This window comes from Brevibacterium senegalense, assembly GCF_000285835.1.
Lineage (GTDB): Bacteria > Actinomycetota > Actinomycetes > Actinomycetales > Brevibacteriaceae > Brevibacterium > Brevibacterium senegalense.
Genome location: NZ_HE978603.1, coordinates 100,327 through 156,536, shown reverse-complemented (window position 1 = coordinate 156,536; position 56,210 = coordinate 100,327). Strand labels below are relative to the sequence as shown.

Below are 56,210 nucleotides of genomic sequence, written 5' to 3'. Positions count from 1 at the left end.
GAGAACCCGCGGGCGGAGCGGTCGCGGATCGCGCTCCTCGAGGCGATGACGCGGGCTCTGGACGAAGGAGAGGGCGACGCTGCGCTGAACGTTGCGATGATCGCCCGCTCCGCCGGTGTGAGCAGACCCACCCTCTACCAGCACTTCGGCGATCTGCCGTCCCTGGTCCGCGCGTCCGCGATGCGCCGCCTCATCGCTCTCTTCGATACGGTGCCAGCACCGCCTGCGGACCCGCGCGACCACTGGAGGGAGTCCGCGGCCGAGGCGCTGGGCGCCCTGCTGGCGGAGCTCGACTCCCGGCGCGGCTTCTACCTCACCGTCCTCGACTCGCCCGCCGGCGACGCGGTGCGCGATGACATCATCGAGTTCCTCGCCGCCCGGATCACGGACATGACCGCACTGGGTGCGCACATGCGCGACGAGGAGTCGACGGACGAGGATGTGCGCGAGCGTGCGCGCTTCCTCAGTGCCGCCGCGCTGTGGCGGACTGAGCGCTGGATGCGCAGCGACGATCACGAGGTGACGAGCGCGTTCGCCCTGCGTCTCAGCCGACTGCTCGCGGCCTCCGCGGGAGTGCCGCGGGACTAGGTGCCGGGGGTGCGCTCTGAAGCGAACGGCTTGCTCAGCCGCGGACGGCTCACTCAGCCGCGTGCGGCGCGCTTCGTCGTGAACTTCGTGGGCTGCGCCGTAGTCGGATCCTCCGGCCACGGGTGCTTGGGGTAGCGACCGCGGTTCTCTGCTCGCACGTGAGCGTAAGCACCCGCCCAGAAACTTGCCAGATCCGCAGTGACCGCCAGCGGGCGCCTGGCTGGTGACAGCAGGTGCAGGAGGACCGGGACCCGCCCGTCGACGACTGCGGGACCCGTGTCCGCGCCGAACATCTCCTGCAGCTTGACGGGCAGGACCGGTGCGGCGACCGGGTCGGGGTGTGCCGCCTCGGGCGCATCGTGCACGGTTCCGTCCGGCGGTGCCGAGCCGGCGCCTGTGGCCCCGGCGCCGTGGTGCTCCACGAGCGGGTACGCGAGCCGGACGCTCGAACCGGACGGGACGTCCACGCGGGTGGGCGCCAACCGGTCGAGGTCGGCGGCCTCGGGCCAGGGGAGAAGGCCCTGGAGCGCCTCGTGGAGGCGCAGCCCGGCGCTGCGACCGGAGCCTGCAGCCAGGGCACGAGCGGTGCGATCAAGCTCGAGCCCCAGCCATTCCTCTGCCGTCTCTGCCAGGTGGGCCGCGCGCACATCCGGCCACGGCACGCCGATCACTGCGTGCAGCAGGCCCAGGCGGTCGCGCAGATCGGAGAAGGACTGTGCTTCACCGGCGGTCGCCAGGCCCGCGAACGCGGCCTCCGGCGCATCCCCCTGCGCCAGTGCGGTCAGTGCCCGGCCGACCGCGGCACGCAGGGCTTCGCGGGCACCGTCCTCGGACACGCCCACCGGGGTGGACGTCAGTGTGATGGCGCCCAGCGCCTCGACGCGGCGGGCACGAATGCGGCCGTCGATCCAGTCCGTGTCCTCCCGCTGCGTGCGCAGAGCTGATCCGGCCCACAGCGCGATGTCCTCGTCGATCGCGACGGCGGCGCGAATGAGCGTGCGCTCGCCCACGACGCTCAGGTCCCCGACCGCGATCCACGGGGAGCCCGCCAGCGCGGAGCCGCGCGGCAGCTGCCCGCCGGTGCCAGAGGCCAGCAGGTACTCGTCCGCCGAACCCTCGCGCAGCCGGGCGATCATGTCCGGACGGGACAGCGCGAGGACGATGCCCAGCTCTCGCGCAGCATCGGGTCGCGCAGAGCCGGCAGGTGGCGTCGCGCTGCGTGGCCCATGTGACGCGACGCCCGTATCGTGCTCCGAGCTCGCCAGCCGCTCGAGCCTGCGCACCTCCGTCCGCCAACCGTGAGGCGCGCGCTCGCCGCCGGAGCGCGCCGCCCGCAGCGCCTGAGCGAGGTCCCCGTCGGACGCACGCACGTCGAGGGTCAGAAGGGCAGCGCACTCCGCGGCTGCCCGCGCTCCGATGGCCGAGGCGGCAAGCAGGAGCCCACGCGCAGTCCGCGGGTCGGCGGGCACAGCGGCCAGTGAGCGGCCCAACTGAGTCGCCCGGGCCTCGGGAACGGGAGACTCGAGTGCTCCCAAGCCGTGCAGGATGCGGGTCGCGGCGACCAGAGGCAGGGCGGGCAGGGGAGTGGGCAGCGGGAGGCCCGCACCGCCCGGCGACCCCCAGACCGCCAGGTCGAGGGCCGCGCCGGTGAGGTCGGCCGTGAGAACCTCGGGCGGGGTGTGCGCGGGGAAGGCCGCCCAGTCCGCCTCCGCGCAGCAGCGCCAGACCGTGCCGGGTGCCTCGCGCGCTGCACGGCCGGCCCGCTGGTCGCCCGCGGCCTTCGACTCGCGCACCGTCGTGAGGCCGCCCGCGCCGCGGCCGGAGTCGAAGTGGGGGACGCGGGACAGGCAGGAGTCGACGACGATGCGGACGCCGGGGACGGTGAGGGCGGATTCCGCGACCGAGGTCGCGACGACGACCCGACGGCGGGCCGAGGCCGCACCGGCTCCCGACGAGGCCCCACCTGTCCGCTCGCCGCCGCGCAGGACCGCGTCCTGCTGTGCGCGCGGGGTCGATCCCGTGAGTGTGAGGACCTCAACATCCGCACGGCGGTCGCGCACCTGCGCGGCGACGCGGTCGACCTCCCGGTGGCCTGGTGCGAAGACGAGGACATCCCCGTCGTCCTCGTCCAGCGCTCGGTCGACGGTGGCAGCGATGTGCGTGAGGAAGTCCGGCCGCACCCCGCGCGCGTCCAGGCCGCGCTGCGCCGGAGGTGCCCAGTGGACGGTGAGCGGGTGGGTGGCCGCATCGACGCGGAGGATGGGCGCGGGATTCTCTCGCGTGCCCAGGAGCTGTGCCCAATCGCCGGCGTCGAGGGTCGCGGACATGACGATGAGGGCGAGGTCGTCGCGCAGGTCGAGGAGCTCGCGCAGCATCGCGAACGCCAGATCGGACTCGAGGCTGCGCTCGTGGACCTCGTCGAGGATGACCGCGTCGATGCCGGTGAGCTCCGGATCGGCCAGCAGGCGGCGCAGCACGACACCGGTCGTCGCGAACTCGACGACGGTGCGCGCACTCACCAGCCGGTCACCGCGGACCGTGTGGCCGACCTCCTCGCCCACCTGATGTCCCGACAGGGAGGCGAGGCGGGCGGCGGCCGCGCGGGCCGCGACCCGGCGCGGCTGGGAGACGAGCACGCGAGCGGGACGGGTGGCGGCCTCGGCGGCAGGGAGCGATCCTGCAGCGGAGGTGAGTGCCTGCTGGAGGGCGGGCGGGATCACCGTCGTCTTGCCGGTGCCCGGCGGTGCCTCGACGACCGCGCGGAGTCCGGGACCGGCAGCGGCCAGACGCCGGATGTCCCCGATGAGCGCGGCGGCGGGCAGTCCGGCACCGATGCGGTCCGGGTCGAAGGGAGTGGCCTGGGGCATGCGGCCAGTCTGCCATCCGGTGTGCGGGTGGACGGATGCCTGCGCCCGCGCGGATGCCCGGGCGGGTGCGCGCGTCCTAGACTGTCCGCATGCGCATCGTTCGATTCGTCCACAAGGACACGCCCACGTACGGAGTCGTCGAGGGAGACCTTCCGGAGGTGGGGGACGACGGCCGCGTCGACACCTCCGGCCTCGAGATCGCCGTCCTCGACTCGGACCCGTTCTTCTCACCCGCCCAGTCGACGGGGGAGCGGCTCACGTATGACGAGGTCCGCCTGCTGGCGCCCATCATCCCCCGTTCCAAGGTGGTGGGCGTGGGCCGCAACTTCGCCGACCACGCGGCAGAGCTGGGCAATGACGTCCCGGTCAGCCCGCTCACGTTCTTCAAGCCCAACACCGCCGTCGTGGGTCCCGGCGACCCCGTCCGCCTGCCCGCCGTCAGCGAGCACGTGTCCTACGAGGTCGAGCTGGGCGTCGTCATCGGCCGCGTCGCCAAGGGCGTGTCTGCGGAGAACGCGTACGACCACGTGCTGGGCTACGTCGCGGCGAATGACGTGACGCTGCGCGACCTGCAGAAGTCCGACCCGCAGTGGTCGCGCGCCAAGGGCTTCGACACCTCGTGCCCGCTGGGCCCCTGGATCGAGACCGAGTTCGACCCGGAGTCCGTGCGCCTGCGCAGCTGGGTCAACGGAGAGCCCCGGCAGGACGGGACGACCGAGGACTTCATCTTCGACATCCCCACCCTCATCGAGCACATCTCCGAGACGATCACGCTGCTGCCCGGCGATGTCATCATCACCGGCACCCCGGCGGGTGTGGGCAAGGTCGTCGCCGGCGACACGATGGTCGTCTCGATCGACGGCCTGGGCGTCCTCGAGAACCCCGTCCTCGACGCCTGAGCGTCCACGCCCTCACACACACCGTTCCACTTCCCAGCACCACCCTCCGAAAGGAACCCCGTCCTCGTGACCACCAAGGTTCGCTTCTGCCCCTCGCCCACCGGCACCCCGCACGTGGGCATGATCCGCACGGCCCTCTTCAACTGGGCCTACGCCCGCCACACCGGCGGCACGTTCGTCTTCCGCATCGAGGACACGGATGCCCAGCGCGATTCGGAGGAGAGCTTCGAGCAGTTGCTGGACGCGATGCGCTGGCTGGGCCTCGACTGGGACGAGGGCATCGAGGTGGGCGGCCCAGACGGCCCCTACCGCCAGTCGGAGCGCGGCGACATCTACCAGGACGTCATCGCGAAGCTGGTCGATGGCGGCCACCTCTACGAGTCGTTCTCCACGAACGAGGAGGTCGAGGAGCGCCACCGCGCCGCCGGCCGCGACCCCAAGCTGGGCTACGACAACTTCGACCGCGACCTCACGGACGAGCAGAAGGCAGCCTTTCGCGCGCAGGGCCGCGAGCCCGTCCTGCGCGTGCGCATGCCGGATGAGGACATCACGTTCACGGACCTGGTCCGCGGGGAGATCACCTTCCGCGCGGGCACCGTGCCGGACTTCGTCGTCGTCCGCGCCAACGGCCAGCCGCTCTACACGCTCGTCAACCCGGTCGATGACGCGCTCATGGGCATCACCCACGTGCTGCGCGGCGAGGACATCCTGTCGTCGACGCCCCGCCAGATCGTCCTGTACCGGGCGCTCGAGGCCGTGGGCGTCGCGCAGCTGACGCCGCAGTTCGGCCACCTCCCGTACGTCATGGGCGAGGGCAACAAGAAGCTGTCGAAGCGCGACCCGGAGTCGAACCTCTTCCACCACCGGGAGCGCGGGTTCATTCGCGAGGGCCTCATCAACTACCTCGCGCTGCTGGGCTGGTCGATCGGTCCAGACCGCGACGTCTTCAGCGTCGACGAGTTCATCGAGGCGTTCGACATCGCGGATGTGAACCCCAACCCGGCCCGCTTCGACGTCAAGAAGGCCACCGCGATCAACGCGGACCAGATCCGCCTTCTGGACGAGGCGGACTTCAGTGCGCGCCTGGTCCCGTACCTGCAGCAGGCCGGCGTCGTGTCCGACCCGGTCACGGACGAGGAAGCGCACATCCTCAAGGAGGCCGCACCACTCATCCAGACCCGCATGAATCTGCTGGGGGAGGCCCCGGACCTCGTGTCCTTCCTCTTCACGGCAGATGCTGACCTCGAGCTGACCGAGGACGGTCTGAAGACCCTCAAGGACACCGCTCCCGAGGTCCTGGCCGCCTCGATCTCCCAGCTCGAGTCCGTGGACGCGGACGCGTGGAAGACCGACCGTCTGGAGGAGGTGCTCAAGGCCGAACTCGTCGACCGCCTCGAGATCAAGCCCCGCTTCGCGTACGGCCCCCTGCGCGTCGCCGTCTCCGGCCGACGGGTCTCGCCACCGCTCTTCGAGTCGATGGAGATCCTGGGCAGGGACTCGACGCTGACCCGGCTGCGGGCGCTGCAGGAGCACCTCGCCGCGGCGTGAGCGCGGCCGTGGAGCGGGCGTGAGAACCGACGTGCGGTGAGCGCCGCGAGCGGGCCCCTGTGCAGGTGACGGACGTCACCCGCCCAGGGGCCCTTCTCGTTTTGCACTGCGTTCTGGGCCGGTGTAATGTTATCTCTCGTTGCCAGGGAGTTCTCCGGAGCTCCTCAGCAGTGGGGTATGGTGTAATTGGCAGCACGAGTGATTCTGGTTCATTTAGTCTAGGTTCGAGTCCTGGTACCCCAGCGGATGACCGCCAGGTCATCTCAACTGAGTGATCCTCACTCATAGAGGCCCCCGTCGTCTAGTGGCCTAGGACGCCGCCCTCTCAAGGCGGAAACGGCAGTTCGAACCTGCTCGGGGGTACAGATCGGAAGCCCGATCCTTCAACGCGAAGGATCGGGCTTCGTCGTGTGCGAGGCGGGGCACGGTGGCCCCGCACCCCGCCAGGCAGCCACACGACGTGCGTCCAGCCCGCCAGGCAGTGACGGAGCGAGCCTCCAGCCCGCAGCGCAACGGGCCCCCACGACATGGAAACTGAGGTTGCGTTCTGCAGACCGAATCGGTCTGTGAAACGCAACCTCAGTCGTCGAGCAGGTGGTGCCGGACGGGTGGGGAGCCGTGCGAGCGCCCCACAGCCGGGCCGCACCCGCGGAGCTGCCTCACCCGCGGGTCAGGGCCTCCGTCAGGACGCGTGCGGCCTCGATGACGGATTCCGCGTGGAGGCGGCCCGGCTGCCGGGTGAGGCGCTCGACGGGTCCGCTGATCGACACGGATGCGACGACGCGGTTGCTGGGGCCGCGCACGGGCGCGGAGACGGACGCGACGCCGCGCTCGCGCTCCGCGATCGACTGCGCCCAGCCGCGTCGCCGGACGCCGGACAGCATCGTGGCGGAGAAGCGGGCGCCGCGCAGGCCCGTGTGCAGGCGGTCCGGCTCCTCCCACGCCAGCAGCACCTGGGCGGCGGACCCGGCGCGCATGCTCAGGGTCGCGCCCACCGGGACGGAGTCGCGCAGGCCCACCGGGCGCTCGGCCGCGGCGACGCACAGGCGCAGGTCGCCCTGCCGGCGGAACAGCTGCGCGGACTCGCCCGTGCGATCGCGCAGGTGCGCCAGGACGGGACCGGCCGCGGCCAGCAGCCGATCCTCACCGGCGGCGGACGACAGCTCGGCCAGTCGCGGCCCCAGGACGAAGCGACCCTGCAGGTCCCGGTTCACGAATCGGTGGTACTCCAGTGCGACCGCCAGGCGATGGGCCGTGGGGCGCGCGAGTCCGGTCAGCGAGACAAGCTCCGCGAGGGACGCGGGACCCGCCTCCAGGGCGGAGAGGACGAGTGCGGCCTTGTCGATGACGCCGACACCGCTGCTGCTGTTCGTGGATGTCATGTCTCACAATCTAGACAGTCCGTCATATGAGATGCAAGTCCACCATTCAGAATTTCGGGGGTACTGTCGTGGGCCTAGACCCTGGAGGGCTCGTGGAAGGAGACGTGACGGTGGGCAGAACACTGGCGGAGAAGGTGTGGGCGGACCACGTCGTCCGGAAGGGAGAGGATGGCGCGCCGGACCTCATCTACATCGACCTCCATCTGGTCCACGAGGTGACCAGCCCGCAGGCGTTCGAGGGCCTCCGGCTGGCCGGCCGTCCGGTGCGCCGGCCGGACCTCACCGTCGCGACGGAGGACCACAACACCCCCACGCAGGACATCGACAAGCCGATCGCGGACCCCACGTCCGCGAAGCAGATCGACACCCTGCGATCGAACGCGGAGGAGTTCGGCATCCGCCTCCACTCCCTGGGCGACGCGGAGCAGGGCATCGTCCACGTGGTGGGACCGCAGCTGGGCCTGACCCAGCCCGGCACCACGGTCGTCTGCGGCGACTCGCACACGTCGACGCACGGCGCGTTCGGCGCCCTGGCCTTCGGCATCGGCACCAGCGAGGTCGAGCACGTCCTGGCCACGCAGACGCTCAGCCTCAAGCCGTTCAAGACGATGGCGATCACGGTCGAGGGCGAGCTGCCGGCGGGCTCGACGGCGAAGGACATCATCCTCGCGGTCATCGCGAAGATCGGCACCGGAGGCGGCCAGGGCTACGTCCTGGAGTACCGGGGCGAGGCGATCCGGAAGCTGTCGATGGAAGCCCGGATGACGATCTGCAACATGTCGATCGAGGCCGGTGCCCGCGCCGGCATGATCGCCCCGGACCAGACGACGTTCGACTACCTGCAGGGCCGCGATCACGCGCCGCAGGGCGAGGACTGGGAGGCGGCGGTCGAGTACTGGACGTCGCTGCGCACGGACGACGACGCACAGTTCGACGAGGAGGTCGTCCTGGACGCCTCCGATCTGGAGCCGTTCGTCACGTGGGGCACCAACCCCGGTCAGGGCCTGCCGCTGTCCGCGGACGTCCCGGACCCGGCGGACTTCCCGGACGAGACGGACCGCGAGGCCGCGGAGAACGCGCTGGCCTACATGGGTCTGACGCCGGGGACGCCCCTGCGGGACATCCGGATCGACACGGTCTTCCTGGGCTCGTGCACGAACTCCCGCATCGAGGACCTGCGTGCCGCCGCGGACGTGCTGCGCGGACGGCAGAAGGCGGAGAACATCCGCTTCATGGTGGTGCCCGGCTCTGCGCGCGTCCGCCTGCAGGCGGAGGAGGAGGGTCTCGACCAGGTCTTCAAGGCCGCTGGTGCGGACTGGCGCTTCGCCGGCTGCTCGATGTGCCTGGGCATGAACCCGGACCAGCTGGCGGAGGGGGAGCGATGCGCCTCCACCTCGAATCGCAACTTCGAGGGCCGTCAGGGCAAGGGCGGTCGCACGCACCTGGTCAGCCCCCTGGTCGCCGCCGCGACCGCGGTCCGAGGCACGCTGTCGTCCCCCTCCGATCTGCCGGAGGCGGATCCCCGGGCCGTGGCCGTCTCCCGCGAGGCCGAGGCCGCTGCCGCCGCAGAGGCCCAGGCCCGTCCCGCTCTCATCCCGTTGGCCGTGACCCCGGGCGCCGTCCGCGCCACGGGCGGGTCCGCCGCCGCAACCGCGCACAAGGAGGCGTGAGCATGGAGAAGCTGTCCGTCCACACGGGTGTCGGGGTGCCGCTGCGCCGATCGAACATCGACACCGACCAGATCATCCCGGCCGTCTACCTCAAGCGCGTGACCCGCACGGGCTTCGAGGACGCGCTGTTCGCCCGCTGGCGCTCGGAGCCGGACTTCGTCCTCAACCACGAGGCGTACACGAACGGCTCCGTCCTGGTCGCCGGACCGGACTTCGGCACGGGTTCGTCGCGCGAGCACGCGGTGTGGGCGCTGCACGACTACGGCTTCCGCGCCGTGCTCGCCAGCCGCTTCGGCGACATCTTCCGCGGGAACGCGGGCAAGGGTGGACTGCTGGCCGCGCAGGTGGAGCAGTCGGACATCGAGCTCATCTGGAAGATCCTCGAGAACCACCCGGGCACGGAGGTGACGGTCGACCTCGTGCAGCGGACGGTCAGCGCAGACACGCTGACGGTCCCGTTCCAGATCGACGACTACACCCGCTGGCGCCTGCTCGAGGGGCTCGACGACATCGGGCTGACCCTGCAGCACGAGGAGTCGATCGAGGCGTTCGAGCAGACGCGACCCGCGCACAAGCCGAAGACCCTGCCCGTCCTCTGACGGCATCACTCTCGGCCTGACCGCCTCGCAGTGGGGAATCCGATACCATTCACACGGTCGCCCGCCGGGCGGCCGTGTGCGTATTCACGCTGTGCGCGCAGCGACCGACAGCAGAGGGAGCCCGAATGCTCGATGTCCACGGCGGAGTGCCGCTGAAGGGGACCGTGCGGGTCCGGGGAGCGAAGAACCTCGTTCCCAAGGCCATGGTCGCCGCGCTGCTGGGGGACACGCCCTCCGTGCTGCGCGGGGTGCCCGCGATCCGCGATGTGGAGATCGTGACGGGTCTGCTGGAGCTGCACGGCGTCCGCGTGACCCCCGGGCCGGACCGCGGTGACGCGGACGGCGAGCTGGTGCTCGATCCGGCCGCGGTCGAGCAGGGCTCGATCGTCGACATCGACGCGCACGCGGGGTCGTCCCGCATCCCCATCCTCCTGTGCGGTCCGCTGCTGCACCGGCTGGGTCAGGCGTTCATCCCGGATCTGGGCGGCTGCCGGATCGGGGACCGCCCCATCGACTTCCACCTCGACGTGCTGCGCAAGTTCGGCGCCGTCGTGGACAAGACCCCCGGCGGCATCCGACTCACCGCGCCGCAGCGGCTGCGCGGCACGAAGGTGGGTCTGCCGTACCCGTCCGTGGGCGCGACGGAGCAGGTGCTGCTGACCGCCGTCCGCGCGGAGGGCGTCACAGAGCTGCGCAACGCCGCGATCGAGCCGGAGATCATGGACCTCGTCATGGTCCTGCAGAAGATGGGCGCCTCGATCACCGTCGACCCGGCCCGCGTGCTGCGGATCGAGGGCGTCGACCGCCTGGACGGCTACTTCCACCGCAGCCTGCCGGACCGCAACGAGGCCGCGTCGTGGGCCTCGGCTGCGCTGGCGACCGGCGGCGACATCATGGTCGAGGGCGCGCGCCAGCAGGACATGGTCACCTTCCTCAACATCTTCCGGAAGATCGGCGGCCGCTTCGACGTCCTGGAGGACGGGATCCGCTTCCGCCATCCCGGCGGCGACCTCACCTCGACGGTGCTGGAGACGGACGTCCACCCCGGCTTCATGACAGACTGGCAGCAGCCGCTCGTCGTCGCCCTCACCCGGGCCTCCGGCGTGTCGATCATCCACGAGACGGTCTACGAGAACCGGTTCGGGTTCACGGACGCGCTGCGACGGATGGGAGCGACCATCCAGCTCTACCGCGAGTGCCTGGGCGGAACGCCCTGCCGCTTCGGCCGGCAGAACTACCTCCACTCCGCCGTCGTCGCCGGCCCCACACCTCTGCGGGCCGCGGACTTCACCGTCCCGGACCTGCGCGGCGGCTTCTCGCACATCGTCGCGGCACTCGCGGCCGAGGGCACCTCGCAGGTCTCGGGCATCGACGTCATCAACCGCGGCTACGAGCACTTCCTCGACAAGCTGCACGGCCTGGGCGCCCGCTTCGACGCGAAGGCCGCCGCGTGACCGGCGCGCAGCCGCCGGCGGCCGACGGCCGCGCCGCGGCGGACTCCGAGGTCGCCTATCCGCGGTTCGAGCCGGCCGCCCTCAAGCGCAGCCTGTTCTGGGCGACGCCCACGGCGAATGCGATCCGCGTGTTCATCCGCACGCTCACGCGCATCGAGTCGACCGGGGACCAGCAGCTGGGCCACGGCCCCGTCATCCTCGCGCCGTACCACGCCAGCAAGATCGACCCCCTCGTCATCGCGATGGCCGTGTGGAAGCGCGGCGTCCTGCCGCACTTCCTCGCGAAGTCCTCGATCTTCAAGGGATTCGTGGGCCGGGGACTCGTGACGATGGGCCAGATCCCGGTGCTCCGGGCCTCGACGAAGGCCGGTGACTCCCTCATCCACGCGAAGAATGCACTAGCCGCGGGCCAGGCCGTCGTCATCTACCCGCAGGGGACGCTCACGAAGGACCCGGAGCTGTGGCCGCAGGTCGCGAAGACCGGCGTGGCCCGTCTGGCGGTCGAGACGGGCATCCCCGTCATCCCCGTGGGCCACTGGGGCCTCGAGGCGGTCATGCCGGTGCACAGCAGCCGGATCCGACCGCGACCGTTCGGGACGGTGCGGGTCCGGTTCGGCGACCCCATCGTCCCGCCCGCACCGGATGCGCACGGGACCGCGTCCTCGCAGCTGGCCCGCCGCTTCTCCGATCGGGTGACCGCCGGGATCGCGGCGGAGGTCGCCCACCTGCGCGGGGTCGAGCTGCCGGAGCGCTTCCGGACCGCGATCAGGGAGTGGGACGCGGAGCACCCGTCCACGACCCATGATGAGGAGGCACGATGAGGACCGCAGTGCTGGGTGCCGGATCCTGGGGGACCACATTCGCGAAGGTCGTGGGCGATGCGGGACACCCCGTCACCGTCCTCGCGCGCCGTGACGAGGTCGCCGCGGAGATCCGCGAGCACCGGACGAACTCCGCCTACCTGGGTGATATCGCCCTGGGCCACAACGTGACGGCGACGACGGATGCGCAGGAGGCACTCGCGGGCGCGCAGGCCGTCATCCTGGCCGTCCCCGCCCAGTCGTTGCGGGACAACCTCGGGGCCCTCCGCGACCTCCTGCCCGCGGACGGGATCCTCGTGAGCCTCATGAAGGGCATCGAGCGCAGCAGCGGCAAGCGGATGAGCGAGGTCATCTCAGAGGTGACCGGTCACGATCCGGACCTCATCGCCGTCGTCTCCGGCCCCAACCTGGCGAAGGAGATCGCCCAGGAGCAGCCCACCGCCACCGTCGTCGCGGCGCCGGACGTGCGGACCGCGGAGGCCGTGGGCGAGCTGTCCGCGACCTCGTACTTCCGGCCCTACACGAACACGGACGTCGTGGGAGTGGAGCTGGGTGGCGCCGTCAAGAACGTCATCGCACTGGCCGTGGGCATGTGCGACGGGCAGGGCCTGGGCGACAACTCGAAGGCCTCGATCATCACCCGAGGCCTGGCGGAGACGACGCGGCTGGCGCTGGCCATGGGCGCGCAGACGCACACGCTGTCCGGCCTGGCCGGGCTGGGCGACCTCGTCGCCACCTGCGCCTCGCCCCTGTCCCGCAACCGCTCGTTCGGACGCCTGCTGGGCACCGGGATGACGGTCGACGAAGCGGTGGAGGAGACCCGCCAGGTCGCCGAGGGCGTCAAGTCCGCCAGCGCGGTCCTCGCCCTGGGGCAGGCGCACGACGTCGAGCTGCCCATCACCCAGGCGGTCGCCGCGGTCATCTCCGGCCACCTGCGGGTTGACGAATTGGGGGCGCTCCTGTTGGCTCGAAAGCGCAAGCACGAGGGTCCGGCCGACTGATCGGCCCGGCTCCGTCACCTATGAGAGGACTGAGTGTGAACACCCCCTTCCACAAGCTCAACGATCTGCCTCGCTTCGACCTCACCAGCACGGACATCGCCGAGGGCCGGGAGCTGTCCGCTCCCCAGACCTCGGGGAAGATGGGCGTGCCCGGAGGCGAGGACGTGTCCCCGCAGCTGTCCTGGTCCGGCTTCCCGGAGGAGACGAAGGCATTCGCCGTCACCTGCTACGACCCGGACGCGCCCACCGGCTCGGGCTTCTGGCACTGGACGGTCACGAACCTCCCGGCGGACGTGACGGAGCTGCCGGCCGGTGCCGGCACCCCGGACAAGGGACTGCTGCCCCAGGACGCGATCACCGTCCGCAACGACGCCGGCGCCCCGGAGTTCGTGGGCGCCGCCCCGCCGGCCGGCCACGGTCCGCACCGCTACTTCTTCATCGTGCACGCCCTGGACGCCCCGCTGGAGGTCGACGAATCCGCGACTCCCGCCTTCGTGGGCTTCAACCTGTTCTTCCACTCGATCGGGCGCGCCTGGATCGAGACCACCTACGAAGCGAAGTGACACCCATCGCATGAACCCTGCCGACACCCGTCCCGTCGTCGCCGTCCTCTTCGGCGGCCGCTCCTCGGAGCACTCCGTCAGCTGCGTGACCGCAGCCGGCGTCCTCAGCGCACTCGACGAGGAGCGCTACCGTGTCCTGCCGATCGGCATGACCCGCGAGGGCGTCTGCCGGATCGTCGACGACGCGAAGGACTTCCGCTTCGACACGGAGGCGATGCCGGAGGTCGTCGACGACGGGACGGAGATCGTCTTCCCGCTGGACACGCGCCGCGCCCCGCTGCGCGTCGTCCAGCGGGACGGCAGTGTCGAGGACATCGCGACGGTCGATGTGTACTTCCCCGTGCTGCACGGTCCGTACGGTGAGGACGGCACGATCCAGGGACTCTTCGAGCTCATGGACGTCCCGTACGTGGGCTGCGGCGTGCTGGGGTCCGCCGCCGGCATGGACAAGCGGTACATGAAGGCGGTGCTGCGCGACGCGGGGATCCCCACGAGCCCGTGGGAGCCGGTGACGGTCCGCCAGTACCGCACGGACCCGGACGCCGTCCTCGCCCGTCTGCGCGCCCTGGGCGACGTCGTCTTCGTCAAGCCGGCCAACGCGGGGTCGTCGATGGGCGTGTCCAAGGTGTCGGACGCGCAGGACGCACAGCAGCTGGACGCCGCGCTGACAGAGGCGTTCGCCCACGACTCCGCCGCGATCGTCGAGCCGATGGTGACCGGTCGCGAGATCGAGTGCGGCGTGCTGGGCACCCGCTTCCACGAGGGACCCCGCGCCAGCGTCCCCGGCGAGATCGAAGTGACGGGCGCAGACTTCTACGACTTCGAGACGAAGTACCTGAACGCGGACGCCGTGCGGATCACGTGCCCGGCGGACATCTCCCCGGAGTCCACCGCTCGGGTGCAGGAACTGGCCCGGCAGGTGTTCGACGCCTTCGACTGCAGCGGGCTGGCCCGCGTCGACGCGTTCGTGACGCCGGACGGCGACGTCCTCATCAACGAGATCAACACGATGCCGGGCTTCACCCCCAGCTCGATGTTCCCCGTCGTGTGGGACCGCTCCGGCGTGCGCTACGACGAACTGGTCGACACCCTCGTCGACATCGCGCTGCGCGACCACCGCGCCGCCGGCTGACACCGCAGGACGCGCCGCCCGCCGACCCGTCCACGAAGCACGCCCCGCCGGTTCACCCGGCGGGGACCTCGCCCTCGACCTGCTGGGCGTCCTGAGCGTCGACGCACTGCGCCGTCTGCTCGATCTCCGACACGCTGGAGGACACGGACGCCAGCGCCGTCGCACCGGACACGACCGTGGGGGTCACGAGGACCTCGACGGCGGGGGAGCGGCCGTAGGTGACGAACTGCCACGTGTCCTCGTCTCCGCGCACCTGCACCCAGTCGACCCCGTCGACGGTCACGCACGGATCCGTCGTGGGGGCGGGCTCCGGCACGCCGCAGCGGACGATGACGCTGGCCGGCTCGCCCCACGCCGTCGTCCCCTGGGACGAGGTCGTGCGCTGCTCCAGATCCCCGATCTGATCCGGCATGAGCAGGATCGGCAGGGCGCAGTCGGGGTTCGCCGCGTCCTCCGCCGCATCGACGACGAGGGCGCCGGAGCACCCCGTGAGGACGAGGGTGCCGACCGCGAGGACGGCGGCGAGGGAACGGCGGAGAGGACGGTGGCGCATGCCCTCCAGGCTACCGGTCGCCGCCTGCGGGCATACTGGTGGGATGACGTCTGCTCCCACGTTCGCCCAGCTGGGCGAGGACGCCCTCATCGCCCGGATCCTCGCCCGCATCCCCCGGGACGGCACCGTGGTCGTGGGGCCCGGTGACGATGCCGCGGTCACGGAGGCACCGGGCAGGCTCGTGAGCTCCGCGGACATGCTCGTCGAAGGCGAGGACTTCCTGGACGGCTGGTTGGACGCGCGCCGGCTGGGGGTCAAAGCGGCCGCGCAGAACCTGGCCGATGTGCGTGCGATGGGAGCCCGACCCACCGGTCTGCTCCTGTCGCTGGCCGCACCCGGGGACACCCCCGCCTCCTTCGTGGACGGCCTGATCGACGGGCTCGTCGAGGAGGCCGGCCGCGCCGGAGCCGTCGTGCTGGGCGGCGACCTGTCCGACGCCCGGCAGATCGTCATCGCCGTCACCGCGCTGGGCAGCCTCCCGGCGCAGACCGCGCCCCTGACCCGGAACGCAGCCCGCCCGGGCCACACCGTGTGGCTGGGCGGACGCACCGGCTGGGCCGCCGCCGGCCTGGACGCGCTCTTCGCCGGTGCCGAGGCCGTGGAGACGTCCGCTGCCGATGTCCCGACGGCCACCGCCGCCGAGGCCGTGGAGACCGCGGACGCCGGCTCCCCGCCCGCGGAGCCGGGCTCCGATCCCGCGACGGACTCCGACACCCTGCTCGCCGTCGCGATCGAGGCGCAGCGCGCACCACGACCGGACTACGAGGCCGTCGACGCGCTGCGGGAGGCGCTGGACGGACAGCCGGGCGCACTCATCGACCTGTCCGACGGACTGGGGTCCGACGCGGGGAGACTGGCCCGGGCCTCGGGCGTCGACCTCGACCTGGACTCCGCGGCACTGGACGCGCTGGCGGACGACCTCGTGCCCGTCGCGCACCGGGTCCGCGCCCTCGAGGACGCGGCCCGTGCGGACCCGGGCGAGCCCGTTGCAGTCGACGCGTCCCCGGATGAGCCCTCCGCCCGCGCCCGCGCGCGCCGGTGGGTGCTGACCGGCGGGGAGGACCACGGGTTCCTCGCGACGGTGCCGGACGGGGTCCATCCGCTAGGGTGGAGACTGGTCGGGCGCGTGCGTCCGGTCAGCGCCGCCCCATCCGTGCTGATCGACGGGGTGCCCGTGGGGGATTCCGGGTTCGCCGCCGTCGACTCGGACGGCGGTTTCAGGCATTTCAGCGGCTCGGGGGAGTGAGTGGGCAAGCGCATCGGTTCAGGGGCGGATCCCGGTCCCGACGCCCGCATCAGCGGCCACCTGGCGGCCCGGTGGGCCAAGCGCACCGTCGACCGGCTGCGCCGTGAGCGCAGCGGCATCAACGCGATCAACGTGTTCCCCGTCCCGGACGGCGACACGGGCACCAATCTCTACCTGACCGTCCGCTCCGCCTACCGCGCGGTCGAATCTCTGGACGGCGCGGTCACCCTGCCGCAGGTCGTCGAGGCGATGGCGACCGGCGCGCAGCGCGGCGCACGCGGCAACTCCGGCCTCATCCTCTCCGTCGCCCTGCGCGGGGTCGCGGACGCACTGGCAGGGGTGGAGGTCCCGGATGCGCAGTCGTTCGCCGCCGCCCTGGGCCTGGCCGCGGCCCGCGCCCGCGACGCGCTGGCGGACCCGGTCGACGGCACGATGGTGACGGTGCTCGACGCGATGGCGGACGAGGCCCGCGAGCGCGCGGAGGCCGGCGACGACCTCCTGCAGCTGGTGTTGGCGGTGCGGGAGCGCTCGCGCGCGGCCCTGCGCGAGACGACCGGCCAGCTGCCCGTCCTGCGCGAGAACCGCGTCGTCGACGCCGGTTCCTCCGGCATCGTCGAGCTCTTCGACCTCCTCTGCGTCACGGTCGCCGGTGAGGACGCCGTGGCGGCCGTGCCGGGAGACTCCGCAGCGACGACCGCCCCGGAGACCCCGGCCGGGACGACGGACCGTTCAGCTCTGCCCGATCTGCCGGACCTGGGCGCCCACGGCGGCGAGATCGGCTTCGAACTGGTCGCGCACCTGGGCGAGACCCGCGACCGCACCCGCCCGCTCAAGCGTGCGCTCACCCGCGCCGGCGGCACCAGCATCGTCGTCGACTGGCCGCAGGTCCACGTCCACACCGCCCACGGCGGGGGAGTCGACGAGGCGCGCCGTCTCCTCGAGGTCATGGACGTCCACCGCGTCGTCGACCTGCGCGTCGAGGACCTCTCCAGCACCCGCCCGGCGGACGACCCCGCCACCCTCATCGCCCTGGCCGACGGCCCGGGCCTCCTCCTGTCCCTGGCGCTCACGGGTGCGTTCGCGGTCCGCTCCGACCGCCCCGACCTGCGCGAGGCGGTCGACTTCGCCGCGCAGCTGGCTGAGTCCGCCGCCTTCGTCCTGCCGGACTCTGTGACCGCGGCCGAGGCCCTGGCCGGGCTGGGAACGGCCAAGGTCCTGCGGACCCGGGACGCGGCCTCGGTCGCGGCGGCCGCCGCCGTCTTCGATCCGTCCGGGAACGCGGACGACGTGCTCACGGACATGGTCGCGGCGGCCGCGGGCACCCGGGTGGGCGCCGTCGTCCTGGCGCCGGAGGACCACGGGCAGGGTCCGCTCCTGTACTCGCAGGGCGACGCCCTCACCCTCGTCGACGGCCGGATCCGCGCGGTGGGCGCGGATCCGGAGGCCGCCGCCGGCGACCTCGTCGACCGCCTGCTGGGGGCCGGCGGCGACCTCGTGACCCTGCTCGTGGGTGCCGAGATGCCCGAGGCCGCGGTCGCCCGCCTGCACATCCGGATCGATGCGGAGCACACGGACGCCGAGGCCGTGGTCATCGACGGCGGGCAGTCCAGCTCGTGGCTGGTGGTCGGCGTTGAGTGACGCGACACCGGAGGAGCAGGTCTTCGCGGAGGCCGCAGGGCGCAGTCGGAAGGCGCTCGTCACGGCGGGGATCCGCGACCTCGACGGACTGCTGCGGCACCTGCCGCACCGGTGGATCGACCCGGGCACCTTCACGGACATCCGCGGGCTGGAGCAGCTGCCGGACGGCGAGGACGTCGTCCTCCACGTGACGGTCGTCGACATCAGTTCGCGCCGCATGCAGAACCGCAAGGGGCAGCTCACGACGGTCACCGTCACGGACAACGACCGCACGACGGACGCGGTCTTCTTCAACCAGCAGTGGCTGGTCAAGTCGTTCGAAGCCGGCAGCCGGCTGCTCATGACCGCCCGGATCCAGCACTACCGGGGCCGCCTGCAGCTGGGCAACCCCACCGTCCTCACCGCGGACGGCGAGGTCGCGAAGGGCACCGAGGCCGAGCAGGCGTTCGCCCCCACCGCGCCGGTCCCCGTCTACCGGTTCGTCAAGGGGGTCAAAGCGGCCGCCTTCCGGCGCATCATCCGGGCCGCGCTGGACGCCGCTCCTGCCTCCGCGTACGAGGACCCGATTCCGGATTTCCTGCGGGAGAAGCACGGGATCCAGGACCTGCGGACCGCCTACTGGGGCATGCACCGGCCGCGGACGATGGAGGAGGCGGGGAATGCGACCCAGCGGTGGCGGTACGAGGAGGCGCTGGCGCTCCAGACGGTGCTGCACCAGCGCCGCCGCGAGCACGCGGCGCTGCACGCGGCGGCCCTGCCCGGCCGCTCGGACGGGACGCTCGCGGCCTTCGACGCCGCGCTCCCGTTCGCGCTGACGCCGTCCCAGCAGCAGGCGGGCGAGGAGATCGAGAAGGAGCTGGCCGGGGCGGTGCCCATGAACCGGCTGCTGCAGGGCGATGTGGGCTCCGGCAAGACGCTCGTGGCCCTGCGGGCGATGCTCCAGACGGTCGACTCCGGTGCCCAGGCGGCGCTGCTGGCGCCCACGGAGGTGCTGGCGGCCCAGCACTTCCGCTCCTTCGCGCAGGCGCTGGGCGACTTCGCGGCGGAGTCCGCGCTGCTGCGCCAGGAGAACGGCGTCGTCATCGCCCTGTTGACCGGATCCCTGTCGACGCAGGAGCGGCGGCGCACGCTGCTGGACCTGTCGATCGGGGACGTCGACATCGTCGTGGGCACGCACGCGCTCCTGTCGGACACAACGATCTTCCACGACCTGGGCATGGTCGTCGTCGACGAGCAGCACCGGTTCGGCGTCGAACAGCGGGAAGCGCTGCGGCAGAAGGCCGGCGGGCGCACGCCCCACACGCTCGTCATGACCGCGACACCCATCCCGCGCACGGCGGCGATGACCGTCTTCGGCGACCTCGACGTCTCGACGCTCACGCACATGCCCACGGGGCGGAAGCAGATCACGACCCACCTCGTGTCGCTGGCGCAGCACCCGCACTGGGTCGACCGCGTGCTGGAGGTCGTGGGCGAGCATGCGGACCGCGGCCAGCAGTCGTTCGTCGTGCTGCCCCGCATCGAGGCGACCGCGCCGGACCCGGAGACCGGTGCGGCACGGCCGGGCGTGGAGGACGTAGCGCAGATCCTGCGGGAGACCCCCGCCCTGGCCGGTGCGCACATCGGGGTGCTGCACGGACAGCTGCCGGCGGACGAGAAGGACGACACGATGCGGTCCTTCGCCGCCGGTCAGATCGACGTGCTCGTGTCCACGACGGTCATCGAGGTGGGCATCGACGTGCCCAACGCGCGGGTCATGGTGATCCTCGATGCGGACCGGTTCGGCGTCGCCCAGCTGCACCAGCTGCGCGGACGCGTAGGGCGCGCCGGCGACGAGTCCCTCTGCTTCCTCCTCACGCAGGCGGACCCGGAGTCGGAGGCGATGGAGCGGCTCACGACCGTCGCGGGGACGCTGGACGGCTTCGCGCTGGCGGAGTACGACATCCGCAGCCGGCGCGAGGGCGATGTGCTGGGTCGCGCCCAGTGGGGCGGGCGCTCGAGCCTGCGCCACCTCTCCGTGCTGCGCGATGAGGAGATCATCCGGGGCGCCAAGGCCGACGCGGCTCAGCTGCTGGAGCAGGACCCCGCGCTGCGGAGCGTGCCCGCGCTGACCCGCCTCATCGCGCTCATCTTCGCGGACACGGACGAAGACCTCATCGAGGCGGGCTGACATGCGGATCATCGCGGGCCGCCACCGGGGCCGCCCTCTCCATGCACCTCGAGGCCGGGACACCCGCCCCACACCGGACCGGGTGCGCGAATCGCTCTTCGCGATGCTCGACGGCATGGATGCCTGCGCCGGTGCCCGGGTCCTCGACCTGTTCGCCGGTTCCGGCTCCCTGGGGCTCGAGGCACTGAGCCGCGGCGCCGCGCACGTGACCCTCGTCGACCAGGGGTCCGGGCCGCAGGCGGCGATCGCCCGCAGCATCGCGGACCTGGGGGAGGAGACCCGCACCCGCGTGCTGGGACAGCGGGCGCAGACCGCCGTCGAGCGGCTGCGCGAGGACGGGGAGTCCTTCGACCTCGTGTTCGCGGACCCGCCCTACCTGCTGGGGGAGGACGAGCTGGCGCGCCTGCTGGCGTCCCTCGAGGATCTGCTGGACGGCCTGTCCGCCCTCCTGGTCGTCGAGCGGTCGGTGCGTTCTCCGCAGCCGGACCTGCCGGACCGCCTCGAGGTGTACCGGGAGAAGACGTACGGGGAGACCCGCATGTGGCTGCTCCAGCTCATCGACCAGGACGGTGCCGCGACACAGGACGGCACCGCGGACTGAACCGGTCCGGACCGACCCTCAACCCTCAGTCGAGGACCGCGGAGAGGAACTTCCGCGTCCGCTCCTGCGTGGGGTGGGTGAAGATGTCCTCCGGATGCCCCTCCTCGAGGATGACGCCGCCGTCGAACATCATGACCCGCTGGGACACGTCGCGGGCGAACTGCATCTCGTGCGTGACGATGAGCATCGTGATGTCCGTCTCCCGCGCGATGTCGCGCAGCACCTGGAGGACGTCGTCCACCAGTTCCGGGTCCAGCGCGCTCGTCACCTCGTCCAGCAGCAGGATGTCCGGATCCATCGCCAGGGCGCGGGCGATCGCGACGCGCTGCTGCTGCCCGCCGGACAGGCGCGAAGGGTGCTCCGTCTCCTTGTCGGAGAGCCCCACCTTCGCCAGGAGTCCGCGGGCCTTCTCCGTCGCCTCCGCACGGCTGAGCCCCAGCACGTGGATGGGGGCCTCCACGAGGTTCTCGATGACCGTCATGTTGGGGAACAGGTTGAAGTGCTGGAACACCATGCCGATGCGCTTCGTGTTCGCCCGCACCTGCTTGCCCGGCAGCGCGACCCGCTTGCCGCCGCGCTCCTCGTGGGTGAGCGGGTCGCCGTGCACGAAGATGTAGCCGTCCGTCAGCGACTCGAGTGTCATGATGAGGCGCAGGATCGTCGTCTTGCCGGACCCGCTGGGCCCGATGAGGGTGACGCGCTCGCCCGGACTCACGGTGAAGTCCAGCCCCTTGAGCACCGTGTGATCGCCGAACCGCTTCTCGACGCCGCGGAACTCGATGGCCGGGGCGGTGCCGTTCTCAGTAGGTGGCAAGGGACTTCTCCAATCGTCGGATCAGGAGCGAGGTCGGATAGCTCGCCGCCAGGAAGATGAGGCCGGCCAGGGTGAACGCCTCCGTGTAGGCGAACGTGCGACCGCCCACCTGCTCCGCCGTGCGCACCAGCTCCGTCACGAAGATCGCCATGAGGAACGGCGTGTCCTTGAACATCGCGACGGCGTAGTTGCCCAGGGAGGGGACGGTGGCGCGCAGCGCCTGGGGCAGGATGACCGACCGGAACGACCGGACCGGCGGCAGCGACAGGGCACTGATCGCCTCCCACTGCCCCTGCGGCACCGCGTCGATGCCGGCGCGGTAGCTCTCCGACATGTACGTCGAGTAGTGGACGCCGATGACGGCGATGCCCACCGTCAGGGCGGACACCTCGATGAGGGCCTCGTTCATCGAGAAGAGGGTGTAGACGAACACCAGCTGGACGATGAGCGGGGTGTTCCGGACGAACGCGACCAGCAGCCGGGGCAGCCAGGCCGCCCAGGCCGGCAGGCCGCGCAGCAGGACTGCGATGAACAGCCCCAGGATGACGGCGATGATCGTGCCGCCCACCGTGGCGATGAGGGTCGTGAGGAAGCCCTCGAGCAGGAGCGGGAGCGCATCCGCGGCGGCCTGCCAGTTCCACCAGGACGGATTCATGAGGCCACCTCCGTCGACGAGGTCGAGCCGGACCCGGAAGTCGGGGACGCAGTGGTGGATGAGGCGGACCCGTTGCCCCGCAGACGCGTGCGCACCCGCGTGAGCAGCCCGGGACCGCCCCGGCCCAGCCGGCGCTTGGCCTGTCGCTCCAGCGCGTCCATGCCCACCTGGATGAGCCAGGCGAGGACGAAGTAGATGAGCAGCCCCACGGTGTAGGAGAAGAGGGTGTCGCCGGTCTGCTGCCGCAGCACGCCCACCCGCTCATTCAGGTCCTGCAGCGTGATGAACGAGGCGACCGCGGTGCCCTTGAGCAGCTGGATCTGCAGCGTCGCCAGCGACGGAATCATGAGGGCCCAGCCCTGGGGGAAGATGACCCGGAACATCCGACGGGCCGGCGACAGGCTCAGCGCCATCGCCGCCTCCCACTGTCCCTTGGGGACGTGGGCGATCGACGAGCGGACGACCTCGGCGGAGTACGCGCCGTAGTTGAGGGACAGCGCGAGGACGCCGCACGTGAGCGGGTCCAGGTTCACGTCCAGCACGATGGGCAGGACGTAGAAGAACCAGAACAGCTGGACCAGCAGCGAGGTGCCGCGGAAGAACTCGACGACCACCCGGCTGGGGACGGAGACCCAGCCGGTGGGCGCGAGCATGCCCAGCCCCAGGACGACCGCCAGGACGATCGTCCCCACAGCGCCGCCCAGGGTCAGCTGCAGGGTGACGAGGAGGCCGTCCCACAGCTGGGGGAGGAATTCGACGAGGACGGAGACCTTCTCATCCATGGGACGTCATCCCGTGGACGGACTCCGGTGCGAGGCCTGTCACTCCTCGCCGGTGGGCAGGTCGCCCTCGCACAGCATCTGCGCGGTGAGCGATCCGTCGGGACGCTCCTCCGCGGTGAAGCCGTAGTCGCCCACGATCTCCAGGTAGCGGTCCTCGTCGGACACGATCTCCTCGAGCTTCTCGTTGTAGGCCTGCTGGAGCTCCTCGTCGTCCGTGCGGAAGACGGTGCCGCCGGCGCCCACCTGGGGCACGCCGTCGATCTCCTGGACGAACGACTCCGTCACCTCGACGCCCGAGTCCGGCGAGTTGTCGGCCATCCAGTTGAGGGAGATGCCGGTGAGTGCGAACGCGTCCGCGCGACCGGTCGTGACGGCGTCCATGCCGTCCTGCGGCGTCGACACCTCGCTGTTGTCGCTCAGTCCCAGGCTCGCGGCGTAGTCGGACTCGATCGCACCGGTCATGGTGACGGACGACAGGCCGGAGTCGACCAGGTCGTCCATCGTCTCGAGGCCCTCGGGGTTGCCCTCGGGCACCATGAGCGCGGTCGTGTACATGAACTCCGGCTCGGAGAAGAGCGCCTGCTCGCAGCGCTCCGGCAGGATCGACATGCCAGCGGAGACGACGTCGAAGCGGTCCGCGTTGAGACCGGGGATCAGCGCGCCGAAGTCGGCATTGACACCGTCGACCTCGTCGATGCCCAGTTCGGAGAAGATCTCACGGTGCAGCGCCACGGTCGCTCCCGTGAGTTCGCCGCCCTCCTCGAAGCTGTAGGGGGCCTCTCCGGCGAAGCCCACCGTGATGGTGCCCGCGTCGATCGCGCTCTGCAGGGTCGAGTCCCCGCCGTCGCCGCCCCCGTCGCCCTCCGACCCACCGCCGCCGCAACCGGCGGTCAACGCCAGTGCTGTGACCGCGATCGCCGAGCCGGCGAGGCGTGTGATGCGTGTCCTGGTCATACGGTGTTCCTCCGTCTCTCGCCGCCTTCGAAAAGGCGGTTTCTGCTGGTCGAACACCTGTCACGCTATGTGAATCCGCTTACCATTCTGTGAGCGGTCCCGGGATGGTTACAGCTTCGTGACATGCCCGCCGGCCGTGTCCGGGGTCACGGGACGGCCGGCCCGTTGGTTACGATCGGGGCCATGAAGATCGTCTGCCCCGGCTCGTACGACCCTGTCACCAGCGGCCACATCGATGTGTTCGCCCGCGGCCTCACGTTCGCGGACCAGGTGGTCGCGGCGGTCGTCCACAATCCCAACAAGACCGGCACGTTCCCCGTCGCCCAGCGCGTCGAGCTCATCCGCGCGGGCCTCCTGGAGGACTCGCGCACGGCGCAGGCGCTGGAGGAGGGGCGGATCATCATCGACGATGTGGCCGGCGGTCTGCTGGTCGACTACTGCGCACGGATCGGTGCGACCGCGGTGCTCAAGGGGCTGCGGTCGTCGACGGACTTCGCCTACGAGCTGCCGATGGCCCACATGAACCGCCACCTGACGGAGCTGGAGACGGTCTTCATCGCGGGCGACCCGCGGTTCGAGCACGTCTCGTCCTCGCTCATCCGCGAGGTCCACTCGCTGGGCGGCAACGTGGAGGGGCTCGTCCCCACCGCGGTGCTCGAGGCCCTGGGCGCGCGGCGGGGCTGAGACCGGCCGCGGCGGTCACCGCCGATTGGCGTGGACCGGGCCTCGCGGCTAGACTGGTCCATCGCGTGTCATCTCAGGGTGCGCTGTGTCTGAACGAGGGTGCGGGAGGTGCTCCAGTGGATCGTGCGTCGGAATTCGTCATCGACGTCCGCCGGCTGGGCCTGACCAGTGCGCCGGGCTCTTGGGAGTCCATCGCGAAGACTGTCAGAGCTCCTGAGGACCTGCGGATCGAACTCATCGGGGTGCCGGCAGGCGATCCGGTCGAGCTCGATCTCCGCTTCGAGAGCGTTGTCGAGGGGATCTTCGTCTCCGGTTCCGTGCGTGCCACGGCCAGGGGACAGGACGCCCGGACACTCGAGGACCTGGAGCTCCCCATCGATGTGCGCATCGACGAGCTCTTCGTCTACGAGGCGGACCCGCAGGACGAGGAATCGCAGCTGGTGCAGGCCGGTCTGCTGGACCTCGAGCCCGCCGTCCGAGACGCCGTGGTGATGTCTCTGCCGTTCCGTCCCCTCAAGGACGGGGACGAGGGAGAGTTCCACTACACGCTGGGTGAGGACATCACCGAGGACGAGCCCGAGGAGGATCCTCGGTGGGCGGCACTCAAGAGTGTTCTGAACGAGAAGAAGGAGAGCTGATCATGGCTGTTCCCAAGCGGAAGCTGTCGCGCAGCAACACGCGCCATCGTCGCTCGGCGTGGAAGGCACAGGCTCCGGCACTGGTCAAGACCGTCGAGAACGGACGCGTCGTGTACTCGCGCCCCCACCAGGCCAAGGTCGTCGAGGATTCGGCCGGTACGCCGCTGTTCCTCGAGTACAAGGGTCGCAAGATCGCTGACGTCTGACAGCGAACATGACTGACGAGGACCGCACGGGCCTCACGGAGCGTCTCGGGGTCGACATCGACCCCGAGACGCTTCGTCTTGCCCTCACGCACCGGTCGTATGCGTTCGAGAACGGGGGCATCCCCACGAACGAGCGCCTCGAGTTCCTGGGCGACTCCGTCCTGCAGCTCGTGGCGACCGAGTCGCTCTACGACGACAACCCGGAGCTGCCCGAGGGCCGTCTGGCCAAGATGCGCGCCGCGGTCGTGAACGCGCGCGCCCTCGCAGGAATCGCCCGCCGCTACGACGTCGGCGCGCACCTGCTGCTGGGCAAGGGCGAGGACGCGACGGGCGGTCGCGACAAGGACTCGATCCTCGCGGACACCGTCGAGGCGCTCATCGGCGCCTGCTACGTGAGCCGGGGCCGGGAGGAGGCGTTCGCGCTGGTCCACCGCCTCATCGACGACATGCTCATCGACGCGGTCGCCCTGGGTGCGGGCGTCGACTTCAAGACGACCCTCCAGGAGGCCGCCTCCGACCTGTCCCTGGGCACCGTGCGCTACGAGGTCGAAGGCGAGGGGCCCGCGCACGCGCGCGTCTTCACCGCGATCGCCTGGGCCGGCGACACCCGGTGGGGCGAGGGGCAGGACACGTCGAAGAAGGCTGCCGAGGCCGTGGCCGCCGAGGCCGCCGTGCGCGCCATCTCGGAGGCTCATCCTCACTACAACCGCCGCAGCTGAGGCCGCAGTGCCTGAACTGCCGGAGGTCGAGTCCGTCCGCAGGGGCCTTCTCGGCTGGGTCGAATCCGCTGCGATCACCGGGGTGCGGGTGCTGGATCCGCGGATCCTCGGCACCACCTCCCAGCGCCGCCTGCCGCCGGAGGCCGCGGACACCTTCGCCGAGGCCGTGGCCGGTCGGGTGCTCGCGACCCCGCAGCGACGGGGCAAGTTCCTATGGGTCCCGTTCGCCGGTAGTCCCGCAGCCCTCACCCTCCACCTGGGCATGAGCGGACAGTTGCGCATTCATACCGCGGGCGAGCCGGTGCACCGCCACACGCGGGCGATCCTCGACCTGCAGCGCGGGCCGCGCCCGGTCCAGCTGCGCTTCATCGACCAGCGGATCTTCGGTCACATCGGGGTCGATGACCTCATCGCGGACGGCCCGGATGCGGTGCCGCGCGCCAGCGCGCACATCGCACGCGATCCGCTGGACCCGCACTGGGACCTCGAGACCACGGCCCGGCGGATCCAGCGATCGACGTCTGCGCTCAAGTCGGTGCTCATGGATCAGACGATCGTGAGCGGGATCGGCAACATCTATGCGGACGAAGCGCTCTTCCGCGCCCGGGTGCATCCGCTCGCGGTACCCGCGCGCACGCGGGTCTCCCGTCTGCGGGCGGTGCTCGAGGCGGCGCATGCGGTCATGGAGGCCGCCCTGGCCCAGGGCGGGACCAGCTTCGACTCGCTCTATGTGCACGTGAATGGCGATTCCGGCTACTTCGACCGGTCGCTCACCGTATACGGGCGGACCGGCCAGCCGTGCGGGGTCTGCGGCACACCCATTCGGCGTCTTGTCGTGGGAGGGCGCGGCACCCACGTGTGCCCCACCTGCCAGCGGAAGCGGTGATCGGACGTGAGCCCAGAAGCCTTCGGTGACACGTGGACTCAAGTCACATAAAATCATGACCATGTCGAGACTTGCTGAGCTCATCACAGCACACCGTTCCGATTGGCCCGTGCTGCCTGACGACCTCGAGCGAGCATGGGTCTGGTTGGAGGACCACGGCTACGCGGTCGACGCACCTGCTGGATACTGCCTGACGGTCTCCGAGGGAGACGAATCATCCATCGTGTTCATCGCCGACGGGACATTGGACGGATGGCTGGAGCCCGATGAGCCCGGCCACGCGGACCTGCTTCCGATCGCAGACGCTGACGGCTCCGGATCGATCATCGCGCTGTGGCGAGACGGGGACGCCGTGCGTGTGGTGCTCCTCGGTTCTGACGGAGCGCGTGGAATCCTGGCGCAGGATGCGCAGGAGCTGCTCACGCTCCTCGCGATCGGTTACGACGAGCTCTCCGACCTCACGCTGGGGGCTGAGCCAGAAGAGCCTGTCGACACGGGCCGGTTCCGCGCATGGCTCGAGGGGACGTTCGGGGTCACGGTGCCTGGCGCCTGGCCAGCACTGAGCGGCCATCCGGACGACTTCGACTCGTGGATGGCAGCGCAGCTGGGTGAGGAGCCGCGTGAGGCGACGCTGCCACCGCCGGACTACTCGGGGGCTCAGATCGACGGCGAGCTCAAGCGCTTCATGGCACTGTTGGGTGAACCGGACGATCACAGTGCTGCGCACGTCGTCGCGTCCCTCCTCGACATCCGCACGGGCGATACTCTGCGATCGTCGACGAAGGCTCTGGCGAAGGTGGGTGTGGAAGTCGATAGCACTCGCAAGGGAGTCGAGACCATCTGGATCACGATGAGTGACTACCCGCGGTCGGCAGAGCTCATCTCCGGTCTGGTCGAAGACCCCACCCGCGAGCAGGTGCTGTCATTCCTGGGTGAGCCGGAACTCGCCGGGGAGACGTGGCTGCGGTACGTCGTCGGTGGGCGATACGTGCACGTCGAGTTCGACGATCGTCTCACCATGATCACGCTGATGGTCGACGCGCAGTAGTCGACCTGGCCCGGGGGGTGGGCGCCCCGTCAGTCGTCTTCGAGAGTGAAGGCACCCGACTGGTCGGCGAAGAGCGCTGTCTGACCCGGACGGGCCGCATTCAGGAAGTCGGTCACGAAGGGGAAGTCGCTGATGAAGTGATCGACTGACCAGATCGCCAGATGGTTGGAATCGTCCATGTATTCGTCGGATTCGAGGCCGACGAACGATTCGAGGCGGTCCGCGTGGACCGTCACCCAGCGGGGCGGATGCTCGGCGTGCATCTTCGAGAGGAAGACCGGAATGCGCGCGTGCTCCATCATCTCGATCTGCGTGGGCGGAGCGTATCGCGGGTCAGTCTCGGCATCAGTCGGTTCGGACCTCTGCTTGCGTTTGAAGAGCCCCACGGTTCTCCCTCTCACGGTGCGCGATCTGTTCACCCTGTCTGTTCGTCGCAGGCATAGGCCCGTCGACTCGCATACTCGGGCGATCCCGGATCTCTGACCTCCTACACTGCTTGCAGATGGAGGTGCACGGTGGCGGAGATTCCTCATGACCTCCGGCCAGCAGGGTTCGGAGCACGCGGGCAGCGTCCGGATACTCGACGTCCGGGTACTCGATGATGAGTGAGCCGTTCTTCACGATTGGGCACTCGACCCGGACCCTCGACGAGTTCCTGGGGCTCCTGCATGCCAGCGGAATCGTTCGGGTTGTCGATGTCCGGAAGCTGCCGGGATCGACGCGGTACCCGCAGTTCGACCAGGATGCGCTCGCGGCCTCGCTCGAGGCGGCTGGGATCGGCTACGAGCACGCGAAAGACCTGACCGGTCGGCGTCCTGTCAGCCGGGATGTGCCGTTCGAGGTCAACGCCTGGTGGGAGAACCGCAGCTTCCACAACTACGCCGACCACGCGCAGTCCCAGGAGTTCTCGCGGACGCTCGATCACCTGCGTGAGCGGGGGAGGGCCGAGCGCACGGCGTTTCTGTGCTCTGAGGCGGTCTGGTGGCGGTGCCACCGACGGATCATCGCCGACCACCTCCTGGCACGTGGGGAGACGGTGCACCACATCCTCGGGCCCGACCATGTCGATCCCGCGCAGCTGAGCCGCGGCGCGGTCGTCGGATCCGATCGCGGCGTCATCTATCCCTCTGCGGGATGATCCTGAACCACCCGCAGGCTGCTGATGCCCACAGGGCGAGCGTGGAGCGCGATGATCACCGGCAACTTTCAGTGACGTGATCCGTGATGGTGTGAGGAGGACTGGCAGACTGTCGCGAGAGACTCGCCCCTCGCTGATCAGGAGCACCATGTCCGACCAGGACCTGTTCACGACCTTCGTCAGCGCGCCGCCTGCTGGCCTCATCGGTGTGGTCCGGGAGATGCTCGCGCTGCCCTGGCAGACGGGTGCGGACAGCGATGCCGAAGAGATCATCGACGGAGTCGAGGTCATGTCCTCGGACACCATTGACCTCCGCATCGTGGAGCTCAGCCGCAGCACCAGCCTCGAAGACGACGACGGCACGCGCGAGGCCGTGGTGCGCGAGCACTCCGCACCGGTGGTGGAGGGGGCCGTGGCCGCCCTCACCGCGGAATGGGGCGAGAGCACGATGCTGCCCGGTTCCGACGACGCGCACGCGTGCACGATGCTTCAGGTCCTCATGGACTCCCTGGGCCTCGTGACGGTGCGGGCATGGCCTGCCGGCGACCGGTGGATCCTCGTCTGCGACCAGATGGGGTCCGAGTATGCGGTCCTCCTGCTGGTCGCCTCCGCTCACGTGGTGGAGGACCACGATTACTCGATGCCGGGTGTCTCCTCCGTCGAGGAGCGTCTCGTCGAGAGGCTGGCGCCGGGCACCGAGCTGCCCGCGCCTCTGCGGCGGGCCCTGTCGGTCATGGAGGCCCAGCGCTGGGGCGGCACCGATGCTGACGACGATCCGTTCGTCACCCCGTATGAGGGAGAGTTCCGACTGGGCGCGGTGTTCTCCGGGACGCGGTCGACGGACGGCTGGCTCGACCCGGCCGCCCCGGATGCGTGGAGACTCCTCCCGCTCGCGGAGACCGACGGATCCGGCGGCTTCGCAGCACTCTGGTTCGCGCCTTCCGGTGACTCCCGCTCCGTCCTGCTCAGCTCGGAGGGCGGCGCGCCGCAGCGCCTGGCGGATGACCCCGTCGACTTCCTGCGCCTCATCGCGATCGGATACGACGAACTGACCCCGTGGGTCTGGGACGAGCCCGTCTCTGTCGATGAGGACGATGAGGACACGGCGGCCGCGCATGCACCATTTCGCGCCTGGGTCGAGGAGGAGTTCGACGTCGAGGTGCCCGAGTCCTGGTCCGTCACGGACGACGAGAGGTTCGCCGCGTGGCTGTCCGCCGTGGCTGAGCCCCTCACCATCGATGAATCGTGGACGATCATCGAACGCGTGCTGGAGGAGCGGAGCCCTGCGGCCTTCGCGACGCTGCGCGGCCCGGCCTCTCAGGATGACCTCGATGAGCTGACCCGCACCGTGGGGCACCCACTGCCGGAGGACCTGGTCGCGAGCCTCCTGCGCCATGATGGTCAGGACAACCCGACGCAGCTGCTGGACCTCGTCGACCACCACACCCTTCTGAGCGCGCGGGCGATGATCGAGCAGTCGGATCTGCTGGCCGATGCCGTGGCCGATGCCGTGGGCGATGACGTGGACGAGACGATCGACTGGATGGAACCGGACAGGGTCCGGGCGATCGTGAACTGCCGCGGCTGGCTGCAGTTCACTTCCGCAGAGGGCGAGGGCCACGCGATCGACCTCGCTCCGCTGCCGGCGGGCGAGACGGGCCAGATCATCCACCTGCCCGTCGACGGGCCCACTCCGCCGCCAGCGTACTCGTCGTACCGCGTGTGGCTCTCGGACCTGGCTCGGCGGTTGGAGGCGGGCGCCTTCACCGTCGACGACGGCGGAGTGATCCAGCTGAACGATTGACGGAAGCCTGCTACCGCGCCTGTACCAATTATTGGTATTATCGGGTCATGGCGCAGAACACATCAATCAGCTTGGACGATCACTTCGCGGAGTTCTTGTCACGAGAAGTATCTTCGGGGCGCTATCGCTCTGCGAGCGAGGTCGTCCGAGCCGGCCTCCGGTTGTTGGAGGACCAGGAGACACGCGTCGCCGCATTGCGAGCGGCCCTCGTCGCGGGTGAGGAGAGCGGTGCTGCCGAGCCCTTCGACTTCGACGCTTTCATCGCCGCGAAGAAGTCGTGACCCGCTATCGCCTGACACCGGCCGCGCGCCTGGATCTCTCCTCGATCTGGGACTACACCGCGGAGCGCTGGGACGTCGGTCAGGCTGAGATCTATGTGATGGACATCAGGGCGGCCATCGAACGCATCGCTGATGATCCGCGACGTGGGCGGGCGTGCGACGAACTCCGTGACGGATACCGTCAGTACAGCGTCGGCAGGCACCTGCTGTTCTACATGGCGGGGTCGGACGGCGTGGACGTGATTCGGATCCTGCACCAGATGATGGATCCGGCACGGCACCTGTGAGTGCGGGCTGTGCGCGCGAGATCCGCTTCCCCGCAACGGCCACCACCCCTCTGCTCCCGCACCCGTGCACCCGAGCTCCGCACACGTGCACGGAGCCCCGGGAACCCGCGGCTGGATAGACTTCACCCACCATGCATCTCAAGACCCTCACGCTGCGCGGATTCAAGTCCTTCGCGTCGGCCACGAAGCTCGAGTTCGAGCCCGGCATCACGTGCGTCGTGGGTCCCAACGGTTCCGGCAAGTCGAACGTCGTCGACGCCCTGGCGTGGGTCATGGGGGAGCAGGGTGCGAAGAACCTGCGCGGCGGCAAGATGGAGGACGTCATCTTCGCCGGCACCGCCAAGAAGCAGGCGCTGGGTCGCGCGGAGGTCGCCCTGACGATCGACAACACGGACGGCGCCCTGCCCATCGACTACACCGAGGTGACGATCTCCCGCACCCTCTTCCGCTCCGGCGGCAGCGAATACCGGGTCAACGGGGAGCCCGCCCGGCTGCTGGACATCCAGGAGCTGCTGAGCGACTCCGGACTGGGCAAGGAGATGCACGTCATCGTGGGCCAGGGGCGCCTCGACGCGATCCTGCACGCGGACCCGTTCGAGCGCCGCGGCTTCATCGAGGAGGCCGCCGGCGTCCTCAAGCACCGCAAGCGCAAGGAGAAGGCGCTCCGCAAGCTCACGGGTCTGCAGACCAACCTCGACCGGCTCGCGGACCTGCGCGCGGAGCTCGCCCGGCAGCTGGGTCCCTTGGGGCGGCAGGCCCGCGCCGCGCAGCGCGCCCAGGTCGTCCAGGCCGTCGTCCGCGATGCCTCCGCCCGCCTGCTGGCCGACGACGTCGTGCGTCTGCAGGCCCGCATCGCCGCGACGACCCCGGAGACCGACCCCGCCCAGCAGCGCCGCGCCCTCGAGGAGGAGGTGCGGCGGCTGGATGCGGAGATCGAGACCGCCGAGGCCGCTCGCACATCCTTCGACGCCCAGACGGACGCCGCCCACGAGCGCCGCGCGCAGATCGCCGCCGCGCACGCGCGCGCCACGGCGCTGTCCCAGCGCGCCGGCGACCGGGTCGGGATGCTGCGCTCCGCAGCCCAGCAGCAGCGCAGCGCCGGCGAATCCCCGGACGCCCTGCGCGAGCGAGCGCAGCGCTTCGAAGCCGAGCACGCCGAGGCCCAGGAGGACGCCCAGCAGCGGTCCGCATCGCTTAAGGAGATCACGGACCAGAAGGCGGACATCGAATCCCGCCTCACCGCCGCCGAGCAGGAACTGGCCGCCGAGCGCGCCCGCATCGCCGCCCGCCTGCGCAAGCGCGCGGAGCTGGAGTCCGGCATCGCGGTCGCCGCCCGCTCGCTGGAGCATGCGGAATCAGCCCTGTCCTCCCTGGAGACGGAGGACGCGGGCTCCGACCAGGCGATCGCCCGCGCCCAGACGGCCGTCGAGGCCGCGCAGCAGACGCTTGCCCAGTGCGAGGCGGGGGAGACCCGCTTGGACGAGGCCCACGCACAGGCCGAGGCCGCGGTCCGGGAACTGACCGACCAGCGCGCCCAGCTCATCGAGGAACGCACGACCGCCCGCACCGCCTGCTCCCGGCTCGAGGCGCAGGCGGAGGGGCAGCGCGCCAGCAGCCGCCTGACGGCCGGTCTGGAGGACCTGCTGGAGGCAGGGCTGCCCGGCCTGCGCGGCGCCGTCGCGCAGGAGCTCATGATCGTCCCCGGCTGCGAGGTGGCCGCCACCGCCGCTCTGGGCACCCTCTCCGGTGCGATCCTCGCGACGGACCGGGACGCGGCCCTGGCCGCACTCGACCACGTGGGCGACGACGGCCTCCTCGACGTCGTCCACCCGGAGGCCCCGGACGCGTCCCGGCCCGCACCCACGGCACCCACCCCGACCACGGCACCGGGACCGGGGGAGACGACCCCCGCCGCGGCCGTCGTCACCGCCGAGGCCCCCGACCTGGCCGCCGCGCTGGCCCGGGCACTCACGGGCGTCCACATCGCAGGCGACCGCGACGCCGCGCTCGCCCACCTGGCCACGCACGCGGGGGACACGGTCATCACCCTCGACGGGACCGTCCTGGCACACGGCCGCACCGCACGGGCGGGCACCCCGGAGGCCGGGCAGATCGCCGCCCGCGCGGCCCTCGACGAGACACTCGCGGAACTGGCAGAACTGGAACCACGGCTGGCCCGGCTCGACGAGCAGATCGCGGATGTCGACGCGCGCCTGGCGCCGGCCCGGCAGGCGGAGTCTCACGCGCTCGCCGCCCTCCACGACTCCGACGCGTCCATCGTGGCCGCCGGCGAGGAACTGGCCCGCACGGCCGGTGAGCTCGAACGGCTGCGGTCCCGGGCCTCGGCGACGGCGGACTCGATCACGCAGGCCCGCCAGCGTCGGGACCGGGCCGCAGCAGAACTCGAGGGCGCACGTCGCGCACTCGCGGAGGCCGACAGCACCGAGGACCGCAGCGAGGAGCCGGACACCCAGGAGCGGGACCGGCTGGCGGACGCGCGATCGGCCCTGAGTGAACGGACCGTCGACGCCCGCGTGGGCCTCAAGTCCGCCGAGGACCAGGTGGGCTTCCTAGCCGACCGCGTCCGCGCACTCCGGCGGCAGGCCGACCAGGAGGAGGCCGCCCGGGCACAGGCCGCGCGCGTGGCGCAGACGCGCAGACGGCAGGCGGAAGGTGCGGAGCACATCGCCCGCATCGCCGCCGGTGTGGCCGAGCGCGCCGGTGCCTGGCAGCGGGAGGCGGAGGAGGCCCTGGCCCTGCGCTCCGGCGAGCGGGCACGCCTCGAGGGCGAGGTCTCCCGGCTGCGCACCGCGCGGGCGGACGCCTCGACCCGCTTGACGCAGGCGGCGGACAAGGAGCACGCGGCCCGGCTGGAGCGCGAGCGCCACCTCGTGCAGCTGGAGGAACTGGAGCGGCGCGCAGTCGAAGAGGCGGGCCTGAGCGCGGAGAACCTCGTCGAGCAGTTCGGCCCGCACCTGCCCGTGCCCGTCCTCGACCCGCCGCAGTCGAAGCGCGGAGCTGTCCCGACCGCGCAGCGGGGGGCTGATCAGAGTTCGGGACCGGAGGACGGACAGGACCGGGAGACGTACGACGCGCAGGAAGAGCCTCAGGTCGAGACGACCCCGTACGTCCGGGCGGACGTCGAGCGGGCGCTCACGAAGGCGAAGAAGGAACTGTCCTCGATCGGACAGGTGAACCCGTTGGCCCTCGAGGAGTTCGCGGCCCTGCAGGAGAGGCACGACTACCTGGAGCGCCAGATCACGGACGTCGAGCAGACGCGGTCGGAGCTCATGGGCCTCGTCAAGGACGTCGACGCGCACGTCCAGCAGGTGTTCGAAGACGCGTTCCGCGACACGCAGCGGGAGTTCGCGGACATCTTCTCCCGCGTGTTCCCCGGCGGTGAGGGCTCGCTGGACCTCACGGACCCGGACGACATGCTCACGACCGGGGTTGAGGTGAGCGCGCGGCCGGCCGGCAAGCGCGTCAAGCGGCTCTCCCTCCTGTCCGGCGGCGAGCGATCGCTGGTCGCCGTCGCGATGCTCGTCGCGATCTTCAAGGCCCGGCCCAGCCCGTTCTACGTCATGGACGAGGTCGAGGCCGCCCTGGACGACGCGAACCTGTCCCGCCTCCTCACGATCTTCCGGGAGCTGCAGGAGTCCAGCCAGCTCATCGTCATCACCCACCAGAAGCGCACGATGGAGATCGCGGACGCGCTCTACGGGGTCACGATGCATGGCGACGGGATCTCGCGCGTCATCTCCCAGCGGCTGGAGCACGAGCCCGAGGCCACTGCGGCTCCCGCCGCGCAGTCGGCCGCTGCGCGGTAGGCACCCGCGTGTCCGGGTCGAACCCTCAGAGATGACTGTGATCTGGGTCGACTGCCGCGGCGGACCGCCCGCAGGCGGGAGGCGCACGTATAGACTGGCCGCGACCATCGGTCCCGCCCGTCGTGTAACGGGCACAGGGACCCGCACGACCGCGAGGAGCGCCCCTTCCCCATGACCGGCCCCCAGATGCACGGAGCCGCCCGATGAGTACGGGCGGCTTCCTCGCTGTCATCGTCGGGCTGGCGATCACCTTCGCGGTCGGCCTCGTCATCGTCCTGCTCGTGGCACTGCCCGGCATGCGGCGGGAGGGCCGCTTCGGATCACCGGAGGGCGACCGGTTCCGGCTCCCGCAGGGGTGGACCGGCTACGACGACGAGGTCGTGGGCTACTTCGGCGACGACGAGACCGCGTCGCTGGCCACACGGGAGCAGGCCGCGGTCACCGCGATGCGCGAGCACGCCTACGTGCTGCGCCCCCAGCCTGCCCGACACGCCGCACCGCCCCTGGCTTCACTGCGCCCGCGGACCCGCCACTGGAAGATCCCGGAGTCCGGGACCGGACCCGCCACGACCTTCGCACTGCTGTTCGGCTCGCGCACCCGCTGAGTCCCAAGGCCGTGCCCACCCGCGGCCGATCGGTCGATCGGCCGCCCACCGCGACGATCCGACAGGAGCTGACACGTGGATCCCGTCATCTACGCAGGCATCGGCCTGCTGATCCTCCTCATCATCGTCGGGGGAGCATTCCTGCTCGCCCCGTCGAAGCGCCGCCGCCGGACCCTCGACACGGAGACGGCCCCGGGGGTGCCCAGCACCCCGGGCGAGGCCGGACCGGGTGACGAGGACGGCGAGCCGGCCACGACCTCGGCGCCGGCCCTCGAGCAGCCCACGGAGCCCACGACCCGGCTCGCCCGCCTGCGCGACCGCCTGGCCAAGTCGAACACGACGCTGGGCCGCGGCCTGCTGACCCTCCTGTCCCGCGACGCCCTCGACGAGGAGACATGGGAGGAGATCGAGGACCTCCTCATCATGGCGGACATCGGCGTCGACCCCACGACGGAGATCGTCGACGCCCTGCGCGAGCGGGTCCGCGTCCTGGGGACCCGAGAGCCCGAGGTGCTGCGCGGCCTGCTGCGCGAGGAGCTGGTGCGCGCCGTCGACCCGACGATGGACCGCGAGCTGAACGTGGAGCCCCTGGACGGCTCACCGCGCGTCGTCCTGGTCGTGGGCGTCAACGGCGCCGGCAAGACGACGACGGTGGGCAAGATCGCCCGCGTCCTGGTCGCGCAGGACCGCAGCGTCCTGCTGGGTGCGGCGGACACCTTCCGCGCCGCGGCGGCGGAGCAGCTGAGCACGTGGGGTGCGCGCGTGGGCGTCGAGACCGTCCGCGGTGAGGAGGGCGCGGACCCCGCGTCCGTCGCCTACACCGCGGTGCAGCGGGGCATCGACGAGGGCACGGACGTGGTGCTCGTCGACACCGCCGGCAGGCTCCAGAACAAGAAGGGCCTCATGGACGAGCTGGGCAAGGTCAAGCGCGTCGCCGCCCGTCCGCTGGGCGAGGACCGCGCGATCGACGAGGTCCTGCTGGTCCTCGACGCGACGACCGGCCAGAACGGGCTGCAGCAGGCGAAGGTGTTCTCCGAGGCCGTCGACATCACCGGCATCGTCCTCACCAAACTGGACGGCACCGCGAAGGGCGGCATCGTCGTGGCCGTCCAGCGCGCGCTGGGCGTCCCGGTCAAGCTCATCGGCCTGGGGGAGGGCGCGGACGACCTGGCGCCGTTCGACGCGCACGGCTTCGTCGACGCGATCGTCGACGCGTGACGAGTGCGGCGGGGCTCATGTGTGCGGCGGCCCCAGCCGCGATTGGTACCCTGGTGAGCTGACCCTGCGGGGCCACTGAATCCATCCTGCGAGGAGTGCTGTGTTCAACTCACTGTCCGACAGGCTGACGTCGACCTTCAAGAATCTGCGCGGCAAGGGCCGCCTGAGCGAAGCCGACGTCGACCAGACCATCCGCGAGATCCGCCGCGCCCTGCTGGACGCGGACGTCGCGCTGCCCGTCGTGCGCGCCTTCACCGGCAGCGTGCGCGAGCGGGCGCTGTCGGAAGAGGTGTCGCAGGCCCTCAACCCGGGTCAGCAGATCGTCAAGATCGTGAACGCGGAGCTGGTCGAGATCCTGGGCGGGCAGACCCGTCGCATCCAGTTCGCGAAGCGGCCGCCCACCGTCATCATGCTCGCCGGCCTCCAGGGTGCGGGCAAGACGACGCTCGCGGGCAAGCTGTCGCACTGGCTCAAGCAGGAGGGCCACCGCCCCATGCTGGTGGCGGCGGACCTCCAGCGGCCCAACGCGGTCAACCAGCTGCAGATCGTCGGTGAGCGCGCCGGCGCCTTCGTCTACGCGCCGGAGCCCGGCAACGGTGTGGGCGACCCCGTCAAGGTCGCCACGGACGCGATGGAGGTCGCGAAGTCCAAGCTCCACGACGTCGTCATCGTCGACACCGCCGGACGACTGGGCATCGACGAGGAGCTCATGCAGCAGGCGCGGGACATCCGCGACGCGGTGAGCCCGGACGAGATCCTCTTCGTCATCGATGCGATGATCGGCCAGGACGCGGTCGCGACCGCGCAGGCGTTCGACGAGGGCGTCGACTTCACCGGCGTCGTCCTCTCGAAGCTGGACGGCGACTCGCGCGGCGGTGCAGCACTGTCCGTCGCGCAGGTGACGGGCAAGCCCATCATGTTCGCCTCGACCGGCGAGCAGATGACGGACTTCGAGCTCTTCCACCCGGATCGGATGGCCGACCGCATCCTCGACATGGGCGACATCATGACGCTCATCGAGCAGGCGGAGCGCACGTTCGACGAGAAGGAGACGGAGAAGCTCGCCAAGAAGGTCCAGGCCGGCGAGGACTTCGACCTCAACGACTTCCTCACGCAGATGGCCGCGCTCAAGAAGATGGGCTCGGTCAAGAAGCTCTTCAGCATGATGCCGGGCATGAGCGAGCACAAGGCCGCGCTCGAGCAGTTCGACGATCACGAGATCGACCGGATCGAGGCGATCGTGCGGTCCATGACCCCGCTGGAGCGGACCAACCCCAGGCTGCTGAACGGCTCGCGCCGACTGCGCATCGCGAAGGGCTCCGGCACGACCGTGACCCAGGTGAATCAGCTCATGGAGCGGTTCGCGCAGGCGCAGAAGATGATGAAGCAGATGCGCGGCGGCGGGGGGATGCCCGGCATGGGCGGCGGCCGTTCCCGAGGCCCCCAGGCCGCACCGGGCATGCCCGCCATGCCGCAGATGCCGGGGATGGGCGGACCCGGCGGTGCGTCCAAGCGCAAGAAGGGCAAGAAGAAGCCCGCCGGCAAGTCCGGCAACCCGGCGAAGCGGGCGGAGGAGGCGCGGCTGGCAGAGCTGCGCCGCCAGGGCAAGGAACCGCAGCAGAAGGGCGCCGCGTTCGGCGGCATCGACCTGGGCGAGGACGACATCGATCTGTCGAAGTTGCCCAAGGGCTTCGGCGGCTTCTGAGCCGCCGCGGATCCGGGCGGGGCGCCGGTTTCGTCCCGGCCACCCGGATCTGGCATAATCGGTCGCTGTACCCGAGCGTGCGCGGACCCTCTCAACCGCGAGCGCTCGACTACACGCAGAGTCCGCATACCGGCTGTCCCCACGGCCGGGTCCGTCCTCTCACACCTCATCAGAAGGAGACACCACTCTCGTGGCAGTCAAGATCCGCCTCACCCGCATGGGCAAGATCCGTGCACCGTTCTACCGCGTCGTCGTCGCCGACTCCCGCACCCGCCGGGACGGCCGTGCGATCGAGCAGATCGGCAAGTACCACCCCACCGAGGAGCCCTCGGTCGTCGAGATCGACTCGGATCGCGCGCAGTACTGGCTGTCCGTGGGCGCGCAGCCCACGGATCAGGTGAAGGCGCTCCTCAAGCTCACCGGCGACTGGCAGAAGTTCACCGGCGAGGGCGAGGCCGTCAACACCGTCAAGGGCGCGAAGGCGAAGGAGTCGTTCGAGGCTCCGGCCGCGGCTTCCGTCATCGTCGAGAAGAAGGACGAGGCTCCGGCCGAGGCCGCTTCCGACGAGGCCGCTTCCGACGAGGCCGCTGAGGCTCCGGCCGACGACGCCGAGCAGACCGAGGCCTGATCATGCTCGCCGACGCACTCGACCACCTGGTCCGCGGCATCGTGGACCATCCCGACGACGTCTCCGTGCGCTCGCGCGGCGGCGGACGCGGGACGACCCTCGAGGTCCGGGTCCACCCCGACGACCTGGGGCGCGTGATCGGGCGCGCTGGCCGCACCGCGAAGGCGCTGCGGACCGTCATCGGCGCGCTGGCCGGCCGCGATCGCGTCCGGATCGACCTCGTCGACGGCTGAGCGCCGTCAACGGACTGGGCCCCGCATCTCCTCACGGAGATGCGGGGCCTTCGTCGTCCGGTGGCCCGCCGTCAGGAGACCGCCATGCGCAGGCGCGTGGTGCCCGATGCGTTGGACACGAGCGCGATCACTCCCGGTGCCGCGAACAGCGCCTCGTCCGCCGTCTCCTCCGTCCAGACCTCTTCGCCGGTGTCGGCCGCGAGCGCGACCAGACGGTCGTCCGCCAGCGCGACGTACTCGTCCAGTCCGGGGACGTACGTCGTGGAGATGACGGAGTCGGCACCGTCGTAGGACCACAGCTCCTCACCGTCGTCCAGCCGGTGCGCGGTGAGCACCGCGTCCGCGCCGGGCAGAGCGATGGCTCCCCGGCCGTCGGACCCGGGGGAGACCGGGTCGTTGCCCAGGTAGCCGTCCAGCTCGTACCCCCAGCCCTCGTCCAGTCCGGCGGGGCCGGCGGCGGTCCAGAGGTCGCGGCGTGAGCCGGTGGCGGCAGAGCCGCCCGTGAGGTCCTCGCCGTCGGGTGAGGCGACCGCACCCGCCCAGTACTGCCCGTCGAACGACATGTCCGGGGACTGCACGCAGTAGGCGAAGCCCACGGCGGACCTCCGCACGAACGCCTCGCAGGGTACATCGTGGGGCAGTGGGTCCGCGATGAGTTGCGCGCCGTCGGTCCACGCGTCCACTGTCAGGAACTCCGGTTCGGCCGCCTCCGTCGAGAGGTAGAACATGTCCCCGCCCATGTCCGACAGGTGGACCGGAGACTCGTAGGTGGAGGGGTCGTAGGCCGCGGTGAGACCGTCGAAGGCGACGGCGTCGACCGCTCCCGTCGCGACCTCGATCCGGTTGAGCGTGGGCTGGTACGACGAGCGGATGACCTGGTAGACGTACTCGTTCGTCACGCCGTTCGCGGCGGTGAGGGAGGTGCCGATGACGTCTGTGACCGGCTCCCACGCCTGCCGCCCGGTCGCCGTGTCGACACCGATGGCCACGGGGACGGAGGGCATGTCCGCGTTCGACTCGCCCCAGCAGTCGTCGGGGTACAGCGACGCGTCCGCGCCGTGGTCGGCGGTCAGCAGCAGCACGTCGTTCGCAGGGCCGCCGCCCGCTTCGTTGCCCAGCCGCATCTCGAAGGCCTCCGGCGGGGCGCATGCATCCACCGCGGCCGGCTCGAACCGCCACACCTCCGCACCGTCCTCCCAGTCGACGGCGACGATGGGGAGCCCCGGCTCGTCGAGCTGGACGTAGAGATGCTCGTCGTCGCCGCGGACGGCCGGTTCATACGTGCCGGTCAACCGGACGCTCGGCAGCGCGAAGACCTCGGCGCCCGTGGAGTCGTGCACGGAGAGGGTCTGCGCGTCGTGGTCGTGGAGCACGACGCGGTCCCCGTGCGCGGCGACCGGCGAGGCCGCGACGTCCAGGTGGGCCCACTCGGACCACTGGACGCCCTCCGCGGTGGCGGCAGGGGTCTGCGCCGCGGGGGTCTCAGCCGATTCCACCGTGGGCGTCGGGGACGAACAGGCGGTGAGGGCGAGAGCGCAGGTGAGGAGGAGAGCTGGGGGACGGAAGGGCATGGACGCTCCTGATGGTCACGGTCAGGGGCGCGCCACCCGCACGCCCGCAGTGCGAAAATAGCAGGGAATCGGTCGACCCACCGGCGACGTCCATCCGGCGGTCGGCACCGCGTGCGTGCGGCCCGCACGGCCCCATGTGGCACGATTGCCTCACCAGCAGACACCCCCCTCCAGGAGAACCATGAGTCAGGTCGCGGCCCGTCTGGGCAAGCCGCACGGCATCCGCGGTGAGGTCACCGTCGAGGTGCGCACCGACGATCCGGACGCCCGTTTCGTCCCGGGCGCGGTCTTCGAGACGGACCCGGACATCGGGGAGCTCACCCTCGAACGCGCCCGCTGGCACCGCGACCGCCTGCTGCTGACCTTCGCCCAGATCTCCGACCGCACGCGGGCGGAGGAGGTCCGGAACACGCTGCTGCTGGTCGATGCGGCGGACGATGAGGACGAGGACGATGCGTGGACCGTCGACGAGCTCGTGGGTCTCGAGGCGCACCTGGAGGCCGGCGGTCTCGTGGGTGAGGTGACGGACCTGACGGTGGGTGCGGTGCAGGACCTGCTGCACGTGCGCACCGTCGACGGCCGCGAGGTGCTCATCCCGTTCGTCGAGGAGATCGTGCCGGAGGTCGACCTGGAGACCGGTCGCGTCCTCCTCACCCCTCCGTCCGGACTGATCGAGGACGGCGAGGACGCCTGATGCGGCTGGACGTCCTCAGCATCTTCCCCGACTACCTGGCACCCCTGGAGCTGAGCCTCATCGGGCGGGCGCGGGAGAAGGGTCTGCTGGACCTGACGGTCCACGACCTCCGGGACTGGACGCACGACCGCCACCGGACGGTGGACGACACCCCGTACGGCGGCGGCGCCGGCATGGTCATGAAGCCCCAGCCGTGGGGCGAAGCACTGGACGCGCTGCTGGGAGCCGGTGCGGCCTCGGCGGAGGAGGCACCGGCCCCGGAGGACGGGACGGCCCCCGTCCTCATCGTCCCCAGCCCCGCCGGTGAGGTCTTCACACAGGCGACGGCACGGGAGCTGGCGGAGCGGCGCCACCTCGTCTTCGCGTGCGGCCGGTACGAGGGCATCGACCAGCGGGTGAGCGACTGGGCGACCACCCGCATGGAGGTCCGGCCCATGAGCATCGGCGACTACGTCCTCAACGGGGGCGAGGTCGCGGTGCTCGTCATGGTCGAGGCGATCGCCCGCCTGCTGCCCGGCGTCATCGGCAACCCGGAGTCGCTGGACGAGGAGAGCCACGAGGACGGACTCCTCGAATACCCGGTCTACACGAAGCCCGCCGTCTGGAGGGACCACGCCGTCCCGCCCGTCCTCCTGTCCGGGGACCACGGGAAGGTCGCCCGCTGGCGGCGGGACGAGCGTCTGCGCCGGACCGCGCGCGTCCGCCCCGACCTCCTGGTGGCCCTGCCGCAGGACGCGCTGGACGCCCACGACCGGGCGACCCTGGCCCAGGCCGCCGCGGATCAGGAGCCCACCGCCGGAGTTGAGGCGGCAGGGCCGGATCTGGCAGAATAGGCGCTTGCGTTCGTTGCGGCCGCTCTGCCTCGGGGGAGACGGCGCCCGCGACCGCGCCCGCCCTGCGGGCCCGGTCGGACGGACGAGACCATCATCCTCGCGGTGCACCCGCGGGACTGAACCACGATCACGCGTCCCGGGGCGAATGATCAGGAGAGACATCATGCAGAAGCTTGATTTCGTCGACCAGAAGTCGATGAAGACCGACGTGCCGGAGTTCCGCGCGGGTGACACCGTGTCCGTCGACGTGCGCGTCATCGAGGGCAGCCGCTCCCGTATCCAGGTGTTCAAGGGCGTCGTCATCCGCCGCCAGGGCGCCGGCATCCGCGAGACCTTCACGGTCCGCAAGATCAGCTTCGGCGTGGGCGTCGAGCGCACCTTCCCGGTGCACTCGCCCATCATCGAGAAGATCGAGGTGAACGTCCGCGGTGACGTCCGCCGCGCCAAGCTCTACTACCTGCGCAACCTGCGCGGCAAGGCCGCTCGCATCCGCGAGCGCCGCTGATCCCAGCGCTGCCCCGCAGTGCAGGACGCGCACGCTGTCCACGAGGGCGCGACCCGGTCGACCGGGTCGCGCCCTCGTGTGTTCGCAGGCGGCGCGCGTGCGTGGCTGCGGCTGGGCGGCATCCTCATCGTCGCGGCACTGCTGCTGGCGGGCCTGATCCGCGGACTGGGCGTGCAGTCGTTCCTCGTGCCCAGCGCGTCGATGGCGCCCGCGCTGGAACCGGGTGACCGCATCCTCGCCGTCCGCGCCCCCGCGCTGCTGGGGCAGGTGGAGCGCGGCGACGTCGTCGTCCTGGACGGACGCGGCTCGTTCGTGGGCGGTCTGCCGCCGGACGCCCTGGAACAGGCCGGCGCGTGGTTCGGCATCGGCCCGCGCGACGTCTACTACGTCAAACGGGTCATCGGCACCGGCGGCGACACCGTGCAGTGCTGCGATGCCGACGGCCGGCTGCTGGTCAACGGCGAGCCCCTCGACGAGCCGTACCTGCACGATCCGGATGAGCCGGCCTCGGGCGTGGACTTCGCCGTCCAGGTGCCGGAGGGCCGCGTCTGGGTGCTGGGGGACAACCGGTACGACTCGACGGATTCCCGGGACCTGCTGGGACGGCCCGGCGGCGGGATGATCCGTGAGGAGCGCCTCATCGGCACCGTCCCGGGCGCGGACGGATCGTGACCATGTCCGGCACGGCTAGACTGGGCGATCGTGAGCGGAGAAGACGGCGTGCAGGGTGAGAAGAAGTCCCTGTGGGGCATGGTCCGCGAGTTCGCGATCATCATCGTCATCGCCCTCCTGGTCTCCTGGACGCTCAAGACGTTCGTGATCCGCAGCTTCCACATCCCGTCCGCCTCGATGGAGCAGACGCTCGAGGTGGGCGACAGGGTCATGGTGAACCAGCTGTTCTTCAACGAGATCCAGCGCGGCGACATCGTCGTCTTCGACGATCCCGGCGGCTGGCTGGCACCGGGCATCAGCGAGCAGTACAAGCCCAACCCCGTCCTCGTGTTCCTGGGCCTGCAGCCGGCGGATGCAGGCACCCAGCTCATCAAGCGGGTCATCGGCGTGGGCGGCGACACCGTCGAGTGCTGCGACGACGAGGGGCACCTGCTGGTCAACGGCGAGCCGGTCGACGAGTCCGCTTACCTGCACCCGGACGTCGCGCCCTCGGACGTGCCGTTCTCCGTCGAGGTGCCGGAGGGCCACTACTGGGTCATGGGCGACAACCGCAGCAACTCGCTGGACTCGCGCTACAACATGGACTCCGCCGGCGGGCCGTACATCCCGGAGGCCGGGATCGTGGGCGAGGTGTTCGTCATCAACTGGCCGCTGGAGCGACTGCGCTGGATGGGCGGCGCGGACCCCGCGTTCGAGACCGTCCCGGATACGCCGGCGGGCTGAGTGGCCGTCCACGACATCACCACGCACGACACCGAGGCCCGCTGGGCTCAGTCGTCCGGTCTCCGCTGGCTCGTGGGAATGGACGAGGTGGGCCGGGGAGCACTGGCCGGTCCCGTGGGCGTGGGCGCGGTCCGCATCGACGCGCAGGCGGTGACGGCGGCCTCGGGCGAGGACCCGATCCCCGCGGGTCTGCGCGATTCGAAGCAGGTGCCGCTCACGCGTCGGGCCGCACTGGCGGAGGAGATCGCGCAGTGGCGTCCCCAGCACGCGGTCGCGTACGCGAGTCCGCAGGAGATCGACGCGGTGGGCATCACCCTGGCCCTCAACCTGGCAGGGCGACGGGCGCTCGCGGCGCTGGCCGGGCACGGACCGGTCGAAGGGGTGCTGCTGGACGGTGTCCACGACTGGCTGTCCGCACCGCTGACGCTCGACGCCGCCCTCGTGTTCGGGGAGGCTGCGGACGTGGAGATCCCGCCCGTCACGACGATCGTCAAGGGCGATGCGTGCGTGGCGACGATCGCGGCCGCCAGTGTGCTCGCCAAGGTCCACCGCGATGCGCTCCTGCTCGAGCTGGACGCGCAGACGCCCGGCTACGGCTGGGCCACCAACGCCGGTTACGGGTCCGCCGCCCACCGGGAGGCGATCCGCACCCGAGGGATCACGCCGCACCACCGGCGGTCCTGGTCCCTCTGAGCCGCATGGTTAGGATGACGCCTATGAGCACAGATGAGCTTGAGAACTACGAAGCGGATCAGGAGCTCCAGCTCTACCGGGAGTACCGGGACGTCGTGGGACTCTTCACGTATGTCGTGGAGACGGATCGGCGGTTCTACCTGGCCAACACGGTCGATCTCAAGGCGCACGAGGCGGGGACGGACGTCTACTTCGAGCTGACGCTCAAGGACGCGTGGGTGTGGGACACCTTCCGCTCCGCCCGCTTCGTCAAGCACGTCCACGTCCTCACGTTCAAGGACGTGAACATCGAGGAGATCGCGAAGTCGGACCTGGAGCCGCCCACCTCCCTGCGCCGTTGAGCGCACGGCTGAACCAGCATCGCTGAGTCTGCGTCACAGGGCCGGTGGCGCTGCCGACGTCGATCCGCACCGCGGCCTGTGCACGAGGTCTCGCCGATCCACAGGTGAAGCGGAGGCCTCACATCCTGCCGGGCGACCGCCTGTCCTGGGTGCATGAGACGACAGACCCTGGGCAGACGCGGCGAGGACTTCGCCGCCGACCATCTGGAAGCGCGCGGATGGACGATCCTCCAGCGAAACTGGCGGTGCGAGCACGGCGAGATCGACATCATCGCGAGCACGCCGGACACGGGCACCGTCGTGTTCGTCGAGGTGCGCACCCGGTCGACGACGAATGCGGGCCACCCGCTCGAATCGATCGGCACGCGCAAGGCCGCGCGGATGCGGCGGACGGCCGGGGCCTGGCTCTCGCAGCAGCCGCACTTCGTCCCGTCGTTCCGCATCGACGTGATCGGGCTCGTGTGGGCGGGTGCTGAGCCCCTGCTCACCCACCTCGAGGGGTTGGAATGAGTGCGGCGGCGACGGAGATCCGTCCCGTCGAGCTGGGGCGCGCGGAGGCGATCGCGCTGTCCGGGCTGGACGGCACCGCCGTGGCGGTCGAGGCGAGCGTGAACCCCGGGATCCCCGGAATCGAGGTCGTGGGACTGCCGGACGCCTCCGTCAACGAGTCCCGGAAGCGGATCCGTGCGGCCCTCAGCAACCTGGGGGTCCGCCTCAAGGCGATGCGGTACACGGTGTCGCTGGCTCCGGGCAGTGTGCGGAAGGTGGGCAGCGGCTTCGACCTGGCGATCGCGATGGCGATCCTGGGGGCGGAGCGGGTCGTCGACCCGGAGCTCACCCGCGGGGTCGTCTTCTGCGGGGAACTGGGCCTGGACGGACGCATCGTGCCGGTGCCGGGTGTGCTCCCCACGATCGTGTCCGGACTGCGCGCGGGCTTCACGCGCTTCGCGGTGCCCGCCGGTTGTGCCGAGGAGGCGCAGCTGGTGCCGGGCGCGCAGGTGCTGTCGGTCGCCAGCGTCGCGGAGTGCGCAGTCCGCTGCGGCGCGACGATGGCGGCGCCGCCGGTCGAGGTGGTCCGTGAGCGGACGGGGACCCACGGCCAGCGACCGCAAGTGCACGACCTGGCGGTGGTCCAGGGGCAGGACGACGCGCGCTTCGCACTGGAGATCGCCGCGGCCGGCGCGCACCACCTCCTCATGACCGGTGCACCCGGGGCGGGCAAGACGCTCCTGGCCGGGTGCCTGCCGGGCCTCCCGCCCCCGCTGGACGAACGCGCCGCGGTCGAGGTGCTGGCACTCGCCTCACTGGCGGGCACCTTCTCCGCCCAGGACGTGCCGCCGCTGCCGCCGTACGAGACGCCGCACCATCGGACGACGACGGCGGCGATGCTGGGCAGCTCGCGACCCAACAGCGTGGGCGTGCTGTCCCGCGCGCACCACGGCGTCCTCTTCATGGACGAGGCACCGGAGTTCTCACGTGACGTGCTGGAGGCGCTGCGCGAACCGTTGGAGTCCGGCTGGTGCCGGGTGTCCCGCAGCTGGGGGTCCGTCGACCTGCCCAGCCGGTTCCAGCTCGTCATGGCGGCGAACCCGTGCCCGTGCGGAGCCGGCGGGACGGGACGCGCCGGCTGCACGTGCACCCCGCACGACCGCCGGCGGTACCGCGGTCGGCTGTCGGGGCCCCTGCTCGACCGGATCGATCTGCGCCTCGACATGCTGCCGGTCACGCCCGCGGACGTGCATGCGGGGGTGGAGCGGGAGTCGTCTGCCCAGGTGCGCGCCCGCGTGGTCGAAGCCCGGCGGATCCAGGCGGAGCGGTACGCGGACTGCGCGTGGGAGACGAACGGGCAGACTCCGGGCGGATGGCTGAGACGCCACTTCCGGTTCGCGGCCCGCGAGACCCGCCTGCTGGACCGGAGCCTGGAGATCGGAGCGCTCACGATGCGGGGCTACGACCGTGTGCTGCGCGTCGCGACGACGATCGCGGACCTCCAGGGCGCGGACCGGCCCGGCGCGGACGAACTGGGCGCGGCCCTGCTCATGCGGACCCAGGAGGGATGAGCGATGAGTGAGACGCCTGACCGCACGGACCGGGAGGCGGCCGCCGATCTGGTGCGGCTGGCCGAACCCGGCGACATCCGGCTGGCCGCCCTGATCCGCGCGGTGGGGCACCGGGAGGCCCGGGCGCTCACCGTCAGCGGGCAGGACGGCGACCGGCGCCGCGCCACGCGGGCGATCACGGAGGAGCTGGGCGTGGACGACGCGGGGGAGAGCACGACCGCGCACGGAATGCGGGTGAGCGACGCGTTCCGGCGGTGGCAGCTGCGCATCGAGTCGCTGGACGGCGCCCGCGATCTCAGGATCATGGAGCGGATGCAGGCCCGGATCGTCCTGCCCGGCGACGAGGAGTGGCCCGGCCGGATGTACGACCTGGGCGTCCAGGCGCCCTTCGCCCTGTGGGTGCGGGGGCCGGCCCGGCTGGACCGCGCACTGGAGAGCTCCGCGGCGATCGTGGGGTCGCGCGCGGCGGAACCGTACGGACTCGCCGTCACGAAGACGCTCGCATGGGACCTGGTCGCCGCGGGGCTCACGATCGTCTCCGGCGGGGCCTACGGCGTGGACGCGGCAGCGCACCGCACAGCGCTGTCCGCCGGTGGCGCGACGATCGCCTTCCTGGCCTGCGGTGTCGACGTCCACTACCCGCGGGGCAACGACTCGCTGCTGACGCAGATCGCGCAGGAGGGCGCGCTCGTCTCCGAGTGCGCACCGGGGCAGTCGGCGATGCGGCACCGCTTCCTGCTGCGCAACCGGCTCATCGCGGCCGCCGCCTCGACGACGATCGTGACGGCGGCGGGGCACAGGTCAGGGGCGCTGCACACCGCGAACCGCGCGGCCGAGCTGCTGAGACCCGTGGGTGCGGTCCCCGGTTCCGTCCTGAGCGACCACGCCGCCGGCTGCCACCGGCTCGTGCACGAGGGGGCGGCCGTGCTCGTGACGGACGCGCACGATGTCCTCGCACTCGCCGGTCCGCTCACCGATCTGCCGGAGGAGGCCGGTGAGGAACAGGCGACGCTGCGCATCACGGACGCGATGAACCCGGAACAGCTCCAGATGTATTCCGCGCTGCCCGTGCGCCGCGGAATCGACGTGCCCACCCTCGCCGCGCGGGCGGGGCTCAGCATCCCGGCCGCGATGTCCGCTCTGGGCATGCTCGAACTGGCCGGACACGCCCGGCGGACGCCGCACGGCTGGACGAAGGACACCGCGAGCGGCTGAGCGTACCCTGGAGGCATGCCTGCTTCCCCCACGGGCGACCTGATCGCGCGGCACCTGCACGATCCCGCCTACATCGATGCAGTCCAGGAGTTCGACGAGCACCTGCGCCTGGAGCGCGGCGCGTCTGTGCACACGCGGCGGGCCTACCTCACCGATGTCTGCGGTCTGCTCGCTCCGCTCGAGGGTCCGGACGGCCGGGGTCTGCCGCTCGCGGACATCGAGGCGGGCAACCTGCGCGCCTGGGTGCTGGGGATGTCCCGCGACGGCGCCGCGCCCACGACGATCGCACGACGGATCGCCGCCGTGCGCCGCTTCTTCGCCCTGTGCGCGCGCACCGGACGGATCGCATCGGATCCGTCGACCCGCCTGCGCTCGCCCAAGAAGCCCTCGCGCCTGCCCGCGGTCCTCCAGCAGGAGCACGCGCAGACGATGCTGACGGATGCCCACGAGGCGACGCAGGGCCGGGCCCGGTCGACCACCGGGGCCGCAGAAGCCGTCGGTGCGGACCGAGCGACCCCGGACAGTGCGGGTGGAGGGACGGGAGACCCGACGGCCGTGGCGCTGCGGGATGCCGCCGTCCTCGAGCTGCTCTATGCGACGGGGCTGCGCGTGGCCGAGCTCGTGAGCCTCGACGTCGACGACGTGGACCGCGGCTCCCGCCTCGTGACCGTCGTGGGCAAGGGCGGGAGGATGCGCCGGGTCCCGTTCGGCGCACCCGCGGGACGGGCACTGGACGCGTGGCTGGGGGAGGGGAGACCCGTCCTCGCGACGGAGTCCTCCGGTCCGGCCCTGCTGCTGGGGGTGCGCGGAGGACGCCTGGACGTGCGGCAGGTGCGCCGCATCGTGCAGGCCGCGACCCGTGCGGTGCCCGGAGCTCCGGCGCTCTCCCCGCACGGGTTCCGGCATTCGGCCGCCACGCACATGGTGGAGAACGGCGCGGACATCCGGCAGGTGCAGGAGTATCTGGGACACGCCGCGCTCAGCTCGACGCAGATCTACACCCACGTGTCCCGTGGCCGTCTCGCCGCTGTCTACCAGCAGGCGCACCCGCGCGCGTGAGGTGACTGTGGATCGGCACGACCGAGCGATGCTCTCCGCGAGACGCGCCCGTCATGAGCGCGCAGCCGCTGTGCTGGCCCGCTTGGAGGACGATGAGCTCCATGCACTGCTCGATGATGCTGAGCAGACCGGGGCGGTGGGCGTCGGAGGCGCTTCCTCGACTGTCTCGGTCGACGGTGACCGTGTCTTCGTCAAGCGGCTCCCCGTCACCTCTCTGGAGCTGGCGCATCCGCTCAGCACAGCGAACCTGTTCGGTCTGCCGGTCACCTGCCACTACGGAATGCACCCCCTGGGCAGTCCCGGCTTCAGCGCGTGGCGCGAACTGGCAGCGAACCGCGCTGCATCTGATGCCGTCCTCGCCGGTAGGACGGCGACCTTCGCCCTGCTGCACCATTGGCGGGTCCTTCCCGGGCGCCCTCCGCCTACCGCAGAGCACGAGGATGTCGACGCGGTCGTGGCGCAGTTCGGCGGTGATCAGGCAGTGCGGGTCCGGCTGGAGGAACTGGCTGCGGCACCTGCGAGCGTGGTGCTCGTCCTCGAACATGCACCTGTGCCGCTGCTCGACACGCTGACGGACCCCTTGCGAATGGCGGATTCGCTAGAGCGGCAGCTTCTCGACGTCGTCGCGTCGTTGCGTGAGCTGGGGATCCTGCACATGGATGGACACTTCGGGAACCTTCGGTCCGATGGCGAGCAGCTGTATCTCGTCGACTTCGGGTTGGCGACCTCGACCCATTTCGAACTCTCCGACACGGAGCGCGTGTTCTTCGACCACCATCGAGGCCACGACGCCGACTACGCGGCGATGCGCCTGGTGAACTGGTTGGTCACGTCCGTGTGCGGGGACTTCGCCGCGACGTCGGCGGGCCTTCTCGCGCGTGATGCGTACGTGCAGCGCTGCGCAGACGGCGACCTCCCACCGGACGTGCCGACGCCCGCGGTGGGGATCCTCTCACGACACGCGCCCACTGCCGCCAGGATGAACGATTTCCATCGACGGCTGGTCGACGGCGATTCCTCCGCACGGTACGTCAGGGTCGAGGGATGACTGCTCGTCAGCCGGAGCCCCCCGCGTACTCCCAGTGCCAGGCCTCCGGCAGTGACCCCGACTGGCGGGCCCAGGCCGGGTGCACCCAGCCGAAGCGCGGCGCGTTCTCCCGCATCCACGTGTGCGCGGGGGTGCCGAAGCGGTTGATCCCGCTGCCCAGATCCACCGCCAGGCCCCACCCGTGCGTCGAGGTGCCGGGCGTCGCCGCCATCCGCCCCTTCCGGCGCTTGAGGATCACCTGGGTCTCGTAGTCGCGGTACGCGTCCGTCACAGAGACCGGATGACCGAACCGCTGTCGGAACGCGGCATTCAGCTCCTCGAACGCACGGGCGGCATCGCATCGCAGCAGCTGACCGGGTGCCGACTGCAGGGGGCAGAGAGCGACGGCGGGGATACGGCCGTTGCTGTGCCCGCCCCACGCCCCGGCACCGCTGCGGCCGTCGTCCTCCGATGGCGGCGGCAGCTCGTCCGGTGCCTGCGACTGCGGCAGGAGGACGACATCACCACGACTGAAGAACGGCAGCGGATCGTGGTAGTCCGTCTGCTGGTCCACGGGTCGCACCCCCACGTGGACGCAGCCCTCCGCGCAGTGCGCCGGCGTGGCGACGTGCCCCACCGTGTGGCCCGCGAAGACCTCGTCCCCCGTCGCCACCGCGGCGTCGACGTTCTCCATGCTCATGACCCAGCCGTCGATCTCCAGGCTCACGACCGGCTTCCCGGCCACTGATCCCGCGAAGCGCACGGTCGCGTGCGCCGGCGCGCGCAACGGCTCCCCGGGCAGCGCGGACAGGTCGACGCCGCGATGCCCCGCGTGCCAGTCCTGCTCCGGTGGGTCGAAGGCCCGCACGACGCTGGGCAGCGGCACCGGCGACACCCAGTCGGTCGGGTGGTCCGCAGCGGCGACAGAGGCGTGTGCGGCGGAAACATGCGCGACGGACCCGCCGGTCCACACGAGTGCCACCGCCGCCAGCACCGCCAGCCGCCGTCTCAGCCGCCCTGTCATCCCCACCTGTGCGTCCATGGGACCAGGCAAGCGGAGAACGCGGGGAAGGAGGGTCATGGGGCTCGGCCTGTGGAGGACTCCGCGAACCTCCCCAGTTGCGCGTGCGCACGACGGGCCCTCTGTCGGCGCGCAGGTGTGCGCAGCCCGGGGGGGCATCGATTGGATCGCGGTGGCCCGGGGCAGTAGGATGCTCCCAGCAGCAGTGTGTCCGGACCGACGGGCCCAGTCCGCACCGGGCGCACGCTGACTTCGCGCATCCGATCAACCATTCCCGGCCGACGGTGCGAGCACGTGCTCGCCGGTGGGGGATGCGGGTGCCAGGCAGAAACCGGAAACGCTGAAACGGATCCCTCCCGCTCGCACCTGCTCCCCGCCTCGCGCGGACGGGCGTGCGCGCACAGGGGCCGTCCCCAGCCTGACAGACGTGCGCAGGCCCGCGGATGCGGGACGCACGTGGAAGGAGTCGTCGGCATGGCCGTCGTCACCATGCGCCAGCTGCTCGACAGCGGCGTCCACTTCGGACACCAGACCCGTCGTTGGAACCCCAAGATGAAGCGCTTCATCTTCACGGAGCGCAACGGCATCTACATCATCGATCTCCAGCAGACGCTGGGCTACATCGACACCGCGTACGACTTCGTGAAGGAGACCGTCGCACACGGCGGCTCCATCCTGTTCGTCGGCACGAAGAAGCAGGCCCAGGAAGCGATCGCCGACCAGGCGACCCGCGTGGGCCAGCCCTACGTCAACCAGCGCTGGCTGGGCGGCATGCTCACCAACTTCCAGACGATCTCCGGTCGCCTCGCGCGTCTGAAGGAGCTCGAGGAGATCGACTTCGAGGACGTCGCATCGTCGATGTACACGAAGAAGGAGCTCCTCATCCTCCGCCGTGAGAAGGAGAAGCTGGACCGCACCCTGGGTGGCATCCGCGACATGCAGCGGACCCCGTCTGCCGTGTGGATCGTCGACACGAAGAAGGAGCACCTCGCGGTCGACGAGGCGCGCAAGCTGGGCATCCCGGTCATCGCGATCCTCGACACCAACTGCGACCCGGACGAGGTCACGCACCCGGTCCCGGGCAACGACGACTCGATCCGCTCCGTCAACCTGCTGACCCGCGTGATCGCGGACGCGGTGGCCGAGGGCCTCATGACCCGCCACGGAGTCGACGAGGGCGGCGAGAAGAACGTCTCCGCCGTCGAGCCGCTGCCGGAGTGGGAGCGCGAGCTCCTCGAGGGCCAGCCCGAGGCGCCCGCCGCCGAGGCCGCTGAGACCCCCGCTGCAGAGGCACCGGCCGCTGAGGCACCCGCCGCAGAGGCCGCCGAGGCGCCCGCCGCCACCGAAGCCGCCGAGGCCGACTCCGCGTCGTCCGAGGCCTGATCGACCACGCCGGCGGCCGGCCCACCCGGCCGGCCGCGGGCGCACATCTCCCACAAGAAGGAGTGCGTATGGCCAACTACACCGCAGCTGACATCAAGGAGCTCCGCGAGAGGACCGGCGCGGGCATGATGGACGTCAAGAAGGCTCTCGACGAGGCCGACGGCGACCAGGCGAAGGCGATCGAGATCCTGCGCGTCAAGGGCCTCAAGGGCGCCACGAAGCGTGAGGGACGCGCGACCTCCGACGGTCTCGTCGCGACCCACGTCGAGGGCGGCGTCGGCACGATGATCGAGTTCAACTCGGAGACGGACTTCGTCGCCAAGTCGGACAAGTTCATCGAGCTGGCCGACCGGATCCTGGCCCTGGCCGTTCAGCACAACGCCACGGACGCGGAGTCGTTCCTCACCGTGGACGTCGACGGCAAGCCCGTCTCGCAGCTCATCACGGAGGGCGGCGCATCGCTGGGCGAGAAGGTCGAGCTCAAGCGCGTCGCACGCGTGGAGGCCGCCAAGGTCGAGTCCTACCTGCACCGCACGAACAAGGACCTGCCCCCGCAGGTCGGCGTTCTGCTGGGCTACGAGGGCGACAGCGCGGAGGCGGCGCACGACGTCGCAGTCCACATCGCCGCGCTGAGCCCCACCTACTTCTCCCGCGAGGACGTCCCCGCGGAGCTCGTGGAGAAGGAGCGCGCGATCGCGGAGGAGACCGCACGCAACGAGGGCAAGCCGGAGCAGGCGCTGCCGAAGATCATCGAGGGCCGCGTCAACGGGTTCTTCAAGGAGAACGTCCTGCTGGACCAGGGCTTCGCCAAGGAGCCCAAGAAGTCCGTGGCCTCGATCCTCGAGGAGGCGGGCGTCACCGCGACCGGCTTCGTCCGGTTCCGCGTGGGCTCCTGATCGAGCTCTGATCCCACCGCCGCGCAGGCGGTCGGTCACGTCCTGGCAGGGCGGCACCCCCACGGGTGCCGCCCTGCTGGCGTCCGGTCGCGCATAACCCCGGTAGACTCTTGCGCGGCCCACGGGAGTCGACCCGCTCCCGGCGGTCTGACGCGCCCCCTTTCACGCAGGAGTCATGACGATGAATGACACGCCGGTCCACACCTCAGCCCGACAGTCCGTTCCGACGCAGCGCTCCGGCAGGCGTCGGGTCATGCTCAAGCTGTCCGGCGAGGTCTTCGGCGGAGGGTCGGTGGGCGTCAACCCGGACGTCGTCTCCCACGTCGCGAAGCAGATCGCGCAGGCCGTGCCGGCCGTCGAGGTGAGCATCGTCGTGGGCGGCGGCAACTTCTTCCGCGGCGCGGAGCTGTCCCAGCGCGGCATGGACCGCACGCGCGCGGACTACATGGGCATGCTGGGCACCGTCATGAACTGCCTGGCGCTGCAGGACTTCCTGGAGCAGGCCGGCGTCGACACGCGCGTGCAGACCGCCATCCCCATGTCCCAGGTCGCGGAGTCCTACATCCCCCGTCGCGCCATCCGCCACATGGAGAAGGACCGGATCGTCATCTTCGGCGCCGGTGCCGGTATGCCGTTCTTCTCCACGGACACGGTCGCCGCCCAGCGCGCACTGGAAATCGACGCGGACGAGGTCCTCATCGCGAAGAACGGCGTCGACGGCGTCTACGACGACGATCCCCGCACCAATCCGCAGGCCCGGAAGCTCGACACCCTCACCTATCAGGACGCGCTGGTGCGCGGCCTCAAGGTCGTCGACGCGACGGCCTTCTCCCTCTGCATGGACAACGCACTGCCCATGCGCGTCTTCGGCATGGAGGACGAGGGCAGCCTGCGCCGCGCGATCGCGGGCGAGCCGATCGGCACGCTCGTCACCGCCTGACCTCCCGGCGCCCGCCGGGCACGTAGAATCAGCACGAGACCACCAGCCGGCCCCCGCTGGGCAGGACCCTCGGGTCCGACCGGCGGGGATCCGACCGCGAACGACGAAACGAGGACATCGTGATCCAGGAGACTCTCACGGAGGCGCGCCAGAAGATGGACAAGGCGATCGAGGTGACGCAGGAGCAGTTCGGCACCGTCCGGACCGGCCGTGCGAACCCCGCCCTGTTCTCGAACCTGACGGTCGACTACTACGGCGCGCCCACCCCGCTGCAGCAGCTGGCGTCGTTCCAGGTGCCGGAGGCGCGCACGATCCTCATCACCCCTTACGACCGGGGGTCGCTGGGCGACATCGAGAGCGCCCTGCGCAACTCAGACCTGGGCGCGAACCCGGCCAATGACGGCAACATCATCCGCATCGTGCTGCCGCAGCTCACGGAGGAGCGCCGCAAGGAGTACGTGAAGCTCGTCAAGACGAACGCGGAGGACGGCAAGGTCTCCATCCGCAACATCCGTCGCAAGGCGAAGGATTCGCTCGAGCGCATGTCGAAGGACGGCGAGGTGGGCGAGGACGAGGCCGACCGCGGCATCAAGGAGCTCGACGACGTCACGAAGGCGAAGACGGACGAGATCGACCGCCTCCTCGCCGCCAAGGAAGCGGAACTGCTCGAGGTCTGAGCGCACGTGTCCGGTCCCGTCACCGCCGGTGCCCCCGGCGACGCACCCCTGCCGAC

The 56,210-nt window shown here is 70.9% G+C and carries 56 protein-coding genes and 2 tRNA genes (1 of these 58 running past the window's edge); 48 read left to right on the top strand and 10 right to left on the bottom strand.

Annotated elements, in window-relative coordinates; all coding sequences use genetic code 11:
* Positions 1–588: the 3' portion of a TetR/AcrR family transcriptional regulator gene (locus HGBR_RS18840; RefSeq protein ID WP_083882807.1), read on the top strand. It extends 105 nt beyond the left edge of the window; only the last 588 of its 693 coding nucleotides appear in the window; its start codon lies beyond the left edge, outside the window; its stop codon occupies positions 586–588.
* 53 nt (positions 589–641) lie between these two features.
* Here the strand turns inward: HGBR_RS18840 and hrpB are convergent, their stop codons facing one another.
* Positions 642–3,455 (bottom strand): ATP-dependent helicase HrpB, encoded by a 2,814-nt coding sequence (hrpB, locus tag HGBR_RS17140; RefSeq protein WP_019158902.1) that lies wholly within the window; start codon positions 3,453–3,455, stop codon positions 642–644.
* 89 nt (positions 3,456–3,544) lie between these two features.
* Here hrpB and HGBR_RS08455 point away from each other — a divergent pair, with 89 nt between their 5' ends.
* From HGBR_RS08455 to HGBR_RS08440, 4 genes are all read left to right on the top strand, one after another.
* Positions 3,545–4,354 (top strand): fumarylacetoacetate hydrolase family protein, encoded by an 810-nt coding sequence (locus HGBR_RS08455; protein ID WP_019158901.1) that lies wholly within the window; start codon positions 3,545–3,547, stop codon positions 4,352–4,354.
* A 66-nt stretch (positions 4,355–4,420) separates the two neighbouring features.
* Positions 4,421–5,902, top strand: a complete 1,482-nt coding sequence (gltX, locus tag HGBR_RS08450; protein ID WP_019158900.1) for a glutamate--tRNA ligase — start codon at positions 4,421–4,423, stop codon at positions 5,900–5,902.
* A 171-nt stretch (positions 5,903–6,073) separates the two neighbouring features.
* Positions 6,074–6,145: transfer RNA gene (locus HGBR_RS08445), tRNA-Gln, on the top strand.
* A 47-nt stretch (positions 6,146–6,192) separates the two neighbouring features.
* Positions 6,193–6,265: transfer RNA gene (locus HGBR_RS08440), tRNA-Glu, on the top strand.
* Between the two features lie 296 nt (positions 6,266–6,561).
* Here the strand turns inward: HGBR_RS08440 and HGBR_RS08435 are convergent.
* Positions 6,562–7,284, bottom strand: a complete 723-nt coding sequence (locus HGBR_RS08435) for an IclR family transcriptional regulator (RefSeq protein WP_019158899.1) — start codon at positions 7,282–7,284, stop codon at positions 6,562–6,564.
* Positions 7,285–7,394: 110 nt separating this feature from the next.
* On the opposite strand from HGBR_RS08435, the gene leuC reads away from it, so the two are divergent.
* From leuC to HGBR_RS08400, 7 genes are all read left to right on the top strand, one after another.
* A complete protein-coding gene (leuC, locus tag HGBR_RS08430) occupies positions 7,395–8,954 on the top strand; it encodes a 3-isopropylmalate dehydratase large subunit (RefSeq protein WP_083882829.1) in 1,560 nt (519 codons plus the stop codon).
* A gap of 2 nt (positions 8,955–8,956) precedes the next feature.
* Positions 8,957–9,553, top strand: coding sequence for a 3-isopropylmalate dehydratase small subunit (gene leuD / locus HGBR_RS08425; RefSeq protein WP_019158897.1), 597 nt, complete (start codon positions 8,957–8,959; stop codon positions 9,551–9,553).
* Positions 9,554–9,678: 125 nt separating this feature from the next.
* Positions 9,679–11,007 carry a UDP-N-acetylglucosamine 1-carboxyvinyltransferase gene (gene murA, locus HGBR_RS08420; RefSeq protein WP_019158896.1) on the top strand — a complete coding sequence of 443 codons (1,329 nt, stop codon included), beginning with the start codon at positions 9,679–9,681 and terminating at the stop codon, positions 11,005–11,007.
* A complete protein-coding gene (locus tag HGBR_RS17135; RefSeq protein ID WP_019158895.1) occupies positions 11,004–11,828 on the top strand; it encodes a lysophospholipid acyltransferase family protein in 825 nt (274 codons plus the stop codon). The genes murA and HGBR_RS17135 overlap by 4 nt, the downstream gene beginning before the upstream one ends.
* Positions 11,825–12,829 (top strand): NAD(P)H-dependent glycerol-3-phosphate dehydrogenase, encoded by a 1,005-nt coding sequence (locus HGBR_RS08410; protein WP_019158894.1) that lies wholly within the window; start codon positions 11,825–11,827, stop codon positions 12,827–12,829. Before HGBR_RS17135 ends, HGBR_RS08410 begins: the two co-directional genes overlap by 4 nt.
* A gap of 20 nt (positions 12,830–12,849) precedes the next feature.
* Positions 12,850–13,392, top strand: coding sequence for a YbhB/YbcL family Raf kinase inhibitor-like protein (locus tag HGBR_RS08405; protein WP_040364869.1), 543 nt, complete (start codon positions 12,850–12,852; stop codon positions 13,390–13,392).
* A gap of 10 nt (positions 13,393–13,402) precedes the next feature.
* Complete coding sequence (locus HGBR_RS08400) at positions 13,403–14,524, top strand: D-alanine--D-alanine ligase family protein (RefSeq protein WP_019158892.1); 1,122 nt, start codon at positions 13,403–13,405, stop codon at positions 14,522–14,524.
* Between the two features lie 52 nt (positions 14,525–14,576).
* Here HGBR_RS08400 and HGBR_RS08395 read toward each other — a convergent pair whose 3' ends face one another.
* On the bottom strand, positions 14,577–15,077 hold the full coding sequence (locus HGBR_RS08395; RefSeq protein ID WP_019158891.1) for a DUF3515 family protein: 501 nt from the start codon (positions 15,075–15,077) through the stop codon (positions 14,577–14,579).
* Between the two features lie 43 nt (positions 15,078–15,120).
* Here HGBR_RS08395 and HGBR_RS08390 point away from each other — a divergent pair, with 43 nt between their 5' ends.
* The 4 genes from HGBR_RS08390 to rsmD are packed head-to-tail and all read left to right on the top strand — an operon-like array spanning position 15,121 to position 20,732.
* Complete coding sequence (locus tag HGBR_RS08390) at positions 15,121–16,323, top strand: thiamine-phosphate kinase (protein ID WP_019158890.1); 1,203 nt, start codon at positions 15,121–15,123, stop codon at positions 16,321–16,323.
* Positions 16,324–17,961: a DAK2 domain-containing protein gene (locus HGBR_RS17130; protein WP_019158889.1), complete on the top strand. Its 1,638-nt coding sequence runs from the start codon at positions 16,324–16,326 to the stop codon at positions 17,959–17,961.
* Positions 17,954–20,131: an ATP-dependent DNA helicase RecG gene (locus HGBR_RS08380; RefSeq protein WP_019158888.1), complete on the top strand. Its 2,178-nt coding sequence runs from the start codon at positions 17,954–17,956 to the stop codon at positions 20,129–20,131. The genes HGBR_RS17130 and HGBR_RS08380 overlap by 8 nt, the downstream gene beginning before the upstream one ends.
* A 1-nt stretch (position 20,132) precedes the next feature.
* A complete protein-coding gene (rsmD, locus tag HGBR_RS08375; protein ID WP_026077450.1) occupies positions 20,133–20,732 on the top strand; it encodes a 16S rRNA (guanine(966)-N(2))-methyltransferase RsmD in 600 nt (199 codons plus the stop codon).
* 25 nt (positions 20,733–20,757) lie between these two features.
* Here rsmD and ehuA read toward each other — a convergent pair whose 3' ends face one another.
* The 4 genes from ehuA to HGBR_RS08355 are packed head-to-tail and all read right to left on the bottom strand — an operon-like array spanning position 20,758 to position 23,937.
* Complete coding sequence (ehuA, locus tag HGBR_RS08370; protein WP_019158886.1) at positions 20,758–21,546, bottom strand: ectoine/hydroxyectoine ABC transporter ATP-binding protein EhuA; 789 nt, start codon at positions 21,544–21,546, stop codon at positions 20,758–20,760.
* A complete protein-coding gene (gene ehuD, locus HGBR_RS08365) occupies positions 21,533–22,201 on the bottom strand; it encodes an ectoine/hydroxyectoine ABC transporter permease subunit EhuD (protein WP_019158885.1) in 669 nt (222 codons plus the stop codon). Before ehuD ends, ehuA begins: the two co-directional genes overlap by 14 nt.
* Positions 22,198–22,983: an ectoine/hydroxyectoine ABC transporter permease subunit EhuC gene (gene ehuC, locus HGBR_RS08360; RefSeq protein WP_019158884.1), complete on the bottom strand. Its 786-nt coding sequence runs from the start codon at positions 22,981–22,983 to the stop codon at positions 22,198–22,200. The genes ehuD and ehuC overlap by 4 nt, the downstream gene beginning before the upstream one ends.
* A 39-nt stretch (positions 22,984–23,022) precedes the next feature.
* On the bottom strand, positions 23,023–23,937 hold the full coding sequence (locus tag HGBR_RS08355) for a transporter substrate-binding domain-containing protein (RefSeq protein ID WP_019158883.1): 915 nt from the start codon (positions 23,935–23,937) through the stop codon (positions 23,023–23,025).
* Positions 23,938–24,120: 183 nt separating this feature from the next.
* Here HGBR_RS08355 and coaD point away from each other — a divergent pair, with 183 nt between their 5' ends.
* The 6 genes from coaD (at position 24,121) to HGBR_RS18835 (ending at position 28,118) form a co-directional block, all read left to right on the top strand.
* A complete protein-coding gene (coaD, locus tag HGBR_RS08350; RefSeq protein WP_019158882.1) occupies positions 24,121–24,621 on the top strand; it encodes a pantetheine-phosphate adenylyltransferase in 501 nt (166 codons plus the stop codon).
* Between the two features lie 116 nt (positions 24,622–24,737).
* Entirely contained in the window at positions 24,738–25,259 is a 522-nt protein-coding gene (locus tag HGBR_RS08345) for a YceD family protein (RefSeq protein ID WP_019158881.1), read from the top strand.
* A 2-nt stretch (positions 25,260–25,261) separates the two neighbouring features.
* A complete protein-coding gene (gene rpmF / locus HGBR_RS08340) occupies positions 25,262–25,465 on the top strand; it encodes a 50S ribosomal protein L32 (RefSeq protein ID WP_019158880.1) in 204 nt (67 codons plus the stop codon).
* Positions 25,466–25,473: 8 nt separating this feature from the next.
* On the top strand, positions 25,474–26,184 hold the full coding sequence (rnc, locus tag HGBR_RS08335) for a ribonuclease III (protein ID WP_019158879.1): 711 nt from the start codon (positions 25,474–25,476) through the stop codon (positions 26,182–26,184).
* A 7-nt stretch (positions 26,185–26,191) separates the two neighbouring features.
* A complete protein-coding gene (gene mutM, locus HGBR_RS08330; RefSeq protein WP_019158878.1) occupies positions 26,192–27,070 on the top strand; it encodes a bifunctional DNA-formamidopyrimidine glycosylase/DNA-(apurinic or apyrimidinic site) lyase in 879 nt (292 codons plus the stop codon).
* A gap of 61 nt (positions 27,071–27,131) precedes the next feature.
* Positions 27,132–28,118, top strand: coding sequence for a hypothetical protein (locus HGBR_RS18835; protein WP_147522396.1), 987 nt, complete (start codon positions 27,132–27,134; stop codon positions 28,116–28,118).
* 29 nt (positions 28,119–28,147) lie between these two features.
* Here the strand turns inward: HGBR_RS18835 and HGBR_RS08320 are convergent, their stop codons facing one another.
* Complete coding sequence (locus HGBR_RS08320; protein WP_147522395.1) at positions 28,148–28,420, bottom strand: hypothetical protein; 273 nt, start codon at positions 28,418–28,420, stop codon at positions 28,148–28,150.
* A gap of 299 nt (positions 28,421–28,719) precedes the next feature.
* Between HGBR_RS08320 and HGBR_RS08315 the strand changes: the two genes are divergently transcribed.
* The 10 genes from HGBR_RS08315 (at position 28,720) to HGBR_RS08265 (ending at position 39,844) form a co-directional block, all read left to right on the top strand.
* On the top strand, positions 28,720–29,256 hold the full coding sequence (locus HGBR_RS08315; RefSeq protein ID WP_026077449.1) for a DUF488 domain-containing protein: 537 nt from the start codon (positions 28,720–28,722) through the stop codon (positions 29,254–29,256).
* A 148-nt stretch (positions 29,257–29,404) separates the two neighbouring features.
* Positions 29,405–31,060: an SMI1/KNR4 family protein gene (locus HGBR_RS20545; protein WP_019158874.1), complete on the top strand. Its 1,656-nt coding sequence runs from the start codon at positions 29,405–29,407 to the stop codon at positions 31,058–31,060.
* A 47-nt stretch (positions 31,061–31,107) separates the two neighbouring features.
* Positions 31,108–31,341 carry a type II toxin-antitoxin system ParD family antitoxin gene (locus tag HGBR_RS08300; protein WP_019158873.1) on the top strand — a complete coding sequence of 78 codons (234 nt, stop codon included), beginning with the start codon at positions 31,108–31,110 and terminating at the stop codon, positions 31,339–31,341.
* The gene (locus HGBR_RS08295) at positions 31,338–31,628 is read left to right on the top strand and encodes a type II toxin-antitoxin system RelE/ParE family toxin (RefSeq protein ID WP_019158872.1); all 291 of its coding nucleotides are present in this window, start codon (positions 31,338–31,340) and stop codon (positions 31,626–31,628) included. The genes HGBR_RS08300 and HGBR_RS08295 overlap by 4 nt, the downstream gene beginning before the upstream one ends.
* A gap of 131 nt (positions 31,629–31,759) precedes the next feature.
* Entirely contained in the window at positions 31,760–35,455 is a 3,696-nt protein-coding gene (gene smc / locus HGBR_RS08290) for a chromosome segregation protein SMC (RefSeq protein ID WP_019158871.1), read from the top strand.
* Positions 35,456–35,658: 203 nt separating this feature from the next.
* Positions 35,659–36,060, top strand: a complete 402-nt coding sequence (locus HGBR_RS08285) for a hypothetical protein (protein ID WP_019158870.1) — start codon at positions 35,659–35,661, stop codon at positions 36,058–36,060.
* 75 nt (positions 36,061–36,135) lie between these two features.
* Complete coding sequence (gene ftsY / locus HGBR_RS08280) at positions 36,136–37,278, top strand: signal recognition particle-docking protein FtsY (protein ID WP_019158869.1); 1,143 nt, start codon at positions 36,136–36,138, stop codon at positions 37,276–37,278.
* Positions 37,279–37,378: 100 nt separating this feature from the next.
* Positions 37,379–38,983: a signal recognition particle protein gene (gene ffh / locus HGBR_RS08275; RefSeq protein WP_019158868.1), complete on the top strand. Its 1,605-nt coding sequence runs from the start codon at positions 37,379–37,381 to the stop codon at positions 38,981–38,983.
* Positions 38,984–39,173: 190 nt separating this feature from the next.
* Entirely contained in the window at positions 39,174–39,611 is a 438-nt protein-coding gene (gene rpsP, locus HGBR_RS08270; protein WP_019158867.1) for a 30S ribosomal protein S16, read from the top strand.
* Between the two features lie 2 nt (positions 39,612–39,613).
* Positions 39,614–39,844, top strand: a complete 231-nt coding sequence (locus HGBR_RS08265; protein WP_019158866.1) for an RNA-binding protein — start codon at positions 39,614–39,616, stop codon at positions 39,842–39,844.
* 71 nt (positions 39,845–39,915) lie between these two features.
* Here HGBR_RS08265 and HGBR_RS08260 read toward each other — a convergent pair whose 3' ends face one another.
* Complete coding sequence (locus tag HGBR_RS08260) at positions 39,916–41,415, bottom strand: outer membrane protein assembly factor BamB family protein (RefSeq protein ID WP_020693884.1); 1,500 nt, start codon at positions 41,413–41,415, stop codon at positions 39,916–39,918.
* Between the two features lie 181 nt (positions 41,416–41,596).
* Between HGBR_RS08260 and rimM the strand changes: the two genes are divergently transcribed.
* From rimM to HGBR_RS08195, 12 genes are all read left to right on the top strand, one after another.
* Positions 41,597–42,109 (top strand): ribosome maturation factor RimM, encoded by a 513-nt coding sequence (rimM, locus tag HGBR_RS08250; protein WP_019158865.1) that lies wholly within the window; start codon positions 41,597–41,599, stop codon positions 42,107–42,109.
* Positions 42,109–42,942: a tRNA (guanosine(37)-N1)-methyltransferase TrmD gene (gene trmD, locus HGBR_RS08245; protein WP_019158864.1), complete on the top strand. Its 834-nt coding sequence runs from the start codon at positions 42,109–42,111 to the stop codon at positions 42,940–42,942. The genes rimM and trmD overlap by 1 nt, the downstream gene beginning before the upstream one ends.
* A gap of 163 nt (positions 42,943–43,105) precedes the next feature.
* Positions 43,106–43,447, top strand: a complete 342-nt coding sequence (rplS, locus tag HGBR_RS08240) for a 50S ribosomal protein L19 (RefSeq protein ID WP_019158863.1) — start codon at positions 43,106–43,108, stop codon at positions 43,445–43,447.
* 78 nt (positions 43,448–43,525) lie between these two features.
* Complete coding sequence (lepB, locus tag HGBR_RS08235; RefSeq protein WP_051013366.1) at positions 43,526–44,119, top strand: signal peptidase I; 594 nt, start codon at positions 43,526–43,528, stop codon at positions 44,117–44,119.
* 30 nt (positions 44,120–44,149) lie between these two features.
* On the top strand, positions 44,150–44,842 hold the full coding sequence (gene lepB, locus HGBR_RS08230; protein WP_245533302.1) for a signal peptidase I: 693 nt from the start codon (positions 44,150–44,152) through the stop codon (positions 44,840–44,842).
* Positions 44,843–45,535 carry a ribonuclease HII gene (locus tag HGBR_RS08225; RefSeq protein WP_019158860.1) on the top strand — a complete coding sequence of 231 codons (693 nt, stop codon included), beginning with the start codon at positions 44,843–44,845 and terminating at the stop codon, positions 45,533–45,535. It abuts the gene before it with no gap.
* A gap of 23 nt (positions 45,536–45,558) precedes the next feature.
* Positions 45,559–45,876 carry a DUF2469 domain-containing protein gene (locus tag HGBR_RS08220; RefSeq protein WP_019158859.1) on the top strand — a complete coding sequence of 106 codons (318 nt, stop codon included), beginning with the start codon at positions 45,559–45,561 and terminating at the stop codon, positions 45,874–45,876.
* Positions 45,877–46,029: 153 nt separating this feature from the next.
* A complete protein-coding gene (locus HGBR_RS08215; protein WP_019158858.1) occupies positions 46,030–46,386 on the top strand; it encodes a YraN family protein in 357 nt (118 codons plus the stop codon).
* The gene (locus HGBR_RS08210) at positions 46,383–47,936 is read left to right on the top strand and encodes a YifB family Mg chelatase-like AAA ATPase (protein WP_019158857.1); all 1,554 of its coding nucleotides are present in this window, start codon (positions 46,383–46,385) and stop codon (positions 47,934–47,936) included. Before HGBR_RS08215 ends, HGBR_RS08210 begins: the two co-directional genes overlap by 4 nt.
* Positions 47,937–47,939: 3 nt before the next feature.
* Positions 47,940–49,151, top strand: a complete 1,212-nt coding sequence (dprA, locus tag HGBR_RS08205) for a DNA-processing protein DprA (RefSeq protein WP_019158856.1) — start codon at positions 47,940–47,942, stop codon at positions 49,149–49,151.
* 15 nt (positions 49,152–49,166) lie between these two features.
* Positions 49,167–50,210: a tyrosine recombinase XerC gene (locus HGBR_RS08200; RefSeq protein WP_019158855.1), complete on the top strand. Its 1,044-nt coding sequence runs from the start codon at positions 49,167–49,169 to the stop codon at positions 50,208–50,210.
* A gap of 82 nt (positions 50,211–50,292) precedes the next feature.
* Positions 50,293–51,258, top strand: a complete 966-nt coding sequence (locus HGBR_RS08195) for a protein kinase family protein (RefSeq protein ID WP_245533301.1) — start codon at positions 50,293–50,295, stop codon at positions 51,256–51,258.
* Positions 51,259–51,265: 7 nt separating this feature from the next.
* On the opposite strand, the gene HGBR_RS08190 is transcribed toward HGBR_RS08195, so the two are convergent.
* The gene (locus HGBR_RS08190; protein WP_245533300.1) at positions 51,266–52,279 is read right to left on the bottom strand and encodes a D-alanyl-D-alanine carboxypeptidase family protein; all 1,014 of its coding nucleotides are present in this window, start codon (positions 52,277–52,279) and stop codon (positions 51,266–51,268) included.
* 453 nt (positions 52,280–52,732) lie between these two features.
* Between HGBR_RS08190 and rpsB the strand changes: the two genes are divergently transcribed.
* The 4 genes from rpsB to frr all read left to right on the top strand — a co-directional run bounded on the left by rpsB (position 52,733) and on the right by frr (position 56,154).
* Complete coding sequence (gene rpsB / locus HGBR_RS08185; protein WP_019158852.1) at positions 52,733–53,641, top strand: 30S ribosomal protein S2; 909 nt, start codon at positions 52,733–52,735, stop codon at positions 53,639–53,641.
* Positions 53,642–53,709: 68 nt separating this feature from the next.
* Positions 53,710–54,537, top strand: a complete 828-nt coding sequence (gene tsf / locus HGBR_RS08180) for a translation elongation factor Ts (RefSeq protein ID WP_019158851.1) — start codon at positions 53,710–53,712, stop codon at positions 54,535–54,537.
* A gap of 181 nt (positions 54,538–54,718) precedes the next feature.
* Positions 54,719–55,477 (top strand): UMP kinase, encoded by a 759-nt coding sequence (gene pyrH, locus HGBR_RS08175; RefSeq protein ID WP_051013384.1) that lies wholly within the window; start codon positions 54,719–54,721, stop codon positions 55,475–55,477.
* Positions 55,478–55,596: 119 nt separating this feature from the next.
* The gene (gene frr, locus HGBR_RS08170) at positions 55,597–56,154 is read left to right on the top strand and encodes a ribosome recycling factor (protein ID WP_019158849.1); all 558 of its coding nucleotides are present in this window, start codon (positions 55,597–55,599) and stop codon (positions 56,152–56,154) included.
* Positions 56,155–56,210 lie beyond the last annotated feature (56 nt).

Excerpts from the sequence above, each read along its gene's own strand:
- hrpB (WP_019158902.1), bottom strand. The coding sequence starts at position 3,455 with ATGCCCCAGGCCACTCCCTTCGACCCGGACCGCATCGGTGCCGGACTG.
- HGBR_RS08455 (WP_019158901.1), top strand. The coding sequence starts at position 3,545 with ATGCGCATCGTTCGATTCGTCCACAAGGACACGCCCACGTACGGAGTC.
- HGBR_RS08435 (WP_019158899.1), bottom strand. The coding sequence starts at position 7,284 with ATGACATCCACGAACAGCAGCAGCGGTGTCGGCGTCATCGACAAGGCC.
- leuD (WP_019158897.1), top strand. The coding sequence starts at position 8,957 with ATGGAGAAGCTGTCCGTCCACACGGGTGTCGGGGTGCCGCTGCGCCGA.
- murA (WP_019158896.1), top strand. The coding sequence starts at position 9,679 with ATGCTCGATGTCCACGGCGGAGTGCCGCTGAAGGGGACCGTGCGGGTC.
- HGBR_RS08410 (WP_019158894.1), top strand. The coding sequence starts at position 11,825 with ATGAGGACCGCAGTGCTGGGTGCCGGATCCTGGGGGACCACATTCGCG.
- HGBR_RS08405 (WP_040364869.1), top strand. The coding sequence starts at position 12,850 with ATGAGAGGACTGAGTGTGAACACCCCCTTCCACAAGCTCAACGATCTG.
- HGBR_RS08400 (WP_019158892.1), top strand. The coding sequence starts at position 13,403 with ATGAACCCTGCCGACACCCGTCCCGTCGTCGCCGTCCTCTTCGGCGGC.
- HGBR_RS08395 (WP_019158891.1), bottom strand. The coding sequence starts at position 15,077 with ATGCGCCACCGTCCTCTCCGCCGTTCCCTCGCCGCCGTCCTCGCGGTC.
- HGBR_RS08390 (WP_019158890.1), top strand. The coding sequence starts at position 15,121 with ATGACGTCTGCTCCCACGTTCGCCCAGCTGGGCGAGGACGCCCTCATC.
- rsmD (WP_026077450.1), top strand. The coding sequence starts at position 20,133 with ATGCGGATCATCGCGGGCCGCCACCGGGGCCGCCCTCTCCATGCACCT.
- ehuD (WP_019158885.1), bottom strand. The coding sequence starts at position 22,201 with ATGAATCCGTCCTGGTGGAACTGGCAGGCCGCCGCGGATGCGCTCCCG.
- ehuC (WP_019158884.1), bottom strand. The coding sequence starts at position 22,983 with ATGGATGAGAAGGTCTCCGTCCTCGTCGAATTCCTCCCCCAGCTGTGG.
- HGBR_RS08355 (WP_019158883.1), bottom strand. The coding sequence starts at position 23,937 with ATGACCAGGACACGCATCACACGCCTCGCCGGCTCGGCGATCGCGGTC.
- coaD (WP_019158882.1), top strand. The coding sequence starts at position 24,121 with ATGAAGATCGTCTGCCCCGGCTCGTACGACCCTGTCACCAGCGGCCAC.
- rpmF (WP_019158880.1), top strand. The coding sequence starts at position 25,262 with ATGGCTGTTCCCAAGCGGAAGCTGTCGCGCAGCAACACGCGCCATCGT.
- rnc (WP_019158879.1), top strand. The coding sequence starts at position 25,474 with ATGACTGACGAGGACCGCACGGGCCTCACGGAGCGTCTCGGGGTCGAC.
- HGBR_RS18835 (WP_147522396.1), top strand. The coding sequence starts at position 27,132 with ATGTCGAGACTTGCTGAGCTCATCACAGCACACCGTTCCGATTGGCCC.
- HGBR_RS08320 (WP_147522395.1), bottom strand. The coding sequence starts at position 28,420 with ATGATGGAGCACGCGCGCATTCCGGTCTTCCTCTCGAAGATGCACGCC.
- HGBR_RS08315 (WP_026077449.1), top strand. The coding sequence starts at position 28,720 with ATGAGTGAGCCGTTCTTCACGATTGGGCACTCGACCCGGACCCTCGAC.
- HGBR_RS20545 (WP_019158874.1), top strand. The coding sequence starts at position 29,405 with ATGTCCGACCAGGACCTGTTCACGACCTTCGTCAGCGCGCCGCCTGCT.
- HGBR_RS08300 (WP_019158873.1), top strand. The coding sequence starts at position 31,108 with ATGGCGCAGAACACATCAATCAGCTTGGACGATCACTTCGCGGAGTTC.
- smc (WP_019158871.1), top strand. The coding sequence starts at position 31,760 with ATGCATCTCAAGACCCTCACGCTGCGCGGATTCAAGTCCTTCGCGTCG.
- HGBR_RS08285 (WP_019158870.1), top strand. The coding sequence starts at position 35,659 with ATGAGTACGGGCGGCTTCCTCGCTGTCATCGTCGGGCTGGCGATCACC.
- HGBR_RS08265 (WP_019158866.1), top strand. The coding sequence starts at position 39,614 with ATGCTCGCCGACGCACTCGACCACCTGGTCCGCGGCATCGTGGACCAT.
- HGBR_RS08260 (WP_020693884.1), bottom strand. The coding sequence starts at position 41,415 with ATGCCCTTCCGTCCCCCAGCTCTCCTCCTCACCTGCGCTCTCGCCCTC.
- rimM (WP_019158865.1), top strand. The coding sequence starts at position 41,597 with ATGAGTCAGGTCGCGGCCCGTCTGGGCAAGCCGCACGGCATCCGCGGT.
- trmD (WP_019158864.1), top strand. The coding sequence starts at position 42,109 with ATGCGGCTGGACGTCCTCAGCATCTTCCCCGACTACCTGGCACCCCTG.
- rplS (WP_019158863.1), top strand. The coding sequence starts at position 43,106 with ATGCAGAAGCTTGATTTCGTCGACCAGAAGTCGATGAAGACCGACGTG.
- HGBR_RS08220 (WP_019158859.1), top strand. The coding sequence starts at position 45,559 with ATGAGCACAGATGAGCTTGAGAACTACGAAGCGGATCAGGAGCTCCAG.
- HGBR_RS08215 (WP_019158858.1), top strand. The coding sequence starts at position 46,030 with ATGAGACGACAGACCCTGGGCAGACGCGGCGAGGACTTCGCCGCCGAC.
- HGBR_RS08210 (WP_019158857.1), top strand. The coding sequence starts at position 46,383 with ATGAGTGCGGCGGCGACGGAGATCCGTCCCGTCGAGCTGGGGCGCGCG.
- dprA (WP_019158856.1), top strand. The coding sequence starts at position 47,940 with ATGAGTGAGACGCCTGACCGCACGGACCGGGAGGCGGCCGCCGATCTG.
- HGBR_RS08200 (WP_019158855.1), top strand. The coding sequence starts at position 49,167 with ATGCCTGCTTCCCCCACGGGCGACCTGATCGCGCGGCACCTGCACGAT.
- HGBR_RS08190 (WP_245533300.1), bottom strand. The coding sequence starts at position 52,279 with ATGGACGCACAGGTGGGGATGACAGGGCGGCTGAGACGGCGGCTGGCG.
- rpsB (WP_019158852.1), top strand. The coding sequence starts at position 52,733 with ATGGCCGTCGTCACCATGCGCCAGCTGCTCGACAGCGGCGTCCACTTC.
- tsf (WP_019158851.1), top strand. The coding sequence starts at position 53,710 with ATGGCCAACTACACCGCAGCTGACATCAAGGAGCTCCGCGAGAGGACC.
- pyrH (WP_051013384.1), top strand. The coding sequence starts at position 54,719 with ATGAATGACACGCCGGTCCACACCTCAGCCCGACAGTCCGTTCCGACG.